Here is a 57671-nt window from a genome sequence, read left to right on the forward strand (position 1 = left end):
GTCTAACATCAGTCCATATAAATTGATTTTTTATTGTTTGTGAGAAATTCGCGTATAACTTTTGATTATTCAACCACACTTAGAAAATTGTAGGTTGGGTTAAGCAAAGCGCAACCCAACAAAGCTCAGGAAATGTTGGGTTTCTCAACCCAACCTACGTAGAAGTTGAGTTTTAGGCTTAACTGAACTGTATTGGGTTATAAATAAGTAGCAGTTCAATATTTGTTCTTTTTATGACTTGGCAAGTTGGCAACTCTAAGAAAATTAACTGTGTTATTTTCAATACTATACAAGGTGTATTTGCACTTTCAAGCTATTTAGACGGGCTGCAACCCGTCTTTTTTATCCCTAGATGGTTTTAAAATCTCGTTAAATCTCGTTTATGGGTAGAACTGAAAATGCTCTTTAATTTAACTATATACAAACTAGTAACAGAGCCATTGAGAATGGCTCTGTTAGGGCAGGATTGTTAGAAGCACCCGGACTTTTTCAAGCAAGGCACTCCCTGGACAAATTGAGCAGGGAGCAATGCTAGAAAGCATTATTAGACTAATTTCAGGTTTGATTTAGCCGAAGAAAACCGTATTGTACAAATTCTCCAGACTAGTGTTTATCTTTTGTCTCTAGAAGCTCCTATTCAATTGTCTGTTCGTTAGTCCAATCCTTTCTGAATAAAGAGTAACTTTTAACTAATTACTCCTGAAAGCGGGTGCAGTATTGTTAAATGAAAACTATGTCTGGTTTCAATTTTCAGATATCGTTCTTGCAAAGGTTGCCACTGCTGCCACGACTGGTAACGATTTTCAGTTAACAATTTAGCAAGGGTGGGCAACTCTGTCTGAATTTCTGACTTGTATATATCTGCAAGCCAGTCAGTTAAAACGGCACTATCTTGCATCGTACCTAAAATTTCTTGGATATTTTTCACTTCTGTAATATAAGCTTCGTAAGATTCGCCATATAAGTCAGTAAATAACTCCATTTGATAGCGTATACGTTTAGCTTCTTTTCGTAAACTATGAAGACTTTCACCTTCTGTTGTCAATTGTTTTTCTATCTTTTTTGGTTTCCAGTTTTTCTGGATTTTCACTTCTGATTCTACAATTTCAGTACCAACTAGCCAACCCGGATGCAATAAGAAGTTACTCACTTCTGGTAAAAGTAAGTCTGGTAGCACTTGCTGAATGGCAATAGATGCCAAAGGTTGATAAGTAGGTTTCTCTAACCACTTATCCAATGCATCTTTTAAAGACTTGTAAGATTCATCGTTTAATGTTTTCTGCACACTCGATTGTACATCTTCACGTTGTTTAGCTAAAGCTGTAAAAGCTGTTTGTAGAGATTCCTGTTCTTTGCGGGGTAAGTTTGGTTTATAATTGTTTTCCAAACTTTCTTTGAGTACGTCTAAATCTCGCAGATTACCAAGACGACGGGCTATTTTACCAATATTTTTATCGCTGACTGGTTTTGACACATCCACTGCTAGCCCAAACCGAGTTACTGCTGTCCGTAAGCGGCGCATTCCCACTCGCATTTGGTGCAGCGCTTCTGGATCTTCATCTTTCTTTACTGATTTTTCCCACTTTAAGGTTTTCTTAAAGTGTTTTTCAATCGCTTGGTAGGCGTAGTCACCGAGAGTTTTTACTGTAGGTTGTGTAGCTAATTTCATAATGGTCTGAATGATTACCTCATGAAGTTATTGCATAATAACAATATTATTTAATAATTTACATCTACTTTTGATATTTTTTATGCCATGAGGATTGTCGGGTATGCTTATGACTATTGATAGTTGCATCCTCTGTTATATACAGTAGAGTTCAGCAGCAAAGCAAGGAAAGCTCCGCCAATGCGTCAGAATTAAGAATTCAGAAGAAAAACAGGCTTTGTATCTGACTTTAAAATTTAGATTGTGTACTTCATCAACTTGAAATCTGCTGTACATACAACATCTATCAAAGGTTTAAATAGCAGATTCACCTCGTCAGTTTGATGTCAGCTATAGGTTTGAGATAAATATTTTACAGAAATTTAATTTTGTATTATAATAATATATATAGTTAATATTTATGTAACTCTCAATATAATTTAAAATGCCAAACCTACATTTACTAAATCAAGTTTTATTGACTTTTGGAGATTATTTTCAAGAACATAGAGAAGACTTATCAGCAGTACTGCTAACACATCAGAAGTATTTATGGTTGGGGTCAGATGAAACCTCAACTATTGAGCGTCTCTCTTTGGTTGATACTGATAAATTTACAGATCATCAACAATTTAGTGTAGCAGAATTTATCAATTTACCTGCACCAGAGGAGGAAGAAATTGATGTAGAAGGACTGGCTTACGCTGAAAATTACTTATGGTTTGTTGGTTCTCACAGCTACAAACGCAAAAAATTCAAACCCGAAAATACAGATGCTAAAAACTTTAAAAGGCTAGCAAAAATTGAATCAGAACCTAACCGTTATATTTTAGGACGAATTCCTCTGATAGACGGTAAGCTATTCTCATCTTGCCCACATCCCCAAAAGCCAGATGTGCAATTAAATGCCGCTAAATTAGAGGTGACGAATCAGGGTAACTTGCTGATGACAGCTTTAGCAGATGATGCCCATTTAGGCTTGTTTATTCAGGCAGGAATTCCTGGAAAGGATAATGGCTTTGATATTGAAGGAATAGGCATTTATCAAAACCGCGTCTTTCTAGGTTTGCGGGGCCCTGTATTGCGGGGTTGGGCTGTGGTGCTGGAAATAGAGTTAGAAGATTCTACTCCTGGACTGATGAAACTAAAGCCAATTGGGGAATTGCAGGAGTTATATAAAAAGCATTTTATCTGGTTGAATGGTTTGGGAATTCGGGATTTGTATGTAGATGATAAAGATTTGTTGATTTTAGCTGGGCCAACAATGGATTTAGATGGGCCCGTGCAAGTTTATCGGTGGGTAAATGGTGTGAATTTGCGAGAAAATGTTTTCAGCAATCCCGATTTTGTGCAAGATATTCCTTATGGAAATCGAGAAGAACACGCTGAAGGAATGACGCTGTTTCAGGATGTAGCTGGTATCCCTTCGCTATTGGTAGTTTATGACTCTCCAGCAAAAAGTAGGCTGGTGGGTGATAGTAGTGTAATTGCGGATGTGTTTAAGTTGGGCTAATTTGAATTTTAGATTTTGGATTGCTGAGAAAGTTGGATGGGCAATCGTCTGTGGTATATGTGGTAATCTTAAATGTTAGTAGAGATTGCTTGTACGGGGCAGCTGGGGATACACTGTTCGCAGACAATACAGCGCGATCGCGTGAATGTCAACTTGTACGTCTCTGGCTGGAGGGTGAGCGCTTCGGTAGGACAAACCCCAGTACACAAACCACAGTGCACACACACATCCTCATCGATCGCAATTTCACCTAATGTAGAAGAAACATTAACATTACGCGATCGCATCCACTCAATCGCCGCATCTAATTGATCGATGTCTCCTGATAATTCCACTACCAGTTTGCCAATTTGATTTGGGGCAACTTGGGCGCGGATAATATTGGCGGCGACGTTGAACTCTTTGGCCAGTACGTAAGTGACTGGCATTTGCACGGCGCGTTTCGGGAAGGTGAGTGTTACTCGTTTTTTCACAGGTTTAGCAGAAGATTTTTTCTGTTGTAGCGTATTGAGAGTTTTATCAGTCCTTCCCTACGATAAGTTGCACGAACAAGCAAGCCAAGAAAAGGACACTGCTCTTACCTCAACATACATAACACCATTTCCAAAAATCTTTGCAACACATAAATCGGCTGTAGGGGCGTACAGCTAGCTGTACCATTGGTGTCAACTTCAGGTAAAAGTTAGTCTAGAAAAAGCTTTTAGCAGATTATCTGGTTATCTCGTTCCCAGTCTCCGACTGGGAATGCCCCTCATTGAAGCTCCGCCTCCTGAACTCGCGGCAGAGCCGCCAGGAGTAGCATTTCCAGCCAGAGGCTGAAAACGAGATTTTAAAAGGGTTTTAGAGTTGCCCTCATCCCTTAACCCCTTCTTTCAACATGGGAGAAGGGGAACTGGAGCGGCTTCTTGAAAAAGTTCGGGATCTGAGCCTCTGTGTACTAGAAAAAATTGTAAGTAAGGTAGTATAAAGCTGGCGTCTGCAAAATGTTTCTTTCCTGCATACCATCTGCTCCTAAGTAGGTAGCTAGAAAATCCAATTAAAATTAATCAATATTGATATTTGTTATGATTTTTAACCGCAAATATAGACCTTTTGGAAGATGCTTTAAAATTAAGTATTGATATTATATTAAGTTTGCCATTTAAGTTTATTACTTGTTATCTGTGATATCCATTTTAACTTGGAAAGCTAGCTTTTAACATGAAAATTTTAGTTGTCGAAGATGACAAGTTAAATGCATACTCACTTACCACAGTTTTAACTAACCAAAACTATGCGGTTGAAGTTGCCACTGATGGTGATATTGCTTGGAATTTTATTCAAACTTACGATTATGATTTAATCCTCCTAGATGTAGTGTTGCCCAAGCTGGATGGCATTAGTCTTTGTCGTCAAATCCGGTCTAGTGGTCTGCAAATGCCAATATTGTTATTGACAGGGTGCGATAGTAGTCATGAGAAAGCGATCGGACTAGATGCAGGCGCAGATGACTACGTAGTTAAACCCTTTGACACAGAAGAGTTAATTGCTCGTGTTCGAGCACTATTGCGTCGCAAAGGCGTAACCTCACAACCTGTGCTGGAGTATGGTGGGTTGCAGCTAGACCCTAGTAGCTGTGAAGCGATCTATGCTGGAAATCTGCTGCCACTTACTCCCAAAGAGTATGCTCTTTTAGAACTATTCTTGCGAAATACTCGTCGGGTGTTTAGCTGCGGCATGATTTTAGAACATCTTTGGTGTTATCAAGACACTCCACAACAAGAAGCTGTTCGCACCCATATCAAAGGGTTACGACACAAACTCAAAGCTGTAGGAGCGCCCAGTGATTTGGTTGAAACAGTTTACGGTATCGGCTATCGGCTGAAACCACTGGCAGAAGAGGAGAAGGGCAGGAGAGCAGAGGAGCAGAGGGGCAGAGGGGAATTAGATCGTGAAAAATCCTTGGTTCCGAATCTCAAATCACAACAGCAAACATTAATAGCAGTTGCGGAAATTTGGCAACGATTTCAAGGGCGTGTAGACGAGCAGGTGAGGGTGCTGGAGGAAGCGATCGCAACTTTAAACCAAAATAGTTTAAATCCCGATTTGCGATCGCTTGCAGCCAAAGAGGCACATACCTTGGCGGGATCTTTAGGTACTTTTGGCTCACCTCTTGGTTCAAAATTGGCACGCAATATCGAACTGTTACTGAGTTCTGGTCAAACCCTGAGTCAATCTGAGATTAGCAACCTCGAAAGTTGGGTAAAGTTATTGCGTCGGGAAATTGACGGAAACGAAGCAGCGACAATATCTCCATCACCAACCTCACAGGTATTAAAAACAGTCACGCAATCGCTGCAAAATGACCCATATACAAAAACTAAAATATTGGTTGTGGATGACGATCCGCAAATTCAGGCATTTTTACAAACCTTACTTAGTCCTTGGGGGCTAAAAGCGATCGCTCTTGAAGATCCGCGTCAGTTCTGGGAAATCTTGGAAATAGTTACGCCAGATATGCTGATTCTGGATGTGGAATTACCTTATACAAATGGTATAGAACTTTGCCAATTAGTACGCAACGATTCGCGCTGGTGTGAGTTACCCATTCTATTCCTCACTGTGCATAGCAATGCCGAGATCGTAAATCAAGTTTTTAGCGTTGGTGCTGATGACTTTGTAAGTAAGCCCATTGTCGGACCAGAACTAGTAACTCGGATCGTCAATCGCTTAGAACGGATGAAATTGCGGCAGCGCGTCGTGACGCAGGGAGGTAGAGGGGCAGGGGGAGCAGGGGGAGCAGGGGAAGATGAGGGAGCAAGGGGAGATAGGAAAGTAAATTCTTCCTTGTCCTCCTTGTCCCCCTCATCCCCCTCATATCCCTCATCTTTCAATTTACAAGCCATTAACGAACTGGAATTGCGAGTAGCAGAGCGCACTGCTGAGTTAATTCGGGTGAATCAACAGTTGCAGTCACAACTTGATGAACGTCAACGGACACAGGGAGAATTACGGTTCTCTCAAGCCCGATTTGCACGAATTTTAGATATTGCTGATGATGCAATTATTTCCATTAACGGGTTCCAAAGCATCACTTTGTTTAATCAAGGAGCAGAGAAGATTTTCGGCTACTCGGCCCAGGAAGTGATTGGACAGGGACTTGATTTACTCTTACCACAGCGTTTTTTTCAAGTGCATCGTCAACATGTGGTTGACTTTGGCCAATCTCCCAATGTTGCCCGTCGGATGGGAGAACGGCGAGAAATCTATGGACGCCGCAAGGATGGTACTGAATTTCCAGCCGAGGCTTCCATCTCCAAAATAGAGATGGATGAGGAAATATTTTATACGGTTATCTTGCGAGATATCACAGAACGCAAACAAATTGAACGCATGAAAGATGAATTTGTCTCCGTTGTTAGTCATGAACTCCGCACACCTTTAACTTCGATTCATGGCTCTCTCGGAATGCTAGCCAGTGGTTTGCTACCAACAAACTCAGAGCAAGGAAAACGTCTACTGCAAATTGCGACTGATAGCAGCGAACGCCTAGTACGTTTAATCAACGACATCCTAGACATTGAGCGCATCGAGTCGGGGAAGGCGAAGATGGAACCAGAAATCTGCAATATCGTTGACTTAATCGTTCAAGCAGTAAATGTCATCCAGCCTCTGGCTGACAAAGCAGGAGTGAAAGTATCTGTTTGTGCCCTATCTGGCCAAATATTGGCAGATTGCGATCGCATTGTCCAAACATTGACCAATCTATTGAGTAACGCCATTAAATTCTCGTCTCCTGGATCTACCGTTTGGTTGGAGGCGCAACAACAAGGGAATGAAGTTTTGTTGACAGTCAAAGATACCGGACGCGGTATCCCAACAGACAAAGTTGAGAGTATCTTTGAGCGCTTTCAACAAGTTGACTCTTCAGATTCACGCAACCATGATGGGACTGGTTTAGGTTTGGCAATTTGCAAGAGCATTATGCAACAACACGGCGGACGCATCTGGGCTGAAAGTGCATTGGGTAAAGGTAGCACTTTTTACGTCACTCTGCCATTATTTAGGACTTTCCAAAATACTGATTTAGAAGACTCTTCCAACATTCCCGTAATTCATAGTAGTTACGAGCCGACCACAAATAGCCAACTAAGTCCAGATACAGAATTTTTGAGCACCGGGCGTGTGACTACCAAGGAATTTGAACAACGGGTGATGAAGTTACTTGAGGGCATTACACTGAACCAACAAGAGGATAGCAGTGATGACAACAAAGCAAATTCTAGTGGTTGATAACGAGCAGTATATTCAAGAAGTTGCCAAGATTTGCTTAGAAACAGTCGCAGGCTGGAAAGTAGTGACTGCGAGTTCTGGCCAAGAAGGCATAATTAAAGCTGAGACTTACCAACCAGATGCAATTTTACTAGATGTGATGATGCCAGAGATGGATGGCATCACTACCTTTGAAAAGTTACAAGCCAATCCATTAACCAAAGCGATTCCAGTAATTTTGTTAACTGCTAAAATCCAGGCTTCCGATCGCCGTCGCTATGCCCAGATGGGAATGATTAGTGCGATCGCTAAACCATTCAATCCTCTAGAATTAGCTGCTGAAGTAGCCGTAGCCTTGGGCTGGAGTCTAGAAAAGTAGAACAAAATCTATATAGCAATCCGATTTGATTTGGTGAATTACTCGTAGGGACTGGGGATGGTGGGGCCCCCTCTGGGGATAAGAGGTAATGGGGATTGGGGACTGGGGAAGGTGGGGCCCCCTCTGGGGATAAGGGGTAATGGGGACTGGGAAGAAGGAATAAAGGTGTACCTAGCTCCCTTAAAAATCAAATATGAGTCCTATAGCAAATTAATTTATAAAAAGTAGACGTAGGGAAAAGTGATTTAAAAGTTTTTTTTAGGTATTAAAAAATACAATGGAGAAAAATCAATTCAATTGTTCTTGAAATACATAATATAAACCAACAACTTAAATAAATTGTAACTTAGTTGCAAGATTAGCTATTTACTACAATTTAAGTTGACCAAGAACCTTTTTTTATCAAACAGAATTCAGGAGTCAGGAGTCAGAATTCAGAATGAATTCTGTACAAGTGGTGGATGAATAATCGGGTTTAAGACCCCCACTAAATCGAACATTTAGTGGTCTTCAATTAGTCGGGGATTCAGACCCGCCACTAATTGATTCTGACTTCTGAATTCTTCTTCAAGAATAGTAATAACTTATAGTTATATATGTCTTAAAATTAATTTAAATTTTATTAACAAAAATTAATATATATTTGCTGAACTACTTGATGTTGTAAAATAAGCAGTGGATTTTGTCGATTAACAAATTAAATCGTAATTTGCTTATTTTTGGTAATGAAGACCAAAACAATTGGACATAATCAGCATTTTCATTTCACCGAATTAATATTACGGATGGGTCTAATTGACGAACCACTCATTTTGGTATTATTGCTTTTTCTTCTTCGGTATCACTCTTGCCCGATACTTTCTGATTGCTGGCGGAGCATACTTGCTCTTTTATTTAGTTCTGGGGAAGTCTCTCGCCAACAAGAGTTTGCGTTTGAAACCGTTGATGAATTGTTCCATTAAAAAGGATATTGAATTATCAGTAATCTCCACAGTAGTTTTTGCTATTTCTGGAGCGTTTATGATCTCAGAGTATAATTTGGGAGCAACCCTATTATACGCTGACATCTGGAAATACGGACTGTGGTATTTAATAGTTAGCTTTATTGCAGTGCTAATTCTTCAGGATACTTACTTTTATTTTATCCATCGGATGTTTCACCACCCTCTAATTTTTAGATGGATGCATTATGGACACCACCGTTCAGGAGAGCCAACGCCCTGGAGTTCTTCTGCCTTCGACTTCCCAGAAGCGATCGTACAAGCACTTTTCTTTGTAGGTGTAAGCTTTATAGTTCCACTACATTTCGTCACCTTAGTTGCCGCACTTATAACTATGACAGTATGGGCAGCATTTACCCATCTCGGATTTGAGCTATTTCCTTCCTCATCTAAAAGTTACTGGATTGGAAGGTGGCTTATTGGTTCTATGCATCATTCCATACATCATCGTAAGTATAAAGTACACTACGGTTTGTATTTTACGTTTTGGGACAAACTGCTTGGTACTGAAGATCCTAATTATGAAAACGAAACCCACACAAGGGAGTTTTAACTATAGCAGTCCTCAATCATTTGTGAAATATTTTTCTGTTGGCTGTCATTAGTTATTTGTCCTTTGTAATCACAAATGACAAAGGACAAATGACTACTGACTATTTAATTTTTGTCGAATTCTCAAGCTTGTTTGGATTCACCCAACGATTGACAAATTCGTTGTTATATTTGTACACCTTGATTTGCACTTGCTTGGAACTTAACTTGACTATTTCAGCAGGAATTCTTTGGACATCGCTAGAATCTGTGCGGGGCTTGTAAAGCCAAATGACTTTTTGCCCAACTTGAAAGTTGTTAGGATTGCTAGTTAAAGAAGGCATACTTTCTGCCCAAGAGGGGAAAGCAACTGCTAAGTTGAGCAAAAGTACTAAGACCACTAGAGTGATTTGAAAAAGTTTCATAATCATTGCACTTGTCTTAGGTTTGATGGGGCAATCAATCTGCTGCTCTAGCATTTAGTTATTGTCCTTCTTTGGGTTCTCAAAGTTGAAAGATCGTTAGACTAAAACTTCTTTAGACAATTTAGTAAAAGTTAAAATATTTACTGATTTCAGGATAAAACGATTTGTGGAATAAAATCAAATAGTCTTATTTGTTAAAACGATAATTTAGATTTATATATAGAAGATTGTGTTGCAAAAATACGTTTGAGAACAAATGGAATAGCTGAATTAACAATTTGATTTTATGAAAGCGATCGCTGCTTATCCTTAAGCCAAAAGAAATATTTTGACTCAGACATTCAAGCGATCGCCTTGTGTGAAATTTAAGCAGCCCAAAAAATTGGGGCAGGTGACAAACCCGCCCCGACATCTGATATACTGCGCCCAACAGCTGTGGCTACAGGCTTTAAACTATTAACTAAATGCACCATATCTTCTAAAGAAAGTGCTTGACGGGCATCAGAAACAGATTTTTCTGGTTCTGGGTGACATTCAATAATTAATCCATCTGCACCACAAGCGATCGCAGCCCTAGCCACAGGTGCGACCAACTCCCGTTTGCCGACGGCATGAGAAGGATCTACAATTACAGGCAAGTGAGTTATTTGCTTGAGTGCTGCCACTGCCCCTAAATCTAGGACGTTACGGGTGTAATCATCGAAACTGCGGATACCTCTTTCGCACAACACCACATTAGGATTCCCGTGGCTAAGGATATATTCAGCAGCCATGACAAATTCTTCAATAGTCGCTGCTAAACCACGTTTGAGCAGTATTGGTTTACCAGCTTGTCCCAAAGCTTTGAGCAAGTCAAAGTTTTGCATATTGCGGCTACCAACTTGAAGCATATCAGCGTGGGCGACGACTACTTCAATTTGGGAAATTGACATTACTTCCGTGACAACTGGCATATTGTAATGCGATCGCACCTTGGCTAAAATCTCTAATCCTGACTCTCCCATACCTTGGAAAGCGTAGGGAGATGTGCGGGGTTTGTAGACACCGCCACGTAACCCCTGTACTGATGCAGTAGATAGCTTTTGGGCGACTATCTCCATTTGTTCTAAGCTTTCAACAGTGCAGGGGCCGCCGATAATTACCAGTTCTTTACCACCGAAAGCGACTTCTTTCGAGATTTTAACGATTGTTTGGTGATTTAAATGGGATTGTGCAGCAAGTTTGGCATTAATCATGATTACATTCTCCTGAAAAGTTAAGTATTGGGGATTGGGAATTGGGGATTGGGCATTGGGAATGGAGAAGAGACAAGGTAGACAAGGAAGAGGGGGGAGACAAGGGAGAGACTTGTCCTCTTGTCCCCAGTCCCCAATCCCCGATAAAAACAAAAAAGCCCGAAACCTTTAAAAGTTCCGGGCGCGTTCAGATTCATTGGCATGACGCTATTTACCCGGAATTTATTCTGGGCCAAAAGTAAAAGCCATAAAACCAACTACAGAAATAAGTCATGACAATGAAATTCTCCTTAAAAAAACAAAAACCGCAGAGTTTGCTCTGCGGTTCACCGGGCGGTTTCCATTAGGAAACTTAATTCACTCCCGGTGAACCACCCTAAACCAAAAATAAAAGTAGGAATTTGTGTTAAGCATTTACGGAGTTTTCGCTGGAAAACTTAAGAAATATATCTATCTAATGTAACAGTAGCAGTAAGAGTGGGCTTTGTCAAGACCTGCACAAACTATAAAAAAACGATAGACTCAGTACAACTCTGGGGATTAAGACTAATAACGCTTTGCACAATTCAAAATCACGCCCTATTCTGATTGTACTAGTTGCTTATTTGCGTAGACGAAAAAAGCGGTGAGGGGGTCGCAGTCTTCTCCCAAGGGGAGACGCTAAGAGCGATAGCGCAGCGTTAGCGAGTCCGCGAGCGTCTGGCGGTTCCCGTCGTTAGCGCAGCGTTAGCGAGTCCTCCAGCGTCTTGCGTTAGCGCAGCGTTAGCGACGTTCGCGTAGCGTCTCGCAGAGAAGGAGCGTCACCCCCGAACCCGTTGGCGCAGCCTCTCGTAGAGAAGGACTTGTCATTAAACATTACGATAGTTAGATAACCTCAGAAGAAAAAGCCAGGATTGAGAAGTTAAAATATATAATTCTCCTGACTTATGACTTTATCTTACGAAAGCTTATTGCAGGGAATTGATAACCGCCAGACATTATTCTTACCCAAGTCCTCATTGACCAGATCAATTTTTTAGGATCATCAGTCTGATTATGCCCAGTTCCAAAATCTTAACCCAATCTTTCGACTATTATGGAGCTTACCCCTGCCCAGTCTGTCGAATAGGTAAGATTTCTCACATGCCATTGATGGAAGCTATGGCTTGTGACTTTTGCCAAGAGATTTTTACAGTCAACTTAGAACAACAGCAAATCAAGATGCCTTCTAGGCAACCACCTTTAACTTGGCGTTGGAATGGGTTTAGTTGGACAGAAGGCCAGTTGGAAGGTATGGAATTAGGTTGGGGTTATGGACTAGCAGCAGCAGTTTTTATAATTCTTCCCACTACTCTAATTGGCATAGTAGCTTACTATTTTCCTGCTAATCTGAAGGAACCCATTACCTGGATGCCATATATTTGGACAATATTAACCTTCTTATCACATTTATCAATTATTGTTTGGATTTATATTGAAGTTTATCAGATTCCAGTTGCAGCATATTTTAGAGCGATCGCTCGATGGAGAAATGGAGAGATGGGGAGATGAGGGAGCAGAGGAGCAGAGGAGCAGGGGAGCAGGGGAGCAGGGGAGCAGAGGAGAATAATTAATACCAATACCCAATGCCCAATGCCCAATGCCCCATAATCCATAACAAATGATGCAGCGGATAAATGACTCCATCACTCATAATTAAGTTGATTGTCCACTAAAATATCGTATGAGCGATCTGGAGCGGTACTATAGAGTTTTGGAATTAGAGCCTGGAGCAACACTTGAAGAAGTGAACCAGGCTTACAAAGATTTAGTCTTTGTTTGGCATCCCGATCGCATTCCCAAAGACAATCTCCGTTTACAGCAGAAAGCACAAGACAAGCTAAAAGCCATAAATGAAGCTCGTGAAAAGTTGCGCTCTCTAAAAACCAAACCTCAAACCACATTTAGCTCACCGCCACCTCAACAGGAAAAACCATCTCAAACAACCCAGCGACCACCAAAGCAAAATTCAGATTTAAGTGGCAAAGACTACAGTCGGGCAAATTTGAGCAATAAAGACTTATCTGGCAGAAATTTGAGTTATGCCAATTTGAGTGGTGCTAATCTCAGCGATACTTTTATGCACAAAGTCAACCTCAGAGGTGCAAATTTATCTGAAGCAAATTTATTTCGGGCAAATCTACTTTTAGCCGATCTTAGGGAGGCAAATTTACGCGCTGCTAATTTGATTGGAGCGGATCTCAGTGGGGCCGACTTGCGAGGAGCCGACCTGACGGGAGCGCGGATTCGCTCTGGTGAGCGTCTTCTGGTTAAATTAGTTGGTACTAACTTAGCAGGGGCAATTATGCCTGATGGTTCAATTTATCAATAAGTGAGGTTGTCCCATACGTATAGTGCCTCATTTGCTTGTTTTTTGACCTCTACAACATTTTTGCTAGTCGCTTCCTGTTGCTTGTTTAACTGAAAATAATCTTTGGCGTTGGCATCAAGTTCTTTGCTGATTTTTTTGTTGAATTTATTAGCTTTTCAGTACCATGACACCGATGTGGCTATTCTTGAGCCAACAGGGAATCATAACTCAAGGCTTTGGGCGAGAATCCTGGAAAGCTTAGTAAATTAAAATTCTTTGGGTTGGTCACATTGAGTTACGCCGCTATCGTGGCCGTAAAAAATATGCTGTTTCGGGAGTTATAGCAACCACCAAGGCAGTTAGGACATTGGTGATTGCTAAAAACCCTGAAATTACTGGGTTTTTACTCAGCACGGGCTAAACGCCCCGCTATCGCTAACAGCACTCAGCACTCAGCACTCAGCACTTTGCTATATCAAAAGCGATCGCAAATCAGCAAGCCCTAATTAACCGTCCAGTGGACATCACCAACGTGTCCACTGGACGATTGAAATGTCACAAAAAAGGAATTCGATGAATGACGATGATTACTAGAGTGAAACTGAAAATGCTCTAAAGCAGTACTTTAGCTAAAATCGGTTCTACACTCTTAGAAATCTCTGGGACATACACCTGTGAAACGTAGTCGGCAATCATTCTGTCAGTGTTGAATAACGGCGCATTTGTCTTAATGGACGTTTTCATCATTTGTACCCAACGGTGGGGAATACCTTGGGCATCTTGGTCATAGTATAGAGGAACGATTTCTTCTTCTAACAGCTGATAAAGCGATCGCGAATCAATCCGATCTTGCAATTGTTGATCGCTAGTATTAGCATCTTCACCAATTGCCCAACCGTTAATTCCTTTGCCATCTGGCCCTGCTTGGTAGCCTTCGCACCACCAGCCATCCAAGACGCTGCAATTAAGACCGCCGTTGAAGCAGACTTTTTGTCCACTCGTACCAGACGCTTCTAGGGGACGACGGGGATTATTTAACCAAACATCCACACCTTGCACCAATTTTTGACCAGTGTAAATGTCGTAATCTTCAATAAAGGCGACTCGGTTGATAATCCCGGAATTGTGACACCACTCCATCAAGCGCTGAATAATCCGCTTACCTTCTTCATCGGCTGGGTGGGCTTTACCTGCAAAGATAATTTGTACTGGACGTTGAGCATTACCAAAAATCTTCAGTGCACGTTGGGCATCGCGCAAAATCAGATCCCCGCGTTTATAAGGGCTGAAGCGTCTGGCAAATCCAATGGTCAATACATTGGGATCGAGTAGTCTTTCAGTTGCTTGAATGAGTTCATAATTTTCGCCACGTAACTCCCGTGATTTTTTCACCTTATAACGGGTGAAGGCAATCAATCTTTCTTTGAGGATAAGATGCCGTGACCACAATTCCTCATCAGGAATCTTGTCAACTTTAGCCCACATCTTGGGATCGACGGCGTGATTTTTCCAGTCTTCTCCCAAATATTGGTTATATAAGTCACCTAACAGGGGTGCAGTCCAAGTGGGTGCATGAACGCCATTAGTAATGTAACCGATTGGTACTTTGTCTTCCGATCGCTGCGGATAGAGAACTGTCCACATTTTACGAGAAACTTGACCGTGTAATTCACTCACGCCATTGCAAGCACGAGACATCCGCAATGCCAAAACAGTCATACCAAAAGGTTCCCAAGGATCGCCCAGTCGTCTTGCACCCAATGCCAAAAATTGCTCACGAGAAAGTCGCAATTGCGGCCAATAGCTGGCAAAGAAGGAGTCTATTAAATCGGGAGAGAAGACATCATGACCGGCGGGAACGGGGGTGTGGGTAGTGAATACACAACTGTTCCGCACCTTGGCTTCGATATCATAAAACGATTTACCAGTCCGCTCAATTTCTAAGCGGGCAATTTCCAAGGTGCAGAATGCAGCGTGTCCTTCATTGAGGTGATAGACAGAAGGTTCAATTCCCAAGGCGTGTAGGGCGCGAACACCACCAATTCCCAAAACGACTTCTTGGGCGATGCGGGTTTCCAAGTTACCGCCGTATAGGTGTCCTGTTAGCCAGCGGTCAATGGGATCGTTATCATTGCGATCGCTATCTAATAAATATAATGTGACTCGCCCAACTTGCACTCGCCAAATTTGCACTTTCACAACCCGTTGGCGAACTTGTAACTCGATAGTCACCGATTCCCCTTGCTCATTTTTAATTAACTCTAGGGGCATGTGTCCAAAAGGGTTGTCAATATAATAATCTTCTTGCCAACCTTGGCGGTTCAAGCGTTGCCGAAAATAACCTTGGCGATACAACAAGCCAACACCAACCAACGGCACACCCAAATCTGATGATGATTTCAAGTGATCCCCGGCGAGAATTCCCAAGCCGCCAGAGTAGACGGGTAGAGATTCATGGATGCCAAATTCGGCGCAAAAGTAAGCAATGGGGCGCAATGCAGATACTTGCGGTGCAACTCGACTGACCCAAGTATCCTGCTGGTTGATGTATTGGTCAAACTCACGCGCGAGGGCGGATATCTGCTTTAGGTAAAATGGGTCTTCTGCTAATTGGGTCAGACGCTCGTAAGTTGCTGACTCTAAAATTGCTACTGGATTATGCCCACAGCGTTCCCATTCTTGGGGATCAATGCTTTGGAATAGGGAGATGCGATCGCCACTCCAACTCCACCAGTAGTTATAAGCCAAATCTGCCAAACGTTTGAGCGGTGAAGGTAACTTTTCACTCAAGTGTCGTGCTGCGGTGATTGCACTGCTATTAGCCATACTAAATCTATGTCCTCGCGCTTAACTTTTCTCTATTTATTGGGAACTGGGGACACTTCGACAAGCTCAGTGCATCGCTGGGGACTGGGGACTGGGGGAGAAGTTGCAGTAAGTTTTTCCCCTCTGCCCCTCTGCCCGTTGTGCCAATGCCCAATGCCCAATCCCCAATCCCTTTTATTTCCTCTTCAGGTTTATAACACCGGAGTCTTCATTTGCTGAACTCTCCCCTGAAGTTGGAACAGTTTCTCGACATCAAACCTTATCCAAGTAAATGGTTTTTATTGTTTTCGTCTTCTAAAAATTATCTCTACTTTTGGACAATTTTGATATTTTTTTCTATCAAATTCGTTGACATTATTTTAACTTTTTTGTTTTGTTGTTAATATTTATTTAAATGTTAAAAATCAGCAACTAAGATTATTTATATGTCTTGATGACGGTTTGTTGGGTTTCACGACCTTCAACCCAACCTACAAATATTCTTAACCGAACCATATTGGCCCAGCTTCTACAAACTGGAGTTGCTATCATATTCGTGTAGCGGTAGAGATAGCAAAATGACGCTCGCAGACGTTCGTGAACTGGTGCAATATGTCACCAATGCTTAGGTAAAACTATAGGCGTAGTGGCAACAATCGAGGCACACCCGCTCCCTTGACACAATTTTATATTAGATACTCATCTCTTTATCTGGTTAAAATAAAAATTATGAATACTGAGCTAGCTTTATGGAAAGTCGTTATTAGTCTGCCTGAATCTCTCAAGACGGAACTATTGCATTATGCAGAATATTTACGAGAAAAATATCCAAATAATAAACAATCTCAGGAAAAGATGGAAACCGATCACGGTTATGGTAGTTGGGCAGGTCAAATCATTATGTCAGATGATTTTGATGAATCATTAGAAGATTTGGCGGAATATATGTAATATGAAAGCTCTTTTGGATACTCATGCTTTTCTTTGGTATTTACTAGGCGATCCTCATCTAACCATGAAAGCCAAGAATATTATTGATCAAAAAGAAAACTTGTATTTTAGTATCGTTAGCCTTTGGGAAATTGCTATTAAAATTAATACAGGTAAGTTGGAAATTCATCGACCTATTGAAGATTTATCTAAAGAATTGCAATATATAAATATTCAAATATTACACATTATCGCTCAAGATATTGAGTTATATTCAACGCTGACTTTTCCATCAAATCATCGCGATCGCTTTGATAGAATGTTAATTGTTCAAGCCATCAATCACTCTCTTATTTTGATTAGCACAGATGTCAAGTTTGATGCTTATCCCATTCAAAGGTTATGGGATTGAAATCAATAAAAATAATGTTGGGTTTTGTTGCCTCAATCTAACCTATAAAATGAGCGATCGCACTTATCCCCTTGCCCTTTTCGTTGAAAGAGCTGCTAATTGATAGTAAAGTTAGCTTTTAAACAAAGGTAATGTAATTATTAAAACCAGAATCAAAGCCTCCTCCGTTGAAGCCTGATTCTAACACTACTAATTGTGCATCACCAAAATATAGATAACCACCAGAGTAACCATTGAAATAACTAAACGTAAATTCATTAATTAGAGGAACTCCAGCGTTATTTAACTCAATTCCAAAGTTTGCGGCAGAAATTTGAATCCGATCGCCTCTACCAGGTGAAAAATCTTGAATGACATCAATCCCATCATCTGGCGAATTGATGATATATAAGTCTTTACCGGCACCACCTCTAAGAGTATCGTTCCCAGGACCTCCAACTAAAATGTCATCAAAAGAATCACCTATGAGAACATCTGCGCCACTATTACCAAACAACCTATCTTTACCAATTCCACCAACAAGAGAATCATTACCTTCGCCACCAGTTAAAGTGTCATTACCAGATCCACCATTCAATGTGTCGTTATTAGGAGTTCCAACAATATTATTGTTTCCATCATTACCATTGATAACTGCCATATATTCACCTCAAGTCCACACACTTAATTGAAGTAATAGTAATCACGCCAGCACACAAAACATCAGTTTTTTCGATTCTCTCCTACCAATAAAGGTCACTCACAGAGCAGAGCTTACTAGGGAGATACCAGCGCTAAAATCGCCAGTGGAGGGGATGGAAAACACGAATCTGTTCTGTGTTAACTCCCAGCGCATCCATCAGAGACAAAGACAATTACACATCCAAGTACTCAACCGAGAACACTAGCCTTGCTGGTAAATGAAGCGCGTAATGATTGACACATTTTATAAATTAATGCCATCTCTGATAATTTTGCATTAAATTTTGTGTAGAGCGCCCAAATGCTTTATCCGAACCGCTGGGGTAGGGGTTCGCTTCGTTAAGAGTCTTAAGACTGGGAATGTATTCCGAGATGTCTGCTGCCTCTCGCCAAGAAAGAGGAGGCTCCGCCTCCCAGAATGGGTTTCGAGCCTCCAGGCTTTTAACCAGTCAGGGCAAGGACTGTATCTTAACTTAGTGCCATTGGTTACAGCGTCCAATCTGCCATCGCTAGTCTGGGTACTAGACTAAAATCTCGTTGGTTACGGGTAACGACTGTGGCATTAAGAGATAATGCGATGCCTGCGGCGGGCTTCGCCAACGCTGCAATTCGTATATCTTTTTGCAAGCGATTTTTTCGCAAGGGAGGATTCTCTTTAAGCAGATGTTTGAGACAGTCATCAGCCTCTGGTGTGAAATCTAGGATCTCAACTGTTTGGAGATATTTGACGGTTGTCCAAAGTTTTGAATACAATGCAGGCAGATTATGCACTGCTGATGGATCATTAATTTTACCAATCCAGCCATTGAAAAGTTCTTGAACCGTAATTACCGTAACAGCAATTTGATGTAAAGAAGCATTGGCGGTAACTTGGGGATGATTGCAAAGAATTAGTGAAACATGGTCCGTATCGAGAATATATCGAGACACACTAAGCTTCCTCTACAAGTAGTATGAGAAGTCAACTTCAGTGTCATCATCTGAGGTTCGCTCCGCTCGAATTCCATCCATGATTTCCTGAAAATCTGGATCGTCTTGAAAGACACCAGCAAATTGCATCCAGGTAGGTGGTGAAGCGGAAAGTGGCACATTCCAGGAAATAGCTTCGATGTTGCTGAGTCTTTCTACAAACGTGGCTTGCAGTTGAGCGATCGCTTCTTCCCGTGTTTGTGCAATGACAATAAAGTTGGGAAACTCAAAGATAGATGCAGCAAACTGACCATTTTTGAGGGTTTCTACTAGGAGTGTCACCTTCAGGTTGATGGCTGGCTGGGATTGCGGTACATTCAGATTAATAACCATGTTTGAAACACTTAAAGTGTCTTTTTCATTCTACCGTAGTCAATCCAGTCGGGTGTGTTAGCGCCGAGAGTACGGCACCACTCATAAAGCATATAGCGCTTCTCGTTTGGATGCAATACACTTTGACCTCTCTCCAAACCTCTCTCCTAAAAGGAGAGAGGCTTTGAGTCTTACTCCCCTTCCCTACAAGGGAAGGGGCTGGGGGAGAGGTCAAAATAGCACTCGTCGAACTCACGTTAACCCACTACGATCGCAACTGCTTTGTCAGCACTAAACACAAGTGGTCATAGCAGTCAAGTGTTCGTTAGAAAAAGACGATAGGATTCGCTGTCCATCAAAATTCTAAAACCTAGCCACATCAGCACGAAAGGGAAAATTTTGCCAGCATAACGGCTGAGTACCAAGGCGATACCGGGTTGATGAGTCAAAGTATAAGACATAAATAGCCAGCAGCAAACAATGAAATAGCAAACTGGTACGATCACGGCCAGATTTTGAATGCTGCTGCTGGCAAACAGGGGTATGTAGATCCCAAGATTGTTGCCGCCGTTAGAAATTGTTACCGCAGAGACGCGATAGGTTTGGGGATCGCGGATTACGTCCCAGAGGGATCGCTTTCTGGAATCAAATCCTTTAAATTTAGAGTTTCTTTTCAGATTAGCTGACTTATCTTCGTCTGAATCATCCTTATTCAAGTTAAACAAATTGTTCAAGCCAATGAGTATCGGCAGAATTCCCAGTAAACCAGTCCAAGTTGACGGAATTGCTAGACCGAGTAAGAAACCAAGGAAACTTACTGTCACTAATGCCGTGAACCCGATAATTTCGCCAACCACAACATGCTGAGGCCGAAAAGTCCGATTAACCTCACTGAAGAAAGCAGTTAGATAAATATTGTCGTCAAACGTTGTCGCCACAGCAGTAGCTAGCCCGATCTTAATTGTTGCAATTAACCAATCCATCACCATTCCTCACTCAACACCTATCTGATGACCGAAACTAGCGATCGCTCAACTTTGTAATCAGCCTCACAATATCGAGAAATATTAATCTGAGAACGCGAGTTTCGCGCATCGGGCGTGACTCGACTTCTTATTTCTTCAACTTAGTTATAATACAATAATTACGTAGCAAAACTACTCATAGTGGCGATGGTGGATTATGCTACGCTTCTCTTAAATGCCTCAACCTAATACATATAAAATATTTGCGTAAGTCCTAATAATATATAATAGGAATTACGCATTGACAATAAATACCAAATAGGTGTGATTTCAAAAACCATACTGTAGGAACAATTCATGAATTCCCCCCTACAGTGTAGGTGTATTTATCATCAAAAAATAATGAATAAAAGCCTGAAAAAACCTATTTTGGGAAACGCATACCACGATTAATTTGTACAGTGCGTAAGTAATATATAATAGAATAGCCCCAAAAAGTCTAACATTCTGGCTGTATTCTCGTATATAACGCCCCATTCATTGCCAGCATCAACAAAGGAGTCATTATGATTAGCCGTTTGATTGACTTTGTGCGTAGATGCACAGGTCAAAACATCTTACGGTCGCTCAGATCAGCCACTCGTAGATCGGCTACCTACAGGTTTGCAGTTCGATTTTGCTTCGGTCTTGTATCGATTTTGGTCTTGACTCTAATTTTTGACAGTCATGCCGTTGCCAATTCTGAATCTGGCAATCAGCTCTCCACTCTGATGAATCAGTTTAAACTACCCAAAAGCTCCATAATGCAGTTACTGGAAACCGTGGGACTGTTTATGGGGGGGATAATTTTCTGTGTAGTTTTGGATCGCTGGTTTTCTAACCGTTCCGATCGCTCTAGCAATACGCCCTTAGCAGAGCAAGCGCGGCGGCTCAAACAACTCAAAATAGGATATCCAGAAGGGATGACAAATCTGGAAGTTCTCCGTGCTCAAGGCTTGCTCGAAACGCGTCTGCGACCTTATGGGCTGAGTGTCACCTGGACAAGCTTTTTATCAGCCTCTTCTTTGATAGAAGCACTCAGCAATGGGACGATTGACTTCTGCGGTGGCGGTGGTACGGCCAGCATCTTCTCTCAAGCGGCGGATCATGTATTTGTGCGAGTGGCTAAGGAAAAATATACCGCTCCCAAAGGTCAAGCGATTCTAGTACCGGAAGATTCGCCGATTCAGATGCTAGCTGACCTAAAGGGTAAAAAGATCGCTTTTGACAAAGGCTCAAGCGCCCATTATGTGCTTGTGCGATCGCTGGCAAAAGTCGGACTCGATTTTAGTGATATTGAGCCAGTTTATCTGACACAACCGGAGGCGTTGCCGCGATTCCGTCGGGGTGAAATCGATGCTTGGGTGATTTGGGTTCCCTACACGGCTACTCTTGCCCGAAGCGCTTATCCAGGGCGATCGATTGCAGACCTAGAGAGTATATTTGGTGACAAAGCTTCCGTGGAAGTTCCGACCTATTACTACGCGATTCCAGAACTGGTACGCGACTATCCCGACCTGCTCAAGGTGATTTTAGAAGAGGTAAACGAAGCTGGAGCTTGGGCTAAGAAACAGGAATTAGAAGCGGTTCAACGAATGGCAGAACACCATGAAATCGATCCATCTATTGTCGGAACTTTACAGCAACGTAGTGCCGAACGCGCCATCATCCCGATTGACGACCAATCGCTCACTGCTCTACAGCATCAGGCAAATATATTTAGAGATTTAAATCTGATTCCTGAGCGGGTGAATGTGAAAGATGGAACTTATAGCTTGCAGACTAAGCAAAACTGGACTTATTAATCTGACACTGACAATTTAGTAGAGTTGTGTTTACAAATCGTTATGTTTTAAACGCAGAGGGACGCAAAGGAAAGCGCAGAGGTACGCAGAGTTTTTTTAAGCGAATTTTATAGTTGCTTGTTCGGTGAGAGAGTTTATCTGAGCCGAATGCTTGCTCTGTCAGCCGAAATCTAAAGTTCTTGACGTGTCGGACGGATGATGATTTCATTCACATCAACATCACCGGGTTGCTCAATGGCGTATGCGATCGCCCGAGCAATAGCATCTGCATCAATGGCGATCTCATAAAGTTGATTAATTCCTGCGGCTGTGTCTTTATCGGTAATCGTGTTAGCCAGCTCGGTGGCAACGGCTCCTGGTGAGATATTAGTCGAACGGATTTCACCATTTGACTCTAGCCGCAGCCCTTCAGAGATCGCTCGCACTGCGTATTTGGTAGCACAGTAAACGGCCGATCCCGCAAACACCTTATGTCCAGCCACTGACGATAGGTTAATGACGTGACCAGACTTTTGCTGACGCATAATCGGCAACACGGCAGCAATCCCATAGAGAACGCCCTTAATATTGATATCGATCATCCGATCCCACTCCTCTACTTTTACTTGGTCGAGGGGAGAAAGTGGCATCAACCCGGCATTATTGATTAGTACGTCAATCCGGCTGTATGTACTCAAAGTTTCCTTCGCTAAGGCTTCCACTTGGGCGCGATGTGCTACATCCGTTACTTGATAGGTTGCAGTCCCTCCTGATTTAGCGATCGCTGCAACCAAATCTTTGAGCCGATCTTCGCGTCGAGCAGCCAGCATCAGTTTGGCTCCACTAGCAGCAAGTCGCTTCGCAGTCGCTTCACCTAACCCACTGCTGGCTCCGGTGATAATTATCACTTTGTTCTGAATCTCAGACATATTTATTCCTGGGGATTATTGAGTATGGATCGTGAAACATCGGGTGCTGTTTCAGATGAACTCAGCATTATTCAACCATATCAACTAGTTTGTATACTCGATCAACGTTTTTGTCCGGGCAACGTTACTACTAATCTGAACCGCTATCATGACGCCGTTTGAGTTCTGTCCCGTTAAAACTTCAATTGGTGAGTTGAGACCATCTCATAAACTTAATCTTGATCTACATACCAAGAGGTATTGCTTCACCGTTCTTTGCCGCTTTTGCGAGTAAGTCGCGGACTTCTTTATCGGTAGTTTGAGGAAAGCTTTCGTACCAAAGACCAACGCTCTGGAAAGGGCTGGGTCTGGAGATGCAAACGATTTCGTCTACTTGAGTTTCTAACTCTTGGCAAGTTTCAGGTGCAGCCACAGGCACAGCAATCACAATCTGAGCAGGTTGCTGTTTTCGTACAGTTACAACAGCAGCCCACATCGTTGCACCCGTGGCTAAACCATCATCGATCAAGATGACTGTACGTCCTTGTAAATTTTTTAAAGGGCGATTTCCCCGATAAAGCCGTTCCCGCCGCTCTAATTCCCGTTCTTCTTGCGCCGCTACTCTGGCAATTACTTCATCGGATATCTTCACCAGGCTGATAATATATTTATTGACTATCCGCACACCACCAGAAGCGATCGCTCCCATCGCTAGTTCTTCTTGATCGGGCACACCCAATTTACGTACCACTAAAACATCTAAGGGAGTATTTAACGTTTTGGCAACTTCAAAAGCAACAGGTACACCACCCCTTGGTAGCCCTAATACCAGAACATCTGGCTTGTTAGCATAAGCGGTTAACTCCTTAGCCAAAACTTGACCCGCAAACCTCCGATCTTTAAATAGCATGGTGTGATATTCCTAATTGGTTTCCAAAAAATTAATTAAATAAATAAATATTTACATACGTTTGTTATTGGCTATCAACCTCAAACAATGGAGTAATTGAGCAAATTCCAAACTTGTTGTTATAGTTCAGATGTTCTAATCAGATGTTCTAAATCGATCTTAGAAAGCTAAATATTCCCTGTCCTCCACTAACGGAGCGACATATTCTATCTACAGTTCTATCAAACGGATGAGTTAGCTTTAATGCAACAAGATTTCTGCATCTTGCGCTGAGACTATTTTACTACTCCACACTCAATATCCGCCCCCAAATGGCTTGTTGAGAAGACACAGTGAAGCGGTGAACTCTCGCTGTAGGGGGTTTACTGCTGTAGGTAACTGGTGTTAGCGTGAAGCAAAGTTATAGTGCGACCACAAAAGAAGGGTGACATGGAAAACCTAATGTTTAAGTAGGGGTGCATTTGAAAACTGCTATAAGTTTTGCCACTTGCTAACATTTACTGTTAGACTTTTACTGAGTATTTTTTTGACTGTAGACTCAGAAAAAATTACTTAATTGCTAGCAGATGCAAAAATCTATGAAAATCCAGTGATCATTCAATTGTTAATTCTTCGCCTGTCCCCTGTTACTGACGTTGTGTTGATATTATCTTTACATTATGCCTGAATTGTGAATATGAGATAATGCAGCATCTGCTTGTTCGTTATATAATGCTTAATATTACAGATAAAAGTCATAAAAGTTACCCAATTAACACTTTTGAAGAAAAATTAATAGGGTAGAATCACTGAGATATGTTTGAAAATCAAAAGAAGGACGTTTTTAATGATCGGCTTAACTAATTCAGAAAACGGCACAGTTAGCAGCACAGCAGCCACTAAGAGACTGGCAAGGGCGATGATGGTTTCTGGTGGAGAGTTTTCGCTGTTATTGGCGTGTTGTAACTGTATTCAAAGGCAGCAACAAGTGCTGAATTTGTTAACAGAATTTTCATCAGCAGATATCCACGAAATTTTGCTCTCACCTACGGTTGACAAGTTATACACAGCTATTACAAGTGAAATTGGTACTACTCAACCCGAAGCTTTGATGGTAAGAGGCTTAGAATCTGTAGTAGCAATTAACCAACTGATTATTAGTACCAATATCATGCGAGATGAGTTTCGGAAACAGTTTCAGTTCCCGTTGGTTTTGTGGGTTAATGATGAAATTTTGCGTAAGCTAGTCTGGCTAGCACCCGATTTCAAAGACTGGGCGGCTAGTACTATTAGATTTGATGTACCAAATAATCAGTTTGAATCTGAACAACAACCTATCAGCGCCTAATATTGCCTGAAATTACTGTCAAAATCTTATATACGCTAGGTTGAGCCGAGTAAAATCGAAGCTGAGGTTCTGTCACATTCTTTTCTAAAATTACTTTTATTGAACCCTCCCTTACCAAAGTGAGATAAAAACCTTGGAAGCTATTTTCTAAATTAGAAGATGGTATGGGTGTCGGGTGTGTTATCGCCTTAGTACACATCACCCTAAAAAAGTGTGGAAATGAAGTTGCGATCGCCAGATTTGTTTGTGTTTGAATCGTATAATTAAAGTCTTGAATTCGTTGTTATTGAACCTGGGTTTTTCTCAAGGGAGATATCCTATAGGAGTGAAAAAGAATATAGAGACATAGCAGTGCTACATCTCTCCAAGGATTGTGGATAACGCACATTTAATTTCATCAGATGTCTAATCAATCCTGCAACTAGGTAACTTAGTCCCGCACCTCTGACAAAACCCAGCATTTACATCATGGAAAGCTAAACCACAACCTGAACAAACTATTTCTACCTGATTAGCAGTTTTCACCACTTGCTTAATTAAATCTCCCACTTGCCAAGGAATCAATGCAATTCCGGTAAAAATCATCAATACTGTTAGCAAGCGTCCTAATTCCGAAATTGGAATAACATCGCCAAATCCTACAGTTGTCATTGTGACAACAGAGAAGTAAAATGCATCCAAAAATGTACCGTAATTTTCAGGATTAACCGGATGCTCGACTTGATAAATTAAGCCAGAGTAAATAAAAACAATTGCAAATAACGTAAATAATATTCGCGCAAAAATCATCCCATCTTCACTGCTGATACTAGCGAATAAAAACTTTCTATCTATAAATCTAATTAATCGTAAAATCCGAAACCATCGTAATAGGCGGATAAAGCTAATATCCACCATACCTAGAAAAAATGGCAGAATCGCCATTAAGTCAATAATCGAATAAAAGCTAAAAATATACTTAATTTTGTTTTCCGCACTCCACAGGCGGAGTAAATATTCCACAGCGAAGATGATGACGATCGCAGTATCAGCTACATTTAACTGAAACCGCATATAATCAGGAATATTATATGTTTCTGTTACAAAAATTCCTGATGATATTAGCACCAAAGAGGCGAGTGTTAAATTAATCGCTTTACCTATTGGTGTTTCTAGGTCTTCTAAGTAAAATTCTGTTTCTTGTTTGCTCAGTAACATATTCGACCATTAATACATCTTAATTCCCAGTTATAACATTAGAAATACGATATAATTAGCCATTATCTTTATGTTAACCTCAGCTTATATGAACCCAGAATATTTTATGCGTTTAGCATTGGCAGAAGCAAAAAAAGGTGATGCACCCTACGGTGCAGTGATTGTTAAAAATAACGAAGTCATTGCCGTAGCTCATAATACTGTGAGGAGAGACAACGATCCATCAGCCCATGCAGAAATCAATGCTATTCGTAGTTTAACAGCTAAACTGAAAAACCCCTCTTTAGAAAGTTATAACATATATACAACTGGCGAACCTTGTCCGATGTGTGCAACTGCTTGTGTTTGGAGTGGTTTATCAGAAATTGTATATGGTGCTTCAATTCAAGATTTAATTACTGTAAATCAATCACAAATTAATATATCTTGCGAAGAGGTAATTGATAAGTCATTTAGGAAAATCAAAGTCACAAGAGACGTTTTAAAAAATGAATGTTTGGAATTATTTAAATAATTTAGGAAGAAAATTATTTTTAGGAATAGTCCTTTCAAAATAACTCGAAAAATCTCATTCTTTATCTTTGGTCTACGGACACTTTGCTCAAATTGGAAAACCTTCTCAAGCAAGTGTCATAATCTGTGCTTCTGCGGTTGAAAAGTAATTTATCTAACCAATATTAATTTACTTATGTTAATGCCTAAGTCCTAAAATATTTGTATATATTCCATAGTTTTCTGGGTCATAGCAGCAAAAAATTATTCTTTGTGGACAACCATTCTTTTGTAGCTGTTCATCGCATATTTTCACTGCAACCTCAGCTGCTAAAGTTTTAGGATATTTATAAATGCCAGTACTGATGCAAGGAAATGCCAAACTATTAAACTCTTTATCTGCGGCAATTTGCATACATTGATAATAACATTGAGCTAGAAGTTCGGGTTCTCCGTGATTACCTCCTCGCCATACTGGGCCTACGGTATGAATGATGAAGCTTGCAGGTAAGCGATATCCTTTGGTTAGTTTAGCATCACCAATCTTACATCCTCCAAGTGACCTACACTCATCAACTAGGCCCGAGCCAGATGCCTTGTGTATAGCTCCATCTACGCCACTACCCCCAAGCAAACTAGTATTTGCAGCATTGACGATGGCATCAACTTCTAACTTTGTGATATCACCCAAAATCACTTCCATAAAACAATTAAGCCCAATCGAGACTAATCTATACACTACAAGTGTATTATGTAGATGTCCACTATACAGTTTTAGCTTCAAGCTTAACGATTAGTCTGCTTAAAGTGATGAGCGATTGTCTGCTTTTTTCTGATTTATTCAATCATTGTTTGTCCACTTTATCAATGCGTAAGTTATGATTTTTTTATTTGTATAAGTAGCTTGGCAAAGAATTACGAATTATTTAACTTGATTCATTCAAATAGGATAAATATGTATTTGCCCAAATCGCAGCTTGAGTGCGATCGCGCAAATTTAATCTGTTTAAAATATTCGTAACATGATTTTTTACTGTCCCTTCAGAAATGTAGAGTTCCTGAGCAATTTCTCGGTTACTAGCGCCTGTAGCAATTAATCGCAAAACCTCTTTTTCTCTAGGAGTAAGTTCAGTTAAACTAGATGGTACAGGCGGTGAATGAGTTGGTGCAACATGAGAGAATTGAGTCAACAGCTTTTTAACTATACCTGGGCCTAATTGCGTATATCCTTTATGAACAGCGCGAATAGCAACAGCTAATTCTTCTGATGGTGTATCTTTCAATAAATAACCCATTGCCCCATTTTTTAAAGCTGCTGACACATATTCATCATCATCAAAAGTCGTTAGTACTAAAATCTTAGTTTTGGCAAAACGTTTTTGAATCTCCTGCGTGGCTGCAACTCCATCCATAATTGGCATTCTGATATCTAGCAATATTACATCTGGCTGAAATTGTGCAACAAAATTAATCGCCTGTTGACCGTTTTCTGCTTCTCCAACTATTTCTAAATCTGGTTCTAGTTCCAATAACGCTCTTAATCCTTGACGAATTAAACTTTGGTCATCTACCAGCAATACTTTAATCATTATGTCAACCTTGTTAAGGGAATATTAACTGTAATTTTGCAACCAGAGCCAAGAGCACTATTAATATTAAACTTACCCCCAAGTGCTAAAGTGCGATCGCGCATACTATGAAGTCCAAAACCAGTAGTATTTTGCCCTACATCAAAACCTTTACCATTATCCTGAATTATCAATTGCAAATTGCCTTTAGTTGTAGTGAGTTCTAATTTAACCTCTGTTGCATACGCATATTTAGATATATTAGTTAAAGATTCTTGAGTAATCCGGTAAATGGCAGTATTTATGTCAGGTGGTAGAGAATATTCCAGGTTGATTTGATAAATTGGTAATATTCCATTAAAGCGATGAAAATTTTCTGAAAGACTAGCGATCGCATCTTCTAAAGATTGTTCTTGTAAGGGATTAGAACGCATAGTAGAAACAGATTGACGAACATCTTTTAGCGCCTTTGAACCTAATTCTTTTGCAGTTGCGAGAAATGTTTCAGCTTTAGCTGGGTTAGATTGCCATAGTTTTAAAGCAGTTTCTAATTGCAGATTTAAAGCAGTTAGAGAGTGTCCTAATGAATCATGAATTTCACGAGCAATGCGGTTACGTTCTTCTAAGGTAGCTTGATTTTCAATTTGCATAGCATATTGACGGAGTTTTTCGTTAGCAAGAGCTAGCTTTTCTCGACTTTGCCGTTCAGACAAAACTGCATTCATCATCAACAACACAAAAACCAAACTTAAACCAAATACTAGCGACGAATTCAAAATCAAAAATCGATATCGCTCTTGTGCCTGTGGCGATGCTTGAAAATTGAATAACTGATATTTTAGTTGTGTAGTAACTAAAAATAAAGCAAATGACAAACTTGTAACAAATAAACGCCCATTTAACTGAAAAATCAGACAACTACGAGTCACTAAAATTATATAGAGAAAAGGGAAAAGCCGAGCAAATCTTTCCCCAAAAAGTCCAATTATTAGAATTAATAAAATTTCAATTGCTGTATATATTACCTTAGTTGTCTGGTTATTTCTAGGTAATATTAAGCCCATTACCGCAAAAATAATCAGACTATAAATTGATACTTCTGGCAATATGCTACAAACTGACAAGTCTGGAAATGCACCACAAATTGATAGTTCTGGAGGCTTGGGACGAAAACGCCGTAACGGAGGTGGTATAACCGCTGTCAATGCGGTAATCGCCAGTAATGTCCACTCCAGATAAAGCAGAGACGGAAAAGGATGTTTGTTAATTTCAATTGGACGACTCATTAGTCATGTTGCTCCAGTTAGAAGTGATGAGTTAGGAGTTAAGAGTAGAGACGCGATTAATCGCGTCTGTACAAGAATTAGAAGTTAATAATTCCGAAGATTTGAGCAGATGCTTTCACCGCTTAAATTTTTCGCTGAGTGAGAAATCAAAAGCAAATTAAAAGAACAAACCCGTTAGGTAATCAGCTAAATAATGACTTATAAAATCATCATAATCAAAACTTTCATAATTTATAACTCCTAACTTCTAACTCCTAACTATTTATTCTCAATCATGTTTGTCAAAATTCAATCATGACTAAAGTCATGGGTATAACCATGACTTTCTCCTCATGTAACTGCTGAAGATAAGTTCTTATGATGGTGCTATTCAACCAGGAAAAACCCACCAGACAAGTAATGAAACTCAAAGCATTATCGCTAGTTGCTTCCGCCATCGCTCTCACTTTAACTGCAACCTCCTTTGCTGTTCACGCTCAAACAGCCTCTCCTTCACCCGTGTTACTTGCACAAACTCCACAAAAAGAAAGAGGCCCTTGGAAAGATTTGGGTCTAACAGATGCCCAAAAAGACCAAATTCAGACGATTCGCCGCGATAGCCGCAGCAAATTTGAAGCAGTTTTGACCCCAGAACAAAAAGCAAAATTAGAGGCAGCGAAACAAGCACGTCGGGCTGAGTGGCAAGCGCGTAAGGCTGAGGGGCAAACAGGTCAAGGTCAACGGCAACCCGGTCAACGTCGAGGAAAGGGTGGTTTTGCTGACTTAAATCTAACTGAAGCACAAAAAACCCAAATGCGACAAATCCGCGAGTCTGAGAAACAACAGATTCAAGCAGTCTTAACCCCGGAACAACGTCAAAAATTAGAGCAATTCCGTCAAAATGCTCCTTCACGCCGTCAACAAGGCAACCCTCAATAATCATCTTTCAAACAATAATAATACTGATGTCCAGGTATTGTTTTCCATAGTTAAAAATTAATAGACTTCTTGCAGAAGATGCGGAAAGGGGAAAAACTTCATCCCCTTTCCCTTTCCCTATTTATTGCCCTGCCCCTTATGAGTTATGAGCGCTGAGTAGAGAATCTCATTTCTTTACTCAGCACGGGCTAAACCCTAGCTATCCGCTAACGAAAGTATTTTGCCTAATGCCCAATTTAGTAGACTTTCAAGCTAGTTTTGAGTTATGAGTTAATCAAAACTCCTAGCTTGATTAAGATGTCAAAAGAATTCGCAATTGGTAGTAAAGTCCGTGTTGTGGCGCTACCAGCTTATGTCAAAACTGGTGAACCTATGCCTATGCTACGCCCCCCTAATGTAATTCATATTGGCGAAGAAGGTATAGTCATTGACCGCAGACCCGGTGGCTATTGGGGTATTCGCTTTGCTAGGGGAGTCTTTCTCCTAGATAGTCAATATATCGAAAGCACAGATACCCCTCCCGAATCTCACTTAGAATAAGATTTTTTGCAACCAAGAATTGTAAACTTGTGTAAAGTTGTGATTCTGGTTTACACCATGATTTCCCGCCGCACTTTTTTAAGCATATTATTTGCCAGCTGTATTTCTGTCATCAGCTGGCTGAATTTTACCCCTGTTGCTAATGCTCTTGGTGGTAAACTTCCGGCAATTAATCAACCCGCACCAGAGTTTACTTTGCCAACCAATACAGGTGATGGCAAAATTTCCCTCTCTGACTTGCGCGGTAAATGGCTAGTGCTGTACTTTTATCCTAAAGACTTCACCTCTGGTTGCACTATAGAGGCTCGTCGTTTTCAGCAAGACTTACCCCAATACCTCGAAAAAAACGCTCAGATTATTGGCGTTAGTGCTGATGACATTGATTCCCATGCCAAATTTTGTGATTCAGAGGGACTAAAATTCCCTCTGTTGGCAGACACTAATGGTTTAGTGAGTAAAGCTTACGGTTCATGGCTCGGCTTTTTATCTATGCGCCATAGTTTCATCATCGATCCTCAAGGCGTCTTGCGCGAGACTTTTGTCAAAGTCAACCCAACTATTCACAGTTCAGAAGTGCTGGCACGACTAGAACAATTACAGTCCACAGCTTCTTAAATAATTAGCCTAAGTTAGGGATTTGTCTCCTTGGCTTAGGCTAACAATAATCAAGGGTTAATTCAAAATTAGCTACTGGAAGAACTTGCATACATCTAAGTTCTCCCCCTTAAACGCTATTCATTACTTGGATCTTTCTTAAAATTTGTGAGAGCGATGGCTAAAGAAATAGAGTGATTATTTTTTATCTCCTTCGCGCACAATAAACCCATATTTTCTGAGTACAGTTTTGGCTTCACTGCCAGATAGAAACTGGACAAATTCTTTGGCAGCAGAAGTATTTTTACTGCTTTTAATTATTGCTACCGGATAGACAATCGGTGAGTGAAATTTATCATCAGCAGCAACTACGACTTTTACCTTGTTGGAAATTTTGGCATCAGTGGCATAAACTAAACCTGCTTCGGCATTACCACTTTCTACTGCTGCTAAAACTTGACGCACATTGTTAGCAAAGACAAATTTCGACTTGAGGCGATCGTAAAGTTTCAATTTTTTTAAGACTTGCTCGCCATATTGACCGGCGGGTACGCTTCTGGGTTCACCGATCGCAATTTTTTTAATCTTACTATCGGTTAAATTGTAGAAGCTATTGATGCCAACAACATCCTGAGCCACAATCAAGACTAGACGGTTATTTGCCAGGTTAGTACGGCTACCTGGTAGCAGTAGTCCTTTTTGTTCCAAGGCATCCACTTGCTTTTTGCCAGCAGAAATAAAGATATCGGCTGGCGCACCTTGCTCAATCTGTTGCTGCAAGGCACCAGAAGCCCCAAAGTTATAACTAATATTGATATTTGGTTTACTTTGTTGGTACAAAGGCTTAATTTCTTCCAGCGCCTCTTTTAAGCTGGCAGCTGCGGACACAAGTATGCTGGTGTTCGACTGTGCTATTACAGGAGAAGGAGTAACCAACGGTAAACCAATTGCTAGCAGCAAGCCAGCGATCGCTATACCCAGGAAGCCAAAAATTTGTCTTCTTTTCATAGAAAAGGCGTTTAAAGGGTTTCTTCCATAAAATTGATGCTAGGTAGAATAGTACCAAAAATACCAACATTTGACCAACTAAAGCGGTAAAAAATATGCCTAGAAAAGAACAAGGGTGGGTCACATTCCAAACCTCAGAAGAGGAGCGAAAGATTTTGGAAGAGTTTTGTGGCCAGTCTCAGCGAACTAAGACTGAGATTCTCCGAGAACTGGTACGTGGTCTGAATCAACACTCTTCACCATCAAACTTACTACCAACCATAAATACAGATGAGGAAGATATCTACACTCAAATGCCTGAGATAGAAATTAGTCTTCAAAAGAAACCACTCAAAGTTAGCTCTCGCAATATTCTCAAGGGTGTTGTTAAGCGAGTTGTTACTGGAGCGGTTAATAGTGAAGTAACGCTAGAGATTGTTCACAAAGTTGAGTTAACTTCAATTATTACCAGAGTATCGGTAGAAGAGTTGGATTTGTCTGAAGGGAAAGAAGCTTATGCTGTTATTAAGTCCAACGATATAGTTATCGCCAGGGAATAGGCTGTGGTGATGTCTCTGAACCATTGCTTGGGGTAGGTGTAGACATCACTATTCACTCAAAAGAAACAATCGAAATGTTCTCATGAATCATTCAAAGTTGCTGTAAAAATTACTTAATACTACACAAATAAATTTATATTTTGCTAAATACTTCAGTAGGTAAACTGGGCTACGAACAGCGCAGCCCTTGTTTACCACTCTGTAGCTTATGAAAGTGCTGGTACTGCTTCCAACTTCTCAGCTTTGTTCTTCAATACGGTTGGTAGTTCGCTGTTGAACGCCTCACCTTCAACCACTTGCGATCGGAAACCATCGGGCCCAACTGGAACATCGCCCGTGATGGTGGTGCGATAGAGGACACGCTCGACTTCCAGATGATCTAAGTCTTGAGGGGCCAAATGGGAGGTGGCGCGGTTGTCCCAGAACGCAATGTCACCGTTATTCCAGCGGAAGCGGGTAGTGTAGGCGGGTTTGGCGATCTGGTTGAAGAATAACTCAAGCAGCAGATCGCTCTCTTGTCGTGATACGTCGATAATGTGCGAGGTAAAGCCAGGGTTGACGTACAATGCGCGTTCACCAGTCTCAGGATGAACCCTTACTACTGGATGGATTGAAACCAGGGGATTGGCTGCGATGCGCTGGGCAATCTTGCTGTTGCTGGGGAAATTCAAACGCGCATTGAAGCGATGTTCGGCTTTTAATGTGTCTGCCAAGGCCCGCAGGGGTGCTGATAGACCCTCATAGGCTGCAACTAGATTTGTCCATTGTGTGTCACCCCCGAAGCTAGGGACATTAACCGCACGCAAAATTGACGCCGCAGGTGGGTTAACAACTGCTGTGACATCGGTGTGCCAACGGCTCTCGTAGCTGGAACGGCGCAGACCATTGCGCCGCTCGTAACGGCTGCGGTCAATGGGCAGGATTTCTGAGAAACCTTGAATCGGCTCATCTTCGTGCGGATGTGCGTAAGTCACTTCGCCGAAACGAGCCGTGAATGCAATCTGTGCCGCATGATCGATGTTTTGACCGCGAAAGAACACGACTTTCCACTTCAATAGTGCTTGACGAATTTCTTTGACTGCATCATCGTGCAAAGGACGTGACAGGTCTACGCCGCTGATTTCGGCACCGATGAAACCTGCTACCTGTTTGACTTCAATGTGTTTGTTGCTCATGTCAATTCTCCATAATTCGATCGATAGGGCGGTGTTCGCAAGCGATCGCAATTTAAATATCATACTATAAAACGATCGGTTTACCGTAGTATTATTTGCAGTATTTTAGACTGCTGGAACAACGGTCGATTTAGTCTAAGCAAAGGTAAGTAAAAATTCGCAACACAGATTAAGAAGCTAGCTACGTATTTAAATGGGTATAGAGCAAGCATTAAATTTTTGCTGCAAGTGCCCTTTTTGGAACTTACTTACAACGATTCCACAATAGCCTCACAGATGTATTTATAATACTTTTATATAAACTTTATAAAATCTTTTTATTCATCACACAAATATTTTATTGATTGATTAATTTATACTATAGGATGATAAAGAATCAATTATATTTACTATAAGTATAGTTTTACCCAAAGCTGCAAAATAAATACTAGTTAAAAAAATAAATCCAAAGTATTATTTTTTTATTTGTAAATTGTATAAACAAATCATAATTTTAGTCTACTCTTCTATTTCAAAATACTAATTTTATTTTTTCATTAGTACCAGGCTAATAACAAATTATGAGTTGCCTTTTTACTAACGTTGATTAAGGCTTTGAGGAAATTAAAAATTACATGAAAAAGCAACTATCACAGAAATGGACTATTTCTAAATATTGGTTACGGTTTTTAATTATTATCCTATTAGGAATAGGCGTATTTTTTCGCTTCGTCAATATTGACAAAAAAATTTATTGGGGTGATGAAGTTTTTTCATCATTACGCATATCTGGCTATACACAGTCAGAAATGAAAACGCAATTAGGTAATGGTCGTTTGATTGGAATAGAAGATTTACATAAATACCAGTATCCTAATTCTGAAAAAAATATCATTGATACAATTAAAGGGCTTATTTTAGAAGATTCGCAGATTTTGCCATTATACATCTTGATTATCCGGTTTTGGGTAGAGTGCTTTGGCAATTCTATAGCAGTGATCAGAAGTTTTTCGGCATTTACTAGTCTGGTTACCTTTCCTTGTCTTTATTGGCTATGTCAAGAATTATTTGAGTCTTCATTAGTAGGGTGGATAGCCATCGGGTTAGTAGCTATTTCACCTATTCATATTGTGTATGCACAAGAAGCGCGATCGTATAGTTTAGGAATAGTAGCCATATTAATATCGAGCCTAGCACTGCTGCGAGCCATGCGTCTTCAAACAAATGTTAGTTGGTGCATTTATATAGCAACATTATCAATAGGGTTTTATACTCATCTATTTTTTACCTTGGTTGCTTTTGCACAGGGAATTTATGTAGTTGTAATCGAAGGTTTCCGATTGACTAAAATATCGATTTCCTACGTGCTATCATTGCTTGCGGGGTTTATAACTTTTCTACCTTGGATTTGGATTATTATTACCAATCCTCAGCCAGAAGCAGTCACTTGGGCGAATACTAAACAAACATTATTGATGTCAGCTACAAGGTGGGCTGGTATCTTTAGTCGTGCGTTTCTTGATTTAGGTATTAGTCCTAACGAACCGGGAAAACTTAAGTTTGTCTTAATTCCTTTTATTTTAATTATTTTAGCTTTAATCAGCTACTCAATTTATTTTGTATGTCGAAAAACCTCTAAAAAAGTTTGGTTATTTATCTTAACTTTGATTGGATCTTTAGGGCTTCCTTTACTGATAACAGATTTCGTCTTTCAAAAGCGATTTGCTACTAGTCGATATACACTTCCTTCTGTTTTAGGTATACAGTTAGCTGTTGCTTACCTATTTACCACTAAGATCACGTCTATTTCTACTAAAGATTGGCAAAAAAAGTTTTGGTCACTTGTAGCGTTTATGGTAATTATGGGCGGAGTTGTATCTTGTGTTGTTCACTCTCAAGCACAGATTTGGTGGAACCAATTCCCTGAAAAATACCAAGAATATCCTAAAATTGCTAATATTATTAATCAAGGGAATAAACCGCTTTTAATTAGTGATGAAGATAACCTTTTTCCACCACTACAAATACTTAGTAAATTAATTGATCCAAAAGTGCAATTTCAAATTGTCGGAAAAAATCAGTTGCCAGAGATTACTAATGGCTTTACTGACATATTTTTGTTCTTGTTCGAGCCGTCTGACTTTTTAAAAGCTGGAGTTGAAAAAATTTATAACTCAAAGTTACAGCAGGTAGACGACTTTCTCTGGAAAATAACCAAACCTAATTAAACTAAGTACACTGGCATATCTAGGGGTTGGGAGACTGGAAGGTGGAAAATAAAAGCAGATAGTTGGCATTTGAATATTGCTTGTAGGTTAAAAATCAATATGTTTGGGTTAAGGGAGATAATTGGTCTTTCAAGACGCGATAAATTATAAAGACGCGATAAATCGCGTCTCTACATTAGGGTTTTGGACTTATCTGAACTGTATTAGGTTAAAAATTAATATCAATTAGCCTCATAAGTGGCACAGTTAGAGCAAAAATATACTTTAATTAAACAAATAATTTAAGTATATACTTGTACTGTTGCCGCTTATGTCATCGCCCCTGGAGCGCCCGCTAAAAATTGAAATCAGACTGCCATCTTCACATCCTCAATTATTAGAAGGACTGGATATATGGCTGCGTTTAGGTCTAATATCTGATGCCCAAGTCAGGCAGTTATGTCAAGAGTTTTTGGTGTGTGCGGTGGTGTTGCAACCCCAGGCTGAAGCTAAAACAAAGGTAGTATTTGCAACTTCCAACCCCGTGCAGCAGTTGCCCATAGCAGCTTTACAATCTAGTAGCGGTAAACAACCACAACAAAAACCAGCTAAACCCAACTTTATCAGCACAATGTTGCAGTCCTTGGGGGCAGAACTGAGTGTGCGTTGGCTACTTTTTCTAGGGGTTTTCCTGGTAGTGGTATCCTCTGGGGTACTGGCTGCTAGTCAATGGGCGAGGTTCCCTGCTTCTGGGCAATACGGGGTTTTATTTGCTTATACTTTGAGTTTTTGGGGATTAAGCTTTTGGGCGACTAGGCAAGATAACCTCAGATTGACGGCTCAGACATTGCTGATTGCCACTCTTTTGTTAGTACCAGTGAATTTTTGGGCAATTGATAGCTTTCGGTTATGGCAAAATCCTGTGGATTGGATTGTAGTTGCGATCGCCTGTCCTACCCTCACTGCTATAACTGTTTTACTCTCCAAAAATCGGACTATTTTTACCAATTTACATACTAGCAAATTACCTCTGGTAAATATTCTGGGGCTGAGTTATCTGCATTGGGGTTGGCAGTTAAGAGGATTTCCCTTAATTGCTGTTTATCTGGCAACGATCGCTACAACTATCATTACCGTTTATCACAATCTTTTCCAACAGCCTCATACTGGCAGCGACGATCGCCGTAGATTAAGTATTAGCTTACCTGCTGCTGTAATTATTTATTCTTTAATAGTATTGTTGGTGCGGGCAATTTTTATTACCAAGGTAGATGTCACACTGTTGGGGTTAGCTATTGGGATTTGCGGCTGGTTGATGACTTGGTTAGCACAGCAGGGGAGGAGGAGGGCAGGGGGGCAGGGGAGCAGAGGGGCAGGGGGAGATGAGGGAGCAGGGGGAGCAGGGGAAGTAACATTAATATCCTCCTCATCTCCCTTGTCCCCCTCATCCCTCTTACTCTGGGAAAGACTTGGTGCCCTTTTACTCTTCGTGGGTTGGGTGGTATCGGTAGTAAATTATCCTTGGCAAGCAATAGCTGTCAGTGGTTTGGGTTTGTGGTTTGTGGGGAGTCGCTTGCGGCGTTACAGTTTAAAGCGAGACTTTGCAGCGGTTTTCGTCATCGGCTTAGAGACGATTTTGCTAGGTTGGCGATTAGTACCTGATAACTTACAGAAATTCGCGATCGCAACTAGTACCCAACTCACCAATTCTCAAAATGAACCTTGGGCGCTACTGGGTATAGCTTTATTTCCCTACGTAATTTTAATGGTGGCGCTTACAGATAGTTTGTATCGTAGCCAAAAGCGAGAATTAGCTAAATTTGGCGAACTGCTCGCTCTGTTATTTGGAGCTTTTTTAACAACGATCGCTATAGTAAATCCCACATTGCGATCGCTAAATTTGCTATTTTCTACCGCCACTCTCGCATTCGTTACTCAACGCCGCTCCCCCTCATCCCTTCCCCTGGTATACCTAACTCACATCATGGGGGTGCTGACATTTTGCTTTACGATTAATTGGTTATTCCCCAGCCTGACTCAACAAGCTTGGGCAAGTATTTTATTGGCTCTCATGGTTGCAGAATGGCGGTTTAGCTTAGAGGAAGGACTATGGCAACGTAGTGCATGGGATATCGGTTTAGGACTAGCCGCAGCGAGTTTTTTCCTTTTGTGGATGAATGCAGAATCATCTTGGTATGGCATCGCTGATAACCGATCTGATTGGGGAGTTTTATGGCTAGTTACGCCTTTAGCTCTGACGGGTGTTGCCAATGCCACAATTAGAGAGCGGCGGCTTACTAGCCGTTACTTGAGTGTCTTGGCTGCGATAATTGCCCAACTAGTGACTTTACAGCTACCAGGAATCAGATTAATTGGTTTAGCTGTAGGTGCTGGATTGATGTTTGCAAATACGCGCTATTTGCGAAACCAAGTATCTGCGTTAATTACAGAAGGATTTGTTTTAAGTTTCATTGGGGTGCTGCTGTGGACGGGTGTGCCTGGTTTACCTCGCCTAGCGGTAGCAGGTTGGTTTGTCGCCGGAGCGATCGCAACTCTAAGTTTATGGTTAGCGCGGACTATTTTGAATCGACGCGGTAACGAATTAGCAGTCATCTATGCAGCCGCTAGCGATAAATGGGCGATCGCTTTGTGTGGTTTTGAATTGTTAAGTTTGACGCTGGACTCAGTGCTGATTTACCGAGGGTTTACTACTTCAGGATTTTTCTTCTTAATTGCCACTGCAATAACCTTGGCAGCCATTGTTTATCGTAGTTGGCGCGAACCGACAAATTGGGCATTTTATGGGATTGGTTGGTGTTTGGAATTGTTGATTGCTCAGGTGTTAGGGTTGGGGGAACACTCAATTGTGAGAATTGCGAGCGCAAACATCGCTTTGGGTTTAATTGCTCAACTTGTCGGCGAGTGGTGGCGGCGACGACATCAATTAGAAAGGTTTCCTAGCAGCCTGCACATTTTGCCATTAATTTATGGTGCATTTAGTGTATTGCTGCGTTTGAACAGCTTCACCGAATGGACAGGTTTGTATTCCTTGGGTGTAGCTTTAATTGTTATTGGCGTGGGGCGACGGCGCGAAAACTTCAAACCCTTGCTGTATTTAGGAATTATTGGCGTATCAATTTCTGCTTATGAACTTTTGTTTTATCAAATGTCACAAGCTTCAGGAGGAGCATTAGGTGATGGATTAATTGCCATGTCTGCCCTTGGTGCGAGTATCATGTATGCTTACCGCATTCTGTCGCCTGGGCTTGTCAGCTACTTACGCCTAACTCCCCAAGAATTGAAAAGAATTGCCCATATTCACTGGGTTTGGAGTAGCTGTTTATTAATGGCTGCTATTATTACACCCATTGGAGTTAACCGTTTGCTGGGATTGGGTACTGGAGTATTTTTGATTCGCTATGCCATCTTTCAGGGACGAAATTCGCGCACTTCCCCCAGTTTCTTCGGAGGAATTACAATCGCCGAGATGTGGGTTTACCTTGGTTTATTAGAGGTAGCCGGCATGAGGATTTATTGGCGGGAGACAGCAGTAGGGCGATTTTGGGCTGGGCCATTAGTTCCTTGGAATGGGGCGATCGCTTGTGTGGTAGCCTACTTTCTGTACATCCTACCTTGGGAAAGTTGGGGTTGGTCTAAAAGACCTTGGCAACAAGCTGCATACATCACACCTCTGATAATTTTATGGGAAACCAGACTGCAAACTTACCCCATTACCTTAGTACTCGCAGCTGGATTCTACATCTTTTTGGCAAAAGTGGGTGAAAACATCCGTTTCACCTATATTAGTGTGGCGTTGATTGATTGGGCACTTTATCGCTGGTTTGATTCTTTACGCTTGACTGATGCTTTGTGGTATGTAACACCAATTGGGTTATCACTGCTTTATATTGCTCAAGTAGATACCCAACTGAAGCTACCAGAGTACAAAACATCTCGTCATCTTCTAAGAGTGCTAGGTAGTGGTTTAATTTGTGGGTGGGCAATTTTATTTGATCAAAATACAGCTTGGATTCCGGGAATTTTTAGTCTGATTGCCATTTTTGCTGGATTAGCTTTGCGAGTGCGGGCTTTTCTCTACATTGGTACAGCCACTTTTTTAATTACTACAATCTATCAATCGGTAATTTTCAGCTTGCAGTACTCCTTTTTAAAATGGGTTGTTGGCTTGTTAGTTGGCATTTTACTGATTTATATCGCCGCCAACTTTGAAACTCGTCGTGCTCAAATAACTTCCTTAATTCGTAACGCTATTGATGAATTTCAATCATGGGAATAGGTAAGCTAAGGCTTAAACTAATTAGACAGGCGATCGCCTAAATTTAAGATACTTGTAAAATTAAGCAAAAGCGATGGCTCTGCCAAAGCTTTAGGCTAACGCATAGAAGTACAAAACAATGACACGAATTCCATTAACAGAAGCTCAACTTCGTTTACCTGAACTGATTGCAAGTCTGCAACCCGGTGAAGAAGTGCAGATTTTTTCCGGCAATCGCACCGTTGCCAGATTGATTGGCGAATTCCAACCACCCCGGAAGCCTCGCCAGCCCGGTAGTGCAATCGGAACACTAACCATCCTGTCCGAAGATGAAACCCACTTGCAAGACTTTCACGACTACATACCATGAAGTTTCTGCTCGATACTCAAGCATTTCTCTGGTTTGTACTCAACGATCTTGCCCTTAGTCAAGTCGCATGTGATTTGATTGTCGATCCCCTCAATGACATCTTGCTCAGTCCTGCTTCGTATTGGGAAATTGCCATCAAGGTTAGTATTGGTAAGTATCAAATTCCTGAAAATTTTGAAACATGGATGGAGCATCAAATCCATGTTAATGAATTTGAAATATTACCGATTAAAGTTGTTCATGCTGCCGCAATCGTGACTTTGCCATTCCATCATAAAGATCCCTTTGATCGGCTTTTGGTTGCCCAAGCACTCACAGAAAAGATCCCGATCGTTAGCGTAGATACAGTGTTAGACAATTATGCAGTTACTCGTTATTGGTAAGTACGATAACCTGCGGTCATAAGGAATACAAAGATTTCACCCACTCCCATTCCTGTATCAAACCCTCTCTTAAAAATACTTGTGGCTGATATCCGAGAATTTTCTGCGCTTTAGATACATCAGCACCAGTGTGGCGTGCGTCTCCCATCGCTTTTTCTATGTGGTTTCTTTTGATTGGCTTCCCAACAATTTCTTCAATCGTATTTAAGGCTTCTGTTAAAACCACCCTGCTACCACCACCGATATTAAAGATTTCTCCCACTGCTTGGGGTGCGGTAGCGGCAGCTAAATTAGCGGCGACAATATCACTAACAAACGTAAACTCCCGCGTTTGCTGGCCATCGCCGTAAATAGGAATCGCCTTATCGTGCAAAATGGATTGAAAAAACTTATGAAATGCCATATCTGGGCGCTGTTTGGGGCCATAAACTGTGAAATAGCGCAATGTCACACAGGGCACACCAAAGTTCTTGTAATACAGTTCACATAAAAACTCTGCTGCTAGCTTCGTAATACCGTAAGGAGAAACCGGTTGAGGACAAATTCTCTCGTGGGTAGGTAATGTTTCTGCATCACCATATACACTAGATGAAGAGGCAAACACTAATCTTTTTAGGTGTTTAGCATCTTTAGCTGCTTCCAGCAAAACTTGTGTAGCGTTAACATTTCGTTCTGTATAGCCTCGAAAAGCTTTACCCCAACTTGCTCTAACCCCTGCTTGTGCCGCTTGATGGTAAACTACATCAACATCTTTTAGGAGTTTCTGCCAATCTAAAAACTGTATATCTCCTTCAATTAATGCAAAACCAGGTAAACGATACAAGTGTGCAATATTGTTTCGCTTTAACATAGGATCGTAATAATCATTGAATTCATCAATCCCGATCACTTTGTTTCCTTGTTGTAGCAATGTTTCTGCAAGATGAGAACCAATAAAGCCTGCGACTCCAGTAACGATAATTTTAACCATGTTGCCGATTTTTTTATATCCTGATTAACCGCTATATTCACAAGTTAATAATTATAATCAAAAAATAGTGATTAATTGAGGATTTTTTCATAGATCATTTTAGTTATATCAGCATAAAAGATAATTAAACTAATACACTTGTGCTGAAAATATGTTATTAACTTGATTGAGTAATTGCTAACAATAAAGATTAAAAATTTACTAATTAGTGAAATTTAATTTTTAGAATAAATGCAGTTGAGATTTAATGGCTAAAATATTTCAGCATATCAAATAATTAAAATGATGCATAAATGAAACCAATTCGCAATTCGCAATTACAGCGTTTTTCAAGTAATTGAACCACACCACGCCCTACTCCCTCATCCCCCTCATCTCAATTGTGGTCTAAATACCTGAAAACTGCTGTAAACTAAGCCACTCACAATATGAGTGGGGTTTCGACCTACCTTGAGACACAAGGATTATTTCGCCTACAAGGGGCGAGGTTTTTACCTTTTCCCTTCTTGATAAAAGAACCCCATCCTGCCTTTGACTTACGTCAAAGTCTCCCCTAAGAGCAGGTCTAGTGATTTAAACTCAAATATTGGATTTGTGTAATTTTAATTGAGAACGGGTAATAAGTAATTTATTTACTATTACCCATTACCAACCTTAACTAACTACCGCTTCAGCTTTTTCCTGAGCTTTTTCTTTCACTAGAACATAAGGCTTTTCTGCACCTTGTGCTAAATACTCAGCTAGCTGATTTTCAATTTGATCGCGGACAATTTGGCGATACTCCAGAAAATGCTCGTTGTGGGCGCAAGCAGAAATGTAATGTTCAATAACTCCAGGGTTACGCTTGAGAATGCTGAACAAATGATGCCAAAATTTCCAGCGGGTTTCCCGTTTGATACCTTGTCGCCAAATCACAATCAGCAACGCTTTTACAACTACCCACTCTGGCATTTTTGCTGGGGCTTTCCAACTCGGCAAGCCCATCATCAAGAAACAGCGATAGGTGCGATCTAAGTACTGTACTGGGTCGTATAAAGAACAGAATGCTTCAATATATTCTCGCGCAAGTTCTTCCAGGGGACGGGTGGGCAGGAAGTTCATCAATGTTGTTTGGTTGATGTTACCATCTTGATTTTCCCGTAATCGTCCTTCCTTTTTCAGGCGATGCCAAAGCGCAGTATTAGGTAACGCTTGTAACATGGCAAAGGTAGTTGAGGGAATTGCTGCTTGTTCTGCAAAGCGGACAATGCGATCGCCTGCACCTGCTTTTTCGCCATCAAATCCAATAATAAACCCAGCCATTGGGCGCAATCCCGCTTTAGTAATGGTTTGCACCGCCTCAGTTAGAGAACTGCGAGTATTTTGAAACTTCTTGGTCATTTGCAAACTATCTTCATCCGGCGTTTCGATTCCCAAAAACACCGCCGAGAAACCGCACTCAACCATCAACTCCAACATTTCTTGGTCTTGTGCCAAGTCAACTGAAGCTTCAGTATCAAATCGGAAAGGATATTTGTGTTCTGCCATCCAGACTTTTAACTCTTTCAGCAACAACTTCACATTTCGCTTGTTGCCAATAAAGTTGTCATCCACCATGAACACACCCCGCCGCCAACCCAATTCATAGAGGTAATCTAACTCTGCTAACAGTTGGGCTGGGGTTTTGGTGCGCGGTTTACGTCCGTAGAGAACAATAATGTCGCAAAATTCGCACTGGAAGGGACACCCACGCGAAAACTGCACCGACATCATGTCATAAGCGTTCAATTCTAATAAATCAAAACGGGGTATTGGTGTGCTTGTGACATCAGGCTTTTCTGTGGCGCGGAAAGTCCCAGATGTTTCACCCCGTTTAATTGCCTCAATAAACATGGGCAAAGTGATTTCCCCTTCATCCAGAATCAGAAAATCTGCACCAACATTTTCAACTTCATGAGGTACAGAGGTTGGGTAAGGGCCGCCAACTGCGACTAGCTTGCCACGTTTTTTTGCTTCTTGGATTTGCTCAAGTAAATCTTGTTTTTGGACAATCATTGCAGAGAGAATTACCACATCTGCCCATGCCCATTCTGCTTCTGTTGCGGGGCGGATGTTGCGATCGACCAGCTTGAATTCCCATTCTTGGGGCAAAATCGCGGCTACTGTTACTAAACCCAGAGGTGGTAATAAAACCTTGCGATCGACTAACTCCAAGATTTTTTCATAAGACCAAAAGGTTTTGGGAAATATTGGATACACTAATAAAATTCGCATTTAGTATCAATCCTCACACTTTGATTGTTATCCCACTCTAACGAAAATAAAGAGTTATTGACTTTTTATTAAAGTTGTTTTATTTTACCATTGATATTTTTACCTCAAATGGACGACTAGTACAGCACAGCGTAAATCCAGCTACCATCTCACTTAACCAGACAAGTTGCTCAGAGTAACTGGTTAAAGGTAGCTAAACTTCCGCCACAGTCTACTAGGTTTTCTTTAAAAATACTCCCACATATATAAGAATTATTGTCATTTAGTTGTATCGTGAAAAAAGAAGCAAATTAGAAAACAAGTGTAGCGCTTCCGAATAAATCAATCAGATGATCGCACAATGGCTCTCAAAAGCTTTTGCACAAAGTTTCAGGATTCTCCTTGCCGTTACATTTGTCAGTACTACATTTCCTGTGGTTGCATCCGAAGATAAGTCTAGTTCTAGTAATCAACCTAACCTGCTTCAAACTGAGATTACACAGCAGGATCTCAAAATAATTGAGCAATTAGTAGCTATTGCTGAACGCAACTCAGCCCAAGTGCTGGAAACAAAAGCTGCAATGGGATTGAATGCTTTTAGAGATGTCGTAGCTATCGAATTATCTCCAGCTCTAACTACGATTTCAACATCACCGGATTCTCCGTCTGAGCGCTCAAACAGCTTTTCCTTAACCGTCACAGTTGACCCGATTAAATTCATTAGTACTTTTGGGCAGCTTCCTGTTTTGCAAGCTCGTTGGAAGGAAGCTAGACAGCAAAAAAGATTAGCTATTGTGCAATATTATGTTGCCTATCTCCAAGCACGTCAAGCAGCTTTAATTGCCACTTATCAAATACAAAAATTTACTGGAAGCTCCAACATTGCCAGCCTTTATTCCCAAACAACTTTTCCTAAGAATGTCAATCATCTTGCTAATCCTGATTACGTTGCAGCTGCAACGTCTATGTTAGAAGCAAACACACGCGAACGATTGACATTGGAAGAACTAGCAGCTTGTGTTGGCTTATCTTCGCAAGAAATGGCCGCTATTTTTAGCAAAGAATAGATATTTGATCATGCACGTCTAACGCCACTAATTTTTAAAACATCACTCATGGTTACACAATAATTTGACAAGCCGAAACTATCAGGATTGATAAATTCTTCATAAGTAAAATGCCGATAGTTCATGCAAAACCGATCCCAAGCGGCCATCCGAATGCGGAACAGAACAATAATCAAATTAGCCAATGCTATAGATATGGGAATGCGAAAGTAAATCTTTTTGCCCAGATAAGCACAAACTTCTTTCACTGCTTGATTAGCAGTCAACGGTGCTTGACCTAAAACAAGCCAATGTGCTTGATCATTTTTGGCAGGATGATCGATCAAATATCGCACGACAGTGGCAATATCTCGTCCGTGGATAAAGTGAAAACTGCCATCTGCTTCTAAAAAGCGAATCAAATTGATATATTTCGTCACTTCTGTAATACCAGATGTGACAGGAGAATAGGGTTTATTCGCATCACCACCCAATACTAAAGTCGGAAATACTGTGGTAATTTTGGGTGCGATCGCTAATTTTTCTTTTTTCTGTAAGCAGTCATATTTGGAACGAATATAATCTGTCCCAATTTCCCCGGCTTCTTTTAATGGTTGATTGTAGCGATCCAAAACACTAGCTGTTGAAAAATAAATTACCTGCTGACAACGTTCTGGATCTAGCAGTTCGAGCAACTCTATAGTCTTGACAACATTGATATCAAATGTCTCATCACCACCCCAAGCTGTGGCTGTGAGTACCGCTATATCAATTGTGGATAGCAAATCGGCAAACTGGCGAATATTTTGCATATCACCTTGCAAAACGTTGATACCTGAACGTGCCTTGGTATCAACTTGCAGTTTACTTGGGTTCCTAACTAGTAGATACAGTTCGTAATCTGTTTCCTTAATTAAGGCTTCTGTTAAATAATGACCTATACAACCACTTGCACCAGTCACTAAAATCCGTTTCTGGCTCATAAAGAATTTATCAAAATTTAGGAGTTAAAAATGAAGAGTTAAAAATAAAGTTAAAAGTTCCGAATCGCAACTGATAACTTTGAAAATTTTAGATTTTGAATTTTGGATTTTGGATTGAAAGAAAAATCTAAAATCTAAAATCTAAAATCTAAAATTGCATAACTTCTAACCCTTAACTCCTGCCAGATTCAATTCCTTTGCTGTTTCAAAGAAGAAAGCGACATTTTCTTCGGGAGTTTCTGGTAAGACACCATGACCGAGATTGAGGATGTGACCCCAATTGCCAGCTTTGCGAACAGTATCGAGAATGCGATCGCGGATAAACTGTTTAGAGCCGAATAATACGCCTGGGTCAAGATTTCCTTGAACTTTCACTTGTTTACCCAATCTAGCCCGTGCGTCTGCCATATCTACAGCCCAGTCTACAGTGACGATATCAGCACCAGATTGTGCCATTCTTTCCAACACACCCGCACTACCGCTAACTAGCAAAATTAAAGGTGTGTCAGGATGGGTTTGCTTGACTTGCTGGAAAACTCTCTGCTGATAGGGGAGAGCAAAGGTGTCATAATCTTGAGGACTCAATTGACCCGCCCAAGAATCGAACATTTGCACAACTTGAGCGCCAGAGTCAATTTGATAGCGGGCATAAATGGCGATCGCATCTGCTAATTTAGCTAACAGTTGATGCAGTATCGTCGGATCTGAGAATGCCATGTTTTTGATAATGGAATAGGTTTTAGAACCTTTTCCCTCTACTGCATAAGCTGCTAATGTCCACGGCGCACCCACAAAGCCCAACACCGTTGATTTATCGCCTACTTCCGAACGTAGCGCTTGCAAAATTGTTTTGATAAATGGTAGAGCTGCTTCTGGTTCTAAAGGATGCAGACCTTCAATTTGTTCTTGAGTACGGAGGGGTGAGTGAATGATTGGCCCTTTACCTTCGGCAATATCCATGTCAATGCCCAAACCAGGTAATGGGGTGACAATATCAGAAAATAAAATTACTCCATCTGGCTGAAATGCTCTCCAGGGTTGCAAGGAAACTTCAATTGCCACTTCTGGAATTTCCGAGCGATCGCGAAACGAAGGATACTTTTCTCTTAAGTCTCGATATGCTTTCATATATCGTCCCGCTTGTCGCATCATCCATACAGGGGGACGATCTACTACTTCACCACGAGCAGCCCGTAAGAGATGAGGAGTCGTTGAATAAACACCCATTTATTACTTCATCCTATTTATGCCACTGTTTAGCTTATCATTCTGGGATTACGCTTTTCCAGCAGGTTGTTAGGAAAAGGTGAGTAGCAGAGCATAATACTAATATTATTTTATAAAGTTTTGATTATTGGATATATATCAATCCGATTTGATTCCTCAATTACTCGTAGAGACTAGGGACTGGGGACTGGGGATGGTGGGGCCCCCTCTGGGGATAAGAGGTAATGGGGACTGGGAAGAAGGAATAAAGGTGTACTGAGTTTTTTTCACGCAATCAAATATGAGTCCTATAAGCGTTCGGTTGGATTGACTACAGTATTAATACCAGCAAGCGCTACAATTTATTGTTTTTTTGGCTTATCTCATGAAATTATTGCTTTGAGTTCCACGTAGAAATGCATCTCTCACTTCTGCATCAAGGGAACGCATGAGGAAAACTGCATGACAAATAACAAATGTGTCTCTACGCTTGACGTAGAGACACATCCTTAAGGGTTTTCAACAGGGATCTGGATAAATTTATCCTTTCACAGTCGCTTTATGTTGTGAGCGTTTGAAAAGTGAAGTCATACCACAAGCACCTATTGCTAACACACCTAACATTGCACTAGGCTCGGGAACGCTCTCGGCTAGTCTATAAGCGTGGTTATCTGTTTCAAAGGCAATACCATCTGAGCGCATCACAACTCGGTCGAATGTTTCTCCTGTATCAGCTACAAGATTGACAAACATATTAGCTTCAGAGCTAGTCCAACTACCATTAGCTATAGCAGTTGGCACATCTGCACCACTAAAACTCTTTAACAACTGATTACCTTTGTAAATGTCAACAAAGTTGTAATTATCCAATGAGCCTGCATAAAAACCGAAGTAATTAACAGCTTTTTTGAAGTTAATGTTGACAAAACCACTGTCACCTGCAACACCACTACCTGATGGAGAAATTGTTAGATATTTGGTGTTATCCCCATAAGGTGAGGCGTATTGACCACCTTCACTACCTTGAACAATGTTAGAAGTAATATTAGAGTAAGTAACAAATCCATTAGGATCGTTTGCTGTGCCATCGTCAAAGGTGACAGTTTTGGCATCAGCGTAGGTAGAAAACGGGCCACTGTTGACTTGCAGAGTCACAGCACTAGCTGGATTTGCACTCGCGATCGCAATAGTTGTTCCGATTAAAGCCAATGATAATTTTTGTAGCATTCTAGTAATAAAGCTTGAAGAACACAAAGAGAATTAAGACTAAAATTTCCTTTAAACCTAGCTATGAAAAGCTGGCTTAATTACTCCAACAAACAAAAAGGAAATTACAAAGATTATTAGGTCTTTATATATAACTGTTGTTGAGTAAAACAAGCTCAAAGATGTAAGTTCATCTTGATGCTTTGTTATCCTATTTTTATTTTTATAACTCCCAAAAGGTACGGTATATATACTAAAGTTTATTTAAAGATTATGTGAAGGTTATTGTGTAATTCTAGTGGGTAGGACAAACGCATCTAAATTACTTTCGATTGCAATCAAGGTTAAGAACCAACAAAAAATCACCATTTCTCGTTTGCTTTAGTTTTCAAGACTCAAAACGATGTCTACGATCAGCTACCCCTAAATGAATAGGTTAATGAGATTATTTCCGACTCTATTGAGAATAGACTTATATTATTGACATAATATTCTCGCCTTAGAGAAGTCGCGAGTGGCGAGTAGCGAGTCGGGAATGGAAAATAGGGACTGGTGATTGAGAAATAGGGTAAAACAAGATGAATTGGGCATGGGGCTATTGATTATTTCCCCCTCATCTCCCCACTCTCCACTCTCCACTCCCCACTCCCCACTCCCCTAACTTCTTATGCAAACTGACTCTAACAGTCCCGATCGTGTTGCATCTGCTAATAACGAGCCTAATCCAGGAAAGTTTTTGATTCCGCGATCGCAGCGACAGAGGTTCTTTATTCAGTTTACTTTAATGACCCTCATCGGCTGGGTTGTGGGTGGCGTTGCTAGTATCGCTTTAGAGAAAATAGTTCTCCAAAATCTCTCACCTAACGTTGCTATCCAACCACAAACATGGAGTATTTTGGTTAGAAGTCTCAGTAATATTGTATTTGCCGTGATTTTCGCCGCCGATCAGAGCCTTGTTCTTTACCGATATTTACCGGGTTGGCAGTGGCTATTTGCTACTAGTGTAGGTTGGCTGATTGCCAATGGTGTTTCTACAGCCTGGATTAACTACATTTCAACCATTGCCTCATCATCTTCTGAAGATACTTTGATTTTTGGATTTTTGTCTGCGATCGCATATATAATTTCTGGAATTTGGCTAGGGATTTGCCAATGGCTGGTATTGAGGCGATATACAGCAGGCATTTGGTGGTGGAATTTTTTACCCTCAATCTCTTTCTTCTGGATCACTATTTTGGTTTGGTTGCTTTTTATTATGCAAAATTTGATTCCAGAAACCTACCGTACTCCCATACTATATTGGAGTGGACAAGGACTTACAGCAGCGATTTTAGGAGCCATACCAGCAATTGGTTTGTGTACATTAAAAAGAAATTTACATTGCAAAACTGGAGTTTCTTCCTAACTTTTATCGATATATTCCATAACCTTTATATTTATGACTCGCCCGCGCATTCTCCAACTTGGTGAAAGTTATACATTTAGTAAGTATTTTGAATTACCTTATGCCCCAGCAGATATCTTGGCGGAACTGGGATGTAGTTACGATCGCACATCGTTACAACTACCACAATATTCAGGTGTAATTGACTATTTAGAATTTTTACAGCGTTACTTACGGCGCAATATCATGCGCGTAAATCCTATCAGTGAAGCTGCAAAACGTGAAGTTTTAATTGCTCCTATTTTGTTGGAAATTTGTGACCAAACGCAAACTCAACTAAACATTGAGTACCCGATTAATGTTAGCGAACAACTCCAAGGAAGTTTTGATTACTATATTTTATCTTCCAATTCACTGTTAGTAGTTGAAGCCAAGCAATCCGATTTAAGCCGGGGGTTTACTCAACTTGCAGTTGAATTGATCGCACTTGACCAATGGACAGATTCGCAAACACCAACTTTGTATGGTGCTGTAACAAATGGAGAAGATTGGCGATTTGGAATATTTTATCGGCAAGATAAACGGGTTATCCAAGATATCAAACTTTATCGCGTTCCCGAAGGTTTGGAAGAATTAGTGCGAGTGCTTGTAGGAATTCTTACGAATGCTAGTAAGTAAGTCGGCGCAAATAAAGCTAACTGGTAAAGGCTGTCATTTGTCATTTGTCATTTGTCATTTGTCATTTGTCTTGAGTTCTTCTCTCCCAGTCCCCATTACCCCTTATCCCCAGAGGGGGCCCCACAATCCCCAGTCCCCAATCCCTAGTACCCAATACCCAGTCCCATCTATTTGTCATCCCAAATCAAATCTAAACGCTCTTGTGCTTTCTTGAGGGCTTTTTCAGCAGACTCTCCTAGTACTGTCGCTTCTATAGCTCGACCAAGACTGTCAGAAAGACGACTATATCCAGCAATAATTGGTTGAGAATGTGCCACAGGTAATTGGTCAAAAAACACTTTTAACACTGGTTTTTCATTGATGAATTGCTGATAAGCTTTGCTTTGAGCTGATGTGAGGGTAACTGGCAAAAAACCCGTCCCCATACTCCATGCTGTTTGGAATTCCTCGCTCAAAACATACTCTAAAAATTTGAATGCTGCTTGCTCTCTTGCTGGTGTGGTCTTCATCACAAAAAAGTTTCCAGTACCTGTGACTGTAGCAGCTTTGACACCTGCTGGTATGGGTAATACCTGATGATCGACCTCAGATTTCATGATTAACGTCCAAGGGCCTGTGATTTGCATTGCAACACGACCTGTAAGAAAAGCTTCCTCTTCATAACCTCGTTCTGGGGCAGAAAGCATTACTGAACCATCTTCGATCAGGTCTTGCCAAAATTTTAAGGCCGCGATCGCACCTGCATTCGTTAAATTCGGGCGATTATTAGTTACAATCTCGCCATCAGCACTATATAAAAACGGCAACCAACTAACCACAGTCCATCCACCTTTTCCTAAAGGCAGTAACATACCATACTGTTCAGGGCGGCCATCCCCATTGCGGTCTATAGTTAATTTTTTGGCAACTTGTCTCAACTCATCCCAGGTTTTGGGTATTTCTGTAATTCCCGCAGCTTTAAAAAGTTTAGGACGGTAAAAAATTCCAATATTACTGGTGTGCATTGGCACTGACCAAATATGACCATCTAACTGCATTTCTGACAATAAGTTAGGTCTAATGTCTGACTTAATAGGCAATTTGTCCAACCAATCTTCTAAAGGTTGAAGTGCCCCTAATTCCACAAATTGACCTGTATATTCAGGGTGAAATGACAGGATATCTGGGGGCACATTAGCAACAACTGATGTTAATATTTTTGGTAAATTAGGTTCCGGTTCAAACATAGACTCAACCTGAATATCAGGATGAGTTTGATTAAAATTATCAACTAATTTTTCAAAAATCTCTCGATGTGCAGGTGGATTAATAGCTTGCCAAAGTGTCAGATGAATTATTCCATCGTCTTTTTGTCTAATTCCCTGACAACTAGATAAAAATATCAGAGACAAACTCAGAATAATTCCTAAAATTGAAAGCTGACCACCAGAATTTGTCAATAAACACCAAAAATCTCTAATTTTAGAAGTTAGTAAATTAATATTCATACAAAATTTTTAGATATAAAGATAGTCCATTTAGCACATTATTCTTAATTCATTACACTGATTAAGAAACAACTTGTTCAATTAAACTTTCTAACTGGTTGGCACAGCTAGTTTCACTAAATAATTGTGCAATTTGCTCAGAGCAATCGATATTCTGCTGAGGAGTTTTTACATGGTCAATTATAGCTTCTGCTAATGCATCAACATCACTTTCTGGTACTAGAGTTCCACAATTGAGTACTTCAGAAATCTCACGCGGCCCAACTGGACAATCACTAGCAATGAAAGTTACCCCATTAGCTACAGCTTCGACAAGAACCATACCAAAGCCTTCAGAATGGGAAGCAAGTATAACTGCTCGACACAGTGAAAAGTAAGCTTTAGGATTGGGGACAGATCCTGCGAAAAGTACTATATCACGAATACCTAAAGAATTTGCCAAACCTTGCATCTCTACTTCTAAATCACCGTCTCCTAGCAAAATTAGTCGGATATTTGAGTAAGTTTCACTAGCTTTGGCGAATGCTTTAATTAAAGTTTTATGGTCTTTTGGATAATGGAATCTAGCAGCAGATACAAAGGTAATTAGCTGAGAGTTGTTTAGCCAAGACTCGGCTGTAGAATTGAGAGGTGGGTTTTTTGAATCAGGTGTTACTGGATTATAGGATATTACAATTCGAGGATGATTTAAGCCCAGTTTGAAAAATTTCTCATGGAGAGTTTTGCAAACAAAAACTATTCCACTAGCTTGTTTAATAGCACGCAGATGTATCCAATTATCAATATTAACATTTAAATTTTGGATTAATGCAGTTATAAGATTTATTTGGCGTTCAATCTTTGATTCCGAAAGATAATCGCTATGAATATAACTAATATATGGAATAGATAAACTTCCAGGGATAAATTTAGATAAATAAAATAGCTTAGTAAGAAATGCACTATGACAAATAATAATATCTGGTTTCTGTTCAGCAACAATCTTATTTAATTGTATCGTTACCCATATTTGGTGTATTGCCCCGCCAATATAAAATAAAGTTCCGGCAATTTTCATCACAATGATTATATGGGCTGATTTAAAAGATACTATCCAGCGTGGATCTAAATCAGTCATGATCACAGTAGAGACTTTATAGCCAGCCTTGACTTGAGAAGAAATTAGCGAATCAGCAACTTTTGGCGCTCCACCAATGTTATTCAAAACTATATGACAAATATGCATACTTGTAGTTAGATTTACTCACTTTAGCAAAATAAACAAACCCAAATTTAGTCGTGCAGAATGGCAGCAATAATTATACAGTCACCAGGGGAGCGAAGCAACAATTTCTGACTTATCTTCTCTATTTGTCTGATTTTATGAATGCTGTTCTAAAACACTTTTGGTAACACTGGTTTCCGCTCTTGTGTAAAGATATGTTTCTGGAAGAGTGACTTTTTGCGTTTTAAAAATTTTTGCTGCCCGATGCCAAAAGTCTGTATCCTCTCCATAGTGAATATTTTCAAAGCCCCCTAATTCAAAAAATACTTTTCTCTTGCCGAAGAATGTTGGGCCTAAAACACATTCTCGCAAATTAATTGTTTTACCTTGCTGAAAATAATCTGCCACAAAAATCTCTTCATCACTGGCAAATCCCCCTTCAATTAAATCAATTTCTGGATGATTTTTCATGTATTCAAGTCGTGATTCTAGATGATTGGGTTTGTAAGCATCATCACTATCGAGAAGGGTAATATATTTGCCAAAGGATGCCTGAATACCAGCATTTTTAGCGTAGGCTTGTTTTTTATTTTGATGTTTAAGATATCGGATATTAGAAAATTTCTGGACATAATAATTGACAACTTCAAAGGTATTGTCTTGGCTACCATCATCAACTACAATCAGTTCCCAATCTTTAAATGTTTGATTGATAACACTATTAATACCATTATCTAAATATTTGGCGCGATTGTAAGTACAGGTGACAACTGATATCTCTGGAACTGAATCAAATTTTATCGGACTCATAATAGATTCACACTAAAATTAAGTATTAGTACATTTACCACAGTATTTAGCAGATTATTCTGTAAGTGGATTATGACTGTTTAACCTGAAGCGAATCTGATTTTAACTTAATGTGGATGCGCGATCGCTAATATTCCTGCATCTCCATCTAAAGTTACCTCTACACCCACTGGTAAGGCTGCATTGGGATTATCATGACCAAAAGGCAAATCGGAGACAATCGGAATCCCCAAATCTCCCAGGCGATCGCGCAATACTTCTTCTACACTAAAACTAGATATCGTTGGTGGCGCTTCACAACGAGTAAAACCGCCCAAAGCAATACCGCAGACTTGAGACAAAGCACCGCTTAAACGCCACTGTGTCAACATCCTGTCAATCCGATAAGGTGCTTCGGTAACATCTTCCAAGGCCAGAATTACACCATCCAGATGTGGCAGGATTGGTGTACCCAAAAGGTGAGTAGCCACCGTGAGATTCCCTGGTAATAAAGTACCATTAACTACACCACCACCCCAACCGCAACCTTTGAGAGGTGTAAAAGAACTACCCTCTACCCAATCAAATAATCGCTTAATTGACCAATCTGACTCATCTGCGAAAGTTGTCATTACAGGGCCATGAACGCCGGAAATCCCTGCTGTATAAAGGCTCCATAATAAAGCTGTGATATCAGAAAAGCCTATGAGCCACTTGGGAAGCGCTGAGGTTGGCCAATTCCAATCTTCTAAGATGCGGGTGCTGCCAAAACCACCTCTGGCACAGAGAATACCACGACAATCAGGATCTTGCCATGCTGTTGCTAGCTGTTGACGGCGATTTTCGTCTGTTCCAGCTAGATAACCCCATTTGTCATCTATCTGGGGACTGACTTTTAATTGATAACCACGCGATCGCCAAATTTCTAGACTTTGTTTAAATTCCTCGAATTCTCGCAAAGCACCACTAGGGGCAATTACTCGTAGTAAGTCTCCAGGTTTTAGGGGCGGTGGTAAGATTTTGGCTGGCATGAAACAAGTTATGAGTGAAAAATAAGCTGATGCGCGTCTAGATTGTACATCTTTGCAGTTAGACTGTCCTTTGTCATTAGTCATCTGTCCTTTGAAATACAAATGACTAATGACTAATGACGAATGACCAATGACAGCCTTCTCCTGAAGGAGACGCTGCGCGAACACGATTAAATATACAAATTAAATCCGTAACAGCTTATCATATTAACAATGCTGCAACTGTGTTAACAACACAACAACTTCATCAATTGCCTGCCGTATAACTGTTGCAGACTGATCCGACTGATTCACAATAATACTAAAAACTAGCGGCTCATATTTCGGCGCATTCATATATCCAGATAGAGAAACTACACCCGTTAACGTACCTGTTTTTGCTTGCACAATGCCCTCAGCAGGTGTATCTTGAAAGCGGCCTTTCAGAGTTCCACTTTTACCAGCTACGGGTAAAGATGCGCGATATATATATGCTGTTGGGGTTTTTGCCATTCCCCGCAGAGTTTGGACAAAAGCTTCTGGTGTCACTAAGTTACGACGTGATAAACCGGAACCATCCACTAAAATATAATTTGTTGGATCGACCCCCAATTTAGTTAAACTTGCTTTGACAACTTCCAAACCGACATTAGCACTAGTCTGATTTTTCAGTCTGATTTTTTTCACAGCTAATGCTCTCAGCAATGCTTCAGCATATAGATTATTACTATTTAAATTAGTTTCTGCTAATAATTCAGCTAAAGGTGGCGACTCTACAAATGCTATTTCCCCTTGATTCACACCACCATTTACTACTAATGTTTGCCCCAGAGTAATTTTTTCTGTTGCTAAAGCAGTACGGAAGCGTCGTAAGAAGTAATAATTCGGATCAACTACAGGCAAATCTATTAAAGAGGGTTCTGAATTCGTTGCCAGTTGTCCTTGAATTTGTAATACTGTTCCTGACAATTCGCGGGTAACATTGACATAGCTTGGTTGATTTTGGGGAACGGTTACTGACTGATTAATTATCCGCCACTGTTTCGTTTCGCCAGGATCAATCCACACCACTTGCAAAGATTTACCTACAGCCTGTGGTACAAGTTTGAAGCTAAAAATATTTTGATTCAGAATAAAGCTGCTGACTGGTACGCCATCACTTGACTGCACATCTTCCCATTGCCAGGTGGGATTAACAATATCACCTTGAATATAACTATCATCAGCAATCAACTGCTGAATTTGGGTAATACCTTTCTGTTTTAACTGCTGTGCCAATGTTTGCAGTTCAGTATCACTTAAACTAGGATCTCCCCTGCCGACAACACGTAAAACACCATTACCATTCTGATAAATAGAGGTGCGAATCCGAAAATTAGCACCCAATTCTTGCAACGCAGCTGCTGTTGTCAGCAATTTGAGGTTAGACGCAGGAATAAAATATTTTTGAGCATCTCGACTGTAAAGAGTTTGTCGACTTGACAGGGGTTGTATCAAAATTCCCCAGCGCCCCCGACTAAATAAGGGACGATTGATTACAGCATCTATAGCTGTTCCCAGTTGGCTAGAGCAAATTGATTTTGTGGTAGT

50 protein-coding genes (1 of these 50 running past the window's edge) are annotated in these 57671 nt (G+C 40.6%); 23 read left to right on the top strand and 27 right to left on the bottom strand.

Features of this window, described 5'->3' with window-relative positions; all coding sequences use genetic code 11:
- Positions 1-685 precede the first annotated feature (685 nt).
- Positions 686-1669 carry a CHAD domain-containing protein gene (locus RMY63_RS28430; protein WP_322731912.1) on the bottom strand — a complete coding sequence of 328 codons (984 nt, stop codon included), beginning with the start codon at positions 1667-1669 and terminating at the stop codon, positions 686-688.
- Positions 1670-2093: 424 nt separating this feature from the next.
- Between RMY63_RS28430 and RMY63_RS28435 the strand changes: the two genes are divergently transcribed.
- Entirely contained in the window at positions 2094-3161 is a 1068-nt protein-coding gene (locus RMY63_RS28435; RefSeq protein WP_322731913.1) for a DUF3616 domain-containing protein, read from the top strand.
- Between the two features lie 68 nt (positions 3162-3229).
- Here RMY63_RS28435 and RMY63_RS28440 read toward each other — a convergent pair whose 3' ends face one another.
- Entirely contained in the window at positions 3230-3634 is a 405-nt protein-coding gene (locus tag RMY63_RS28440) for an NIL domain-containing protein (protein WP_322731914.1), read from the bottom strand.
- Between the two features lie 727 nt (positions 3635-4361).
- On the opposite strand from RMY63_RS28440, the gene RMY63_RS28445 reads away from it, so the two are divergent.
- The 3 genes from RMY63_RS28445 to RMY63_RS28455 all read left to right on the top strand — a co-directional run bounded on the left by RMY63_RS28445 (position 4362) and on the right by RMY63_RS28455 (position 9345).
- On the top strand, positions 4362-7433 hold the full coding sequence (locus tag RMY63_RS28445) for a response regulator (RefSeq protein ID WP_322731915.1): 3072 nt from the start codon (positions 4362-4364) through the stop codon (positions 7431-7433).
- On the top strand, positions 7405-7791 hold the full coding sequence (locus tag RMY63_RS28450; RefSeq protein ID WP_322731916.1) for a response regulator: 387 nt from the start codon (positions 7405-7407) through the stop codon (positions 7789-7791). Before RMY63_RS28445 ends, RMY63_RS28450 begins: the two co-directional genes overlap by 29 nt.
- Before the next feature lie 795 nt (positions 7792-8586).
- Positions 8587-9345, top strand: a complete 759-nt coding sequence (locus RMY63_RS28455; RefSeq protein WP_322731917.1) for a sterol desaturase family protein — start codon at positions 8587-8589, stop codon at positions 9343-9345.
- Positions 9346-9445: 100 nt separating this feature from the next.
- Here the strand turns inward: RMY63_RS28455 and RMY63_RS28460 are convergent, their stop codons facing one another.
- On the bottom strand, positions 9446-9748 hold the full coding sequence (locus tag RMY63_RS28460) for a hypothetical protein (RefSeq protein WP_322731918.1): 303 nt from the start codon (positions 9746-9748) through the stop codon (positions 9446-9448).
- Positions 9749-10113: 365 nt separating this feature from the next.
- Positions 10114-10983 (bottom strand): 3-deoxy-7-phosphoheptulonate synthase, encoded by an 870-nt coding sequence (gene aroF, locus RMY63_RS28465; RefSeq protein ID WP_322731919.1) that lies wholly within the window; start codon positions 10981-10983, stop codon positions 10114-10116.
- A gap of 1035 nt (positions 10984-12018) precedes the next feature.
- Between aroF and RMY63_RS28470 the strand changes: the two genes are divergently transcribed.
- On the top strand, positions 12019-12513 hold the full coding sequence (locus RMY63_RS28470; RefSeq protein WP_292783906.1) for a hypothetical protein: 495 nt from the start codon (positions 12019-12021) through the stop codon (positions 12511-12513).
- A gap of 172 nt (positions 12514-12685) precedes the next feature.
- Positions 12686-13333: a pentapeptide repeat-containing protein gene (locus RMY63_RS28475; RefSeq protein WP_322731920.1), complete on the top strand. Its 648-nt coding sequence runs from the start codon at positions 12686-12688 to the stop codon at positions 13331-13333.
- Between the two features lie 591 nt (positions 13334-13924).
- On the opposite strand, the gene glgP is transcribed toward RMY63_RS28475, so the two are convergent.
- Positions 13925-16138 carry an alpha-glucan family phosphorylase gene (gene glgP, locus RMY63_RS28480; protein ID WP_322731921.1) on the bottom strand — a complete coding sequence of 738 codons (2214 nt, stop codon included), beginning with the start codon at positions 16136-16138 and terminating at the stop codon, positions 13925-13927.
- 708 nt (positions 16139-16846) lie between these two features.
- On the opposite strand from glgP, the gene RMY63_RS28485 reads away from it, so the two are divergent.
- Both RMY63_RS28485 and RMY63_RS28490 read left to right on the top strand, forming a co-directional pair.
- Positions 16847-17068 carry a DUF2281 domain-containing protein gene (locus tag RMY63_RS28485; RefSeq protein WP_322731922.1) on the top strand — a complete coding sequence of 74 codons (222 nt, stop codon included), beginning with the start codon at positions 16847-16849 and terminating at the stop codon, positions 17066-17068.
- A 1-nt stretch (position 17069) separates the two neighbouring features.
- The gene (locus RMY63_RS28490; RefSeq protein ID WP_322731923.1) at positions 17070-17459 is read left to right on the top strand and encodes a type II toxin-antitoxin system VapC family toxin; all 390 of its coding nucleotides are present in this window, start codon (positions 17070-17072) and stop codon (positions 17457-17459) included.
- A gap of 118 nt (positions 17460-17577) precedes the next feature.
- Here the strand turns inward: RMY63_RS28490 and RMY63_RS28495 are convergent, their stop codons facing one another.
- The 4 genes from RMY63_RS28495 to RMY63_RS28510 all read right to left on the bottom strand — a co-directional run bounded on the left by RMY63_RS28495 (position 17578) and on the right by RMY63_RS28510 (position 20404).
- Positions 17578-18099 carry a hypothetical protein gene (locus RMY63_RS28495; protein WP_322731924.1) on the bottom strand — a complete coding sequence of 174 codons (522 nt, stop codon included), beginning with the start codon at positions 18097-18099 and terminating at the stop codon, positions 17578-17580.
- A gap of 527 nt (positions 18100-18626) precedes the next feature.
- Positions 18627-19070 (bottom strand): type II toxin-antitoxin system VapC family toxin, encoded by a 444-nt coding sequence (locus RMY63_RS28500; RefSeq protein ID WP_322731925.1) that lies wholly within the window; start codon positions 19068-19070, stop codon positions 18627-18629.
- 12 nt (positions 19071-19082) lie between these two features.
- Positions 19083-19442: a hypothetical protein gene (locus RMY63_RS28505; protein WP_322731926.1), complete on the bottom strand. Its 360-nt coding sequence runs from the start codon at positions 19440-19442 to the stop codon at positions 19083-19085.
- A 293-nt stretch (positions 19443-19735) separates the two neighbouring features.
- Positions 19736-20404 carry a cadmium resistance transporter gene (locus tag RMY63_RS28510; protein WP_322731927.1) on the bottom strand — a complete coding sequence of 223 codons (669 nt, stop codon included), beginning with the start codon at positions 20402-20404 and terminating at the stop codon, positions 19736-19738.
- A gap of 785 nt (positions 20405-21189) precedes the next feature.
- Here RMY63_RS28510 and RMY63_RS28515 point away from each other — a divergent pair.
- Positions 21190-22230, top strand: a complete 1041-nt coding sequence (locus tag RMY63_RS28515; protein WP_322731928.1) for an aliphatic sulfonate ABC transporter substrate-binding protein — start codon at positions 21190-21192, stop codon at positions 22228-22230.
- A gap of 170 nt (positions 22231-22400) precedes the next feature.
- Here the strand turns inward: RMY63_RS28515 and RMY63_RS28520 are convergent, their stop codons facing one another.
- The gene (locus RMY63_RS28520) at positions 22401-23138 is read right to left on the bottom strand and encodes an SDR family oxidoreductase (RefSeq protein ID WP_322731929.1); all 738 of its coding nucleotides are present in this window, start codon (positions 23136-23138) and stop codon (positions 22401-22403) included.
- A gap of 24 nt (positions 23139-23162) precedes the next feature.
- Between RMY63_RS28520 and RMY63_RS28525 the strand changes: the two genes are divergently transcribed.
- Complete coding sequence (locus RMY63_RS28525) at positions 23163-23300, top strand: hypothetical protein (RefSeq protein WP_322731930.1); 138 nt, start codon at positions 23163-23165, stop codon at positions 23298-23300.
- Positions 23301-23361: 61 nt separating this feature from the next.
- Here the strand turns inward: RMY63_RS28525 and RMY63_RS28530 are convergent, their stop codons facing one another.
- Positions 23362-24027, bottom strand: a complete 666-nt coding sequence (locus RMY63_RS28530; RefSeq protein WP_322731931.1) for a phosphoribosyltransferase — start codon at positions 24025-24027, stop codon at positions 23362-23364.
- Between the two features lie 826 nt (positions 24028-24853).
- Between RMY63_RS28530 and RMY63_RS28535 the strand changes: the two genes are divergently transcribed.
- Entirely contained in the window at positions 24854-25354 is a 501-nt protein-coding gene (locus RMY63_RS28535; RefSeq protein WP_322731932.1) for a hypothetical protein, read from the top strand.
- A 405-nt stretch (positions 25355-25759) separates the two neighbouring features.
- On the opposite strand, the gene RMY63_RS28540 is transcribed toward RMY63_RS28535, so the two are convergent.
- Positions 25760-26551: an ion transporter gene (locus RMY63_RS28540; RefSeq protein WP_322731933.1), complete on the bottom strand. Its 792-nt coding sequence runs from the start codon at positions 26549-26551 to the stop codon at positions 25760-25762.
- An 88-nt stretch (positions 26552-26639) separates the two neighbouring features.
- Here RMY63_RS28540 and RMY63_RS28545 point away from each other — a divergent pair, with 88 nt between their 5' ends.
- Positions 26640-27065 (top strand): nucleoside deaminase, encoded by a 426-nt coding sequence (locus RMY63_RS28545; RefSeq protein WP_322731956.1) that lies wholly within the window; start codon positions 26640-26642, stop codon positions 27063-27065.
- Positions 27066-27242: 177 nt separating this feature from the next.
- On the opposite strand, the gene RMY63_RS28550 is transcribed toward RMY63_RS28545, so the two are convergent.
- The 3 genes from RMY63_RS28550 to RMY63_RS28560 all read right to left on the bottom strand — a co-directional run bounded on the left by RMY63_RS28550 (position 27243) and on the right by RMY63_RS28560 (position 29897).
- A complete protein-coding gene (locus RMY63_RS28550) occupies positions 27243-27740 on the bottom strand; it encodes a macro domain-containing protein (RefSeq protein WP_322731957.1) in 498 nt (165 codons plus the stop codon).
- A gap of 229 nt (positions 27741-27969) precedes the next feature.
- Positions 27970-28632 carry a response regulator transcription factor gene (locus RMY63_RS28555; protein ID WP_322731934.1) on the bottom strand — a complete coding sequence of 221 codons (663 nt, stop codon included), beginning with the start codon at positions 28630-28632 and terminating at the stop codon, positions 27970-27972.
- Complete coding sequence (locus RMY63_RS28560; RefSeq protein WP_322731935.1) at positions 28632-29897, bottom strand: sensor histidine kinase; 1266 nt, start codon at positions 29895-29897, stop codon at positions 28632-28634. The genes RMY63_RS28555 and RMY63_RS28560 overlap by 1 nt, the downstream gene beginning before the upstream one ends.
- 399 nt (positions 29898-30296) lie before the next feature.
- Between RMY63_RS28560 and RMY63_RS28565 the strand changes: the two genes are divergently transcribed.
- The 3 genes from RMY63_RS28565 (at position 30297) to RMY63_RS28575 (ending at position 31970) form a co-directional block, all read left to right on the top strand.
- Positions 30297-30815, top strand: a complete 519-nt coding sequence (locus tag RMY63_RS28565; RefSeq protein ID WP_322731958.1) for a P pilus assembly/Cpx signaling pathway, periplasmic inhibitor/zinc-resistance associated protein — start codon at positions 30297-30299, stop codon at positions 30813-30815.
- Between the two features lie 297 nt (positions 30816-31112).
- Positions 31113-31355, top strand: coding sequence for a regulatory protein SipA (sipA, locus tag RMY63_RS28570; protein WP_322731936.1), 243 nt, complete (start codon positions 31113-31115; stop codon positions 31353-31355).
- A gap of 57 nt (positions 31356-31412) precedes the next feature.
- Positions 31413-31970, top strand: coding sequence for a peroxiredoxin (locus tag RMY63_RS28575; protein WP_322731959.1), 558 nt, complete (start codon positions 31413-31415; stop codon positions 31968-31970).
- A gap of 177 nt (positions 31971-32147) precedes the next feature.
- Here RMY63_RS28575 and modA read toward each other — a convergent pair whose 3' ends face one another.
- On the bottom strand, positions 32148-32957 hold the full coding sequence (gene modA / locus RMY63_RS28580; protein ID WP_322731937.1) for a molybdate ABC transporter substrate-binding protein: 810 nt from the start codon (positions 32955-32957) through the stop codon (positions 32148-32150).
- Between the two features lie 95 nt (positions 32958-33052).
- Here modA and RMY63_RS28585 point away from each other — a divergent pair, with 95 nt between their 5' ends.
- Positions 33053-33496 carry a TOBE domain-containing protein gene (locus RMY63_RS28585; protein ID WP_292817405.1) on the top strand — a complete coding sequence of 148 codons (444 nt, stop codon included), beginning with the start codon at positions 33053-33055 and terminating at the stop codon, positions 33494-33496.
- 206 nt (positions 33497-33702) lie between these two features.
- Here the strand turns inward: RMY63_RS28585 and RMY63_RS28590 are convergent, their stop codons facing one another.
- A complete protein-coding gene (locus RMY63_RS28590) occupies positions 33703-34671 on the bottom strand; it encodes a TauD/TfdA dioxygenase family protein (protein WP_322731938.1) in 969 nt (322 codons plus the stop codon).
- Positions 34672-35285: 614 nt separating this feature from the next.
- Here RMY63_RS28590 and RMY63_RS28595 point away from each other — a divergent pair.
- From RMY63_RS28595 to RMY63_RS28610, 4 genes are all read left to right on the top strand, one after another.
- Complete coding sequence (locus RMY63_RS28595; RefSeq protein ID WP_322731939.1) at positions 35286-36878, top strand: glycosyltransferase family 39 protein; 1593 nt, start codon at positions 35286-35288, stop codon at positions 36876-36878.
- A gap of 310 nt (positions 36879-37188) precedes the next feature.
- Positions 37189-41154 (top strand): DUF2157 domain-containing protein, encoded by a 3966-nt coding sequence (locus RMY63_RS28600; protein WP_322731940.1) that lies wholly within the window; start codon positions 37189-37191, stop codon positions 41152-41154.
- 118 nt (positions 41155-41272) lie between these two features.
- On the top strand, positions 41273-41503 hold the full coding sequence (locus RMY63_RS28605; RefSeq protein ID WP_322731941.1) for an antitoxin of toxin-antitoxin stability system: 231 nt from the start codon (positions 41273-41275) through the stop codon (positions 41501-41503).
- Positions 41500-41886 carry a type II toxin-antitoxin system VapC family toxin gene (locus RMY63_RS28610; RefSeq protein ID WP_322703608.1) on the top strand — a complete coding sequence of 129 codons (387 nt, stop codon included), beginning with the start codon at positions 41500-41502 and terminating at the stop codon, positions 41884-41886. Before RMY63_RS28605 ends, RMY63_RS28610 begins: the two co-directional genes overlap by 4 nt.
- A gap of 16 nt (positions 41887-41902) precedes the next feature.
- Here RMY63_RS28610 and RMY63_RS28615 read toward each other — a convergent pair whose 3' ends face one another.
- Both RMY63_RS28615 and RMY63_RS28620 read right to left on the bottom strand, forming a co-directional pair.
- Positions 41903-42856 carry an NAD-dependent epimerase/dehydratase family protein gene (locus RMY63_RS28615; protein WP_322731942.1) on the bottom strand — a complete coding sequence of 318 codons (954 nt, stop codon included), beginning with the start codon at positions 42854-42856 and terminating at the stop codon, positions 41903-41905.
- A gap of 654 nt (positions 42857-43510) precedes the next feature.
- Complete coding sequence (locus RMY63_RS28620; RefSeq protein ID WP_322731943.1) at positions 43511-45109, bottom strand: B12-binding domain-containing radical SAM protein; 1599 nt, start codon at positions 45107-45109, stop codon at positions 43511-43513.
- Positions 45110-45438: 329 nt separating this feature from the next.
- Between RMY63_RS28620 and RMY63_RS28625 the strand changes: the two genes are divergently transcribed.
- Entirely contained in the window at positions 45439-46155 is a 717-nt protein-coding gene (locus tag RMY63_RS28625) for a hypothetical protein (protein WP_322731944.1), read from the top strand.
- 8 nt (positions 46156-46163) lie between these two features.
- Here the strand turns inward: RMY63_RS28625 and RMY63_RS28630 are convergent, their stop codons facing one another.
- From RMY63_RS28630 to RMY63_RS28640, 3 genes are all read right to left on the bottom strand, one after another.
- Positions 46164-47117, bottom strand: a complete 954-nt coding sequence (locus RMY63_RS28630; RefSeq protein ID WP_322731945.1) for an NAD(P)-dependent oxidoreductase — start codon at positions 47115-47117, stop codon at positions 46164-46166.
- Positions 47118-47282: 165 nt separating this feature from the next.
- Complete coding sequence (gene hemE, locus RMY63_RS28635; RefSeq protein ID WP_322731946.1) at positions 47283-48344, bottom strand: uroporphyrinogen decarboxylase; 1062 nt, start codon at positions 48342-48344, stop codon at positions 47283-47285.
- Between the two features lie 519 nt (positions 48345-48863).
- Positions 48864-49550 carry a PEP-CTERM sorting domain-containing protein gene (locus tag RMY63_RS28640; protein WP_322731947.1) on the bottom strand — a complete coding sequence of 229 codons (687 nt, stop codon included), beginning with the start codon at positions 49548-49550 and terminating at the stop codon, positions 48864-48866.
- Between the two features lie 646 nt (positions 49551-50196).
- Between RMY63_RS28640 and RMY63_RS28645 the strand changes: the two genes are divergently transcribed.
- Both RMY63_RS28645 and RMY63_RS28650 read left to right on the top strand, forming a co-directional pair.
- The gene (locus tag RMY63_RS28645; protein ID WP_322731948.1) at positions 50197-50934 is read left to right on the top strand and encodes a hypothetical protein; all 738 of its coding nucleotides are present in this window, start codon (positions 50197-50199) and stop codon (positions 50932-50934) included.
- A 33-nt stretch (positions 50935-50967) separates the two neighbouring features.
- The gene (locus RMY63_RS28650; RefSeq protein ID WP_322731949.1) at positions 50968-51591 is read left to right on the top strand and encodes a hypothetical protein; all 624 of its coding nucleotides are present in this window, start codon (positions 50968-50970) and stop codon (positions 51589-51591) included.
- A gap of 167 nt (positions 51592-51758) precedes the next feature.
- Here RMY63_RS28650 and RMY63_RS28655 read toward each other — a convergent pair whose 3' ends face one another.
- From RMY63_RS28655 to dacB, 5 genes are all read right to left on the bottom strand, one after another.
- Positions 51759-53078, bottom strand: coding sequence for an ABC transporter substrate-binding protein (locus tag RMY63_RS28655; RefSeq protein WP_322731950.1), 1320 nt, complete (start codon positions 53076-53078; stop codon positions 51759-51761).
- A 61-nt stretch (positions 53079-53139) separates the two neighbouring features.
- The gene (locus tag RMY63_RS28660; RefSeq protein ID WP_322731951.1) at positions 53140-54303 is read right to left on the bottom strand and encodes a glycosyltransferase; all 1164 of its coding nucleotides are present in this window, start codon (positions 54301-54303) and stop codon (positions 53140-53142) included.
- A 135-nt stretch (positions 54304-54438) separates the two neighbouring features.
- Positions 54439-55092: a glycosyltransferase family A protein gene (locus RMY63_RS28665; protein WP_322731952.1), complete on the bottom strand. Its 654-nt coding sequence runs from the start codon at positions 55090-55092 to the stop codon at positions 54439-54441.
- A gap of 107 nt (positions 55093-55199) precedes the next feature.
- Positions 55200-56102, bottom strand: a complete 903-nt coding sequence (locus RMY63_RS28670; protein WP_322731953.1) for an LD-carboxypeptidase — start codon at positions 56100-56102, stop codon at positions 55200-55202.
- 207 nt (positions 56103-56309) lie between these two features.
- Positions 56310-57671, bottom strand: partial view of a D-alanyl-D-alanine carboxypeptidase/D-alanyl-D-alanine-endopeptidase gene (gene dacB, locus RMY63_RS28675; RefSeq protein WP_322731954.1) — the 3' portion only. Its footprint extends 111 nt past the window's final position; 1362 of the gene's 1473 nt are visible here — the last part of the coding sequence; its start codon lies off the right edge, out of view — the gene reads right to left on this strand; its stop codon occupies positions 56310-56312.

This window comes from Nostoc sp. ChiQUE01b (genome assembly GCF_034531255.1).
GTDB lineage: Bacteria > Cyanobacteriota > Cyanobacteriia > Cyanobacteriales > Nostocaceae > Nostoc.

Excerpts from the sequence above, each read along its gene's own strand:
- RMY63_RS28430 (WP_322731912.1), bottom strand. The coding sequence starts at position 1,669 with ATGAAATTAGCTACACAACCTACAGTAAAAACTCTCGGTGACTACGCC.
- RMY63_RS28435 (WP_322731913.1), top strand. The coding sequence starts at position 2,094 with ATGCCAAACCTACATTTACTAAATCAAGTTTTATTGACTTTTGGAGAT.
- RMY63_RS28445 (WP_322731915.1), top strand. The coding sequence starts at position 4,362 with ATGAAAATTTTAGTTGTCGAAGATGACAAGTTAAATGCATACTCACTT.
- RMY63_RS28450 (WP_322731916.1), top strand. The coding sequence starts at position 7,405 with ATGACAACAAAGCAAATTCTAGTGGTTGATAACGAGCAGTATATTCAA.
- RMY63_RS28460 (WP_322731918.1), bottom strand. The coding sequence starts at position 9,748 with ATGAAACTTTTTCAAATCACTCTAGTGGTCTTAGTACTTTTGCTCAAC.
- aroF (WP_322731919.1), bottom strand. The coding sequence starts at position 10,983 with ATGATTAATGCCAAACTTGCTGCACAATCCCATTTAAATCACCAAACA.
- RMY63_RS28470 (WP_292783906.1), top strand. The coding sequence starts at position 12,019 with ATGCCCAGTTCCAAAATCTTAACCCAATCTTTCGACTATTATGGAGCT.
- RMY63_RS28475 (WP_322731920.1), top strand. The coding sequence starts at position 12,686 with ATGAGCGATCTGGAGCGGTACTATAGAGTTTTGGAATTAGAGCCTGGA.
- glgP (WP_322731921.1), bottom strand. The coding sequence starts at position 16,138 with ATGGCTAATAGCAGTGCAATCACCGCAGCACGACACTTGAGTGAAAAG.
- RMY63_RS28485 (WP_322731922.1), top strand. The coding sequence starts at position 16,847 with ATGAATACTGAGCTAGCTTTATGGAAAGTCGTTATTAGTCTGCCTGAA.
- RMY63_RS28490 (WP_322731923.1), top strand. The coding sequence starts at position 17,070 with ATGAAAGCTCTTTTGGATACTCATGCTTTTCTTTGGTATTTACTAGGC.
- RMY63_RS28495 (WP_322731924.1), bottom strand. The coding sequence starts at position 18,099 with ATGGCAGTTATCAATGGTAATGATGGAAACAATAATATTGTTGGAACT.
- RMY63_RS28505 (WP_322731926.1), bottom strand. The coding sequence starts at position 19,442 with ATGGTTATTAATCTGAATGTACCGCAATCCCAGCCAGCCATCAACCTG.
- RMY63_RS28510 (WP_322731927.1), bottom strand. The coding sequence starts at position 20,404 with ATGGATTGGTTAATTGCAACAATTAAGATCGGGCTAGCTACTGCTGTG.
- RMY63_RS28515 (WP_322731928.1), top strand. The coding sequence starts at position 21,190 with ATGCAGTTACTGGAAACCGTGGGACTGTTTATGGGGGGGATAATTTTC.
- RMY63_RS28520 (WP_322731929.1), bottom strand. The coding sequence starts at position 23,138 with ATGTCTGAGATTCAGAACAAAGTGATAATTATCACCGGAGCCAGCAGT.
- RMY63_RS28525 (WP_322731930.1), top strand. The coding sequence starts at position 23,163 with ATGGATCGTGAAACATCGGGTGCTGTTTCAGATGAACTCAGCATTATT.
- RMY63_RS28530 (WP_322731931.1), bottom strand. The coding sequence starts at position 24,027 with ATGCTATTTAAAGATCGGAGGTTTGCGGGTCAAGTTTTGGCTAAGGAG.
- RMY63_RS28535 (WP_322731932.1), top strand. The coding sequence starts at position 24,854 with ATGATCGGCTTAACTAATTCAGAAAACGGCACAGTTAGCAGCACAGCA.
- RMY63_RS28540 (WP_322731933.1), bottom strand. The coding sequence starts at position 26,551 with ATGTTACTGAGCAAACAAGAAACAGAATTTTACTTAGAAGACCTAGAA.
- RMY63_RS28545 (WP_322731956.1), top strand. The coding sequence starts at position 26,640 with ATGAACCCAGAATATTTTATGCGTTTAGCATTGGCAGAAGCAAAAAAA.
- RMY63_RS28555 (WP_322731934.1), bottom strand. The coding sequence starts at position 28,632 with ATGATTAAAGTATTGCTGGTAGATGACCAAAGTTTAATTCGTCAAGGA.
- RMY63_RS28560 (WP_322731935.1), bottom strand. The coding sequence starts at position 29,897 with ATGAGTCGTCCAATTGAAATTAACAAACATCCTTTTCCGTCTCTGCTT.
- RMY63_RS28565 (WP_322731958.1), top strand. The coding sequence starts at position 30,297 with ATGAAACTCAAAGCATTATCGCTAGTTGCTTCCGCCATCGCTCTCACT.
- sipA (WP_322731936.1), top strand. The coding sequence starts at position 31,113 with ATGTCAAAAGAATTCGCAATTGGTAGTAAAGTCCGTGTTGTGGCGCTA.
- RMY63_RS28575 (WP_322731959.1), top strand. The coding sequence starts at position 31,413 with ATGATTTCCCGCCGCACTTTTTTAAGCATATTATTTGCCAGCTGTATT.
- modA (WP_322731937.1), bottom strand. The coding sequence starts at position 32,957 with ATGAAAAGAAGACAAATTTTTGGCTTCCTGGGTATAGCGATCGCTGGC.
- RMY63_RS28585 (WP_292817405.1), top strand. The coding sequence starts at position 33,053 with ATGCCTAGAAAAGAACAAGGGTGGGTCACATTCCAAACCTCAGAAGAG.
- RMY63_RS28590 (WP_322731938.1), bottom strand. The coding sequence starts at position 34,671 with ATGAGCAACAAACACATTGAAGTCAAACAGGTAGCAGGTTTCATCGGT.
- RMY63_RS28595 (WP_322731939.1), top strand. The coding sequence starts at position 35,286 with ATGAAAAAGCAACTATCACAGAAATGGACTATTTCTAAATATTGGTTA.
- RMY63_RS28600 (WP_322731940.1), top strand. The coding sequence starts at position 37,189 with ATGTCATCGCCCCTGGAGCGCCCGCTAAAAATTGAAATCAGACTGCCA.
- RMY63_RS28605 (WP_322731941.1), top strand. The coding sequence starts at position 41,273 with ATGACACGAATTCCATTAACAGAAGCTCAACTTCGTTTACCTGAACTG.
- RMY63_RS28610 (WP_322703608.1), top strand. The coding sequence starts at position 41,500 with ATGAAGTTTCTGCTCGATACTCAAGCATTTCTCTGGTTTGTACTCAAC.
- RMY63_RS28615 (WP_322731942.1), bottom strand. The coding sequence starts at position 42,856 with ATGGTTAAAATTATCGTTACTGGAGTCGCAGGCTTTATTGGTTCTCAT.
- RMY63_RS28620 (WP_322731943.1), bottom strand. The coding sequence starts at position 45,109 with ATGCGAATTTTATTAGTGTATCCAATATTTCCCAAAACCTTTTGGTCT.
- RMY63_RS28625 (WP_322731944.1), top strand. The coding sequence starts at position 45,439 with ATGATCGCACAATGGCTCTCAAAAGCTTTTGCACAAAGTTTCAGGATT.
- RMY63_RS28630 (WP_322731945.1), bottom strand. The coding sequence starts at position 47,117 with ATGAGCCAGAAACGGATTTTAGTGACTGGTGCAAGTGGTTGTATAGGT.
- hemE (WP_322731946.1), bottom strand. The coding sequence starts at position 48,344 with ATGGGTGTTTATTCAACGACTCCTCATCTCTTACGGGCTGCTCGTGGT.
- RMY63_RS28640 (WP_322731947.1), bottom strand. The coding sequence starts at position 49,550 with ATGCTACAAAAATTATCATTGGCTTTAATCGGAACAACTATTGCGATC.
- RMY63_RS28645 (WP_322731948.1), top strand. The coding sequence starts at position 50,197 with ATGCAAACTGACTCTAACAGTCCCGATCGTGTTGCATCTGCTAATAAC.
- RMY63_RS28650 (WP_322731949.1), top strand. The coding sequence starts at position 50,968 with ATGACTCGCCCGCGCATTCTCCAACTTGGTGAAAGTTATACATTTAGT.
- RMY63_RS28655 (WP_322731950.1), bottom strand. The coding sequence starts at position 53,078 with ATGAATATTAATTTACTAACTTCTAAAATTAGAGATTTTTGGTGTTTA.
- RMY63_RS28660 (WP_322731951.1), bottom strand. The coding sequence starts at position 54,303 with ATGCATATTTGTCATATAGTTTTGAATAACATTGGTGGAGCGCCAAAA.
- RMY63_RS28665 (WP_322731952.1), bottom strand. The coding sequence starts at position 55,092 with ATGAGTCCGATAAAATTTGATTCAGTTCCAGAGATATCAGTTGTCACC.
- RMY63_RS28670 (WP_322731953.1), bottom strand. The coding sequence starts at position 56,102 with ATGCCAGCCAAAATCTTACCACCGCCCCTAAAACCTGGAGACTTACTA.